Source organism: uncultured Bradyrhizobium sp., from assembly GCF_936943645.1.
In the GTDB taxonomy this organism is placed as follows: domain Bacteria; phylum Pseudomonadota; class Alphaproteobacteria; order Rhizobiales; family Xanthobacteraceae; genus Bradyrhizobium.
This window is the reverse complement of record NZ_CAKZJO010000015.1, coordinates 1-52,741: the sequence shown is the minus strand read 5'-3', so window position 1 is coordinate 52,741 and position 52,741 is coordinate 1. Positions and strand designations below refer to the sequence as shown.

The following is a 52,741-nucleotide window of genomic DNA, read 5'->3' as shown; positions in this document are numbered from 1 at the left end:
AGCCCGGCCACGACGGAAATTGGCCAATGACTCCCCGTACCGCCACACTGATCGGTTTGACTGCGATCCTGATGTGGTCGCTGCTCTCGGTGATGACGGTTGCGACCGGAAAGATCCCCGCGTTCCAGCTCGCTGCGATGACGTTTGCGATCGGCGGCCTCGTCGGCCTGCTGACCTGGATCGGCCGCGGCGATGCGGCGAAGAGCCTGCGCCAGCCGCTCGTCGTCTGGGTCGTCGGCGTCGGCGGCCTGTTCGGCTATCACGCACTGTATTTTCTGGCGCTGCGCTTTGCGCCGCCGGCCGAAGCCGGCCTTCTGAACTACATGTGGCCGCTTCTGATCGTGCTGTTCTCGTCGTTCCTGCCGGGCGAACGACTCGCGCCGCATCACATCATCGGCGCGGTGCTCGGGCTCGTCGGCACCGTGTTGCTGTTCGCCGGCAACACCAGCGGCTTCGCGCCGGGGGCGGTGCCGGGACTGATTGCGGCCTTCGTTGCCGCGTTCGTCTGGGCCGCCTATTCGGTGCTGTCACGCCGCCTGAAGGCAGTGCCGACCGACGCCGTCGCCGGCTTCTGCCTCGCCACCTCGGTGCTGGCCGCGCTGATGCATGGCGTGGTGGAAACGACGGTCTGGCCGGAGACCACGCTGCAATGGCTCGCGGTGATTGCGCTCGGCATCGGCCCCGTCGGCGCCGCGTTCTACGCCTGGGACATCGGCATGAAGCGCGGTGATATCCGCGTGCTCGGCGCCGCCTCCTATGCAACGCCGCTGCTCTCGACCGGCTTCCTCATTGCCGCCGGTTTTGCCACGGCCAGCGCCAACATCGCGATCGCCGCGATCCTCATCGCCGGCGGCGGCCTGATCGCGGCCAAGGACATGGTGCTGCGGAGGCGATGATCCGCTCGTTCGCCACACTGTTGATGTTGGCCGTGGTGCTCTCTGCCACAAGTGTCGTCGCGCAAGTCAGCGCTCCGTCCGAAACGTTCACAGGCATTCATCGGAACGAAGCCGTGAGCGGCCGGCCCGAGACGGTTACGATAACCGATGGGAAATCCTTCATCCAGCTGACAGAAAGAGAATATCGAGCCAGCGGTTATCGGCCGGCCTACGAAAAGCTTCCGACAAAGCTCGTTCGCCGAGTACCCGTGCGGAAGCCCTTTCCAGCCGACCAGGATTGATCTGCGACTACAGCGCCGGCTGCCAGCCCGGCGGCCGATACATCGCCTCGGGAATCTGTCCGAGCTCGGAGCGCTGCAGGCGCTGCGGCGTCAGGCCGTAGAATTCCTGGAAGCTGAGGATCAGCGGTCGCCATTTGTCGGGATCGATGCGGTTGGGCACGCTCTCCATCATGATCTCGGGGTGGGCATGCACGCGCGTGATGCGGAGCTCGATCGCAGCCAGATTGCCGCGCCAGATCGCGTCGTCCTGCGCCATCTCGTGCACATAAGCGACTTTCGCTTCCATCTGCACCGGGCACTCGGCAGCGCGCGGAGCGCTGACCGTTTCGCCCAATTGTGCCCTCAATCCACTGAGGCCGAACTTGTCCTTCTCGTGCCGGTAGCCGCGATGGCGTTTTCCGGGAGGCACGGGATCCGAGCCTGTGGTGCGGGCGAGGCGGTCAACCGCAGCGACGAGATCGGCCGACGGCAGGTTGAGCGCGCATTCGCCGGTGCGAATCATGTTCTCGGTGGTCTTGGAATTGCGGGCGAGCCCGAGCATGCAGCGCCATCCGACCCACCAGGCCGAGGACATCGGCGCGAGATTGTACGAGCCATCCTCATTGGTCGTCCCGATCAGGACGACGGGTGTTCCGAAATACAAAATCGCGGGGTCGATCTGGACGGCCGAAGGACCGAGTGTTCCGTGCATCATGCGCTCCTCTTGACTGGAAGCGCCGTCCTAGAGCCGGAAGCGGATTGAACCCACCCGATTCCGGATCACGACCTACGGCTCCCAGCCTTTTGGTGCGAGCTCGAAGCCTGCGAACTCGAACGCAGGTGCCACGGTGCAGCCGACCAGCGTCCACTCGCCGGTGGTCGCCGCCATCTGCCAGGCCTGTGCCGGCACGATCGCCTGCGGCCGTTCGCCATTGGCGAGGTCGGTGCCCAGCCGCACCTCGTGCTGCGAGCAGCCGTCATGGGCGATGCGGAGCATCAAGGAGCTGCCGGCGTAATAGTGCCACGTCTCGACGGCATCGACGCGATGCCAGTGCGAACGCTCGCCGCGCGCGAGCAGGAAGTAGATCAGCGTCGAGCGCGAACGTCCGTTGGCGTCCGTGGCCTGATCGCGGAACGTCTCGCGGTAGTGACCGCCCTCGGGATGGGGCCGCAATTCGAGGCGTGCGATGATCTCGGCTGCAGTCGGCATTGATCCGGTCGAGACTTTGTTTTCAGGATTTATTCTTGCGTTCGCGCAGCTCGCCGAACACCGCGGCGGCGTCCGCGCCCTTCATGTGCAGCTTGGCTGCGACTTGCGGCTCGTCGGCACGCAGGAACACGTTGGCCCGCTTCTCCTCGCCGAGCAGCGTGGGAATGGTCGGCTTGTTCTCGGCCCGCAGCTTCGCCACCTCGGCTGCGCGCGCCTGGAGCGCCGCATTGTCGGGCTCGACGGTGAGGGCGAACTTGACGTTGGACGCCGTGTATTCGTGGCCGCAATAGAGCTTGAAGTCGTCGGGCAGGGCACGCAGCTTCAGCAGCGAATCCCACATCATCGGGTAGGTGCCCTCGAACACCCGTCCGCAGCCGATCGAGAACAGCGTGTCGGCGGCGAACACCGTCTTCTCGTTGTCGAACACGTAGGAGACGTGGTCGAGCGTGTGGCCGGGCGTCTCCAGCACGCGCGCCAGCAGATTGCCGATCTTGACCACGTCGGCATTGGCGACGCGCAGATCTACGTCCGCGATCTTCGCCGCCTTGTCGTGCGGCGCGACGACGCGGCAATTGTATTTTTGCTTGAGCTCGGCGACCCCGCCGACATGATCGCCGTGATGATGGGTGATCAGGATGTCGGTGAGCTGCCAGCCCTCGCGGTCGAGCGCCTTCAGGATCGGGCCGGCCTCCGGCGCGTCGATCGACGCTGTCGCCCCGGTTTCCGGATCGTGGATCAGATAACCGAAATTGTCGTTTAAACAGCTGAAAGTACGAATTTCGGCGGCCATGTCATCTCCATCGCGCTCAGCCCCGCCAGACAAATATGGCGTTAACGTTGCGCAGGCAATGCAATATTCCGCGCGCAGGCGGAGCCCGGCGCATGTTACATTGCGGTCATGACAATCGACGTCGTCGACCTCCGCGAGTTCTATTCCCGCCGCCTCGGGATCGTGGCACGGCAAATGATCAACCGCGGCATCAGGCAGCGCTGGCCGGGCGCGCAAGGCCAGCGCGTGCTCGGCATCGGCTATCCCACGCCCTATCTGGGGTTGTTTCGGGAGGATGCCGAGCGCTGCATCGCCTTCATGCCGGCGGCCCAGGGCGTCCTGAAATGGCCGACGGGACGTCCGGCGCTGGCCTCGCTGGTCGACGAATTCTCGCTGCCGCTTCCCGACGCCGCGGTCGACCGCATCCTTTTGATCCACGCGCTGGAGATGTCGGACGATCCGGCCGCGCTGCTGCGCGAGGTGTGGCGGGTGCTGTCGCCCTCGGGCCGCGTGATCGCGGTGATCCCGAATCGGCGCGGGGTGTGGACCCGCACCGACAGCACGCCGTTCGGTCACGGCCGGCCCTATTCACGCTCGCAGATCACCGACCTCTTGCGCCAGACCTGGTTCACGCCGACCGCATGGGGCGAAGCGCTGTTCATGCCGCCCTATGCCGGTGGCTGGGTGCTGAAATCGGCGCAGATGTGGGAGCGTGCCGGCGCGGCGCTGTCGCTGCCCTTTGCCGGCGTGCACATCGTCGAGGCCACCAAGCAGGTCTATCGCGCAATCCCGGCCAAGCGCGAACGGGCGCGGCTGATTCCCTCGCTGGCCAAGCCGGTGCTGGTGCCGTCCTCGACCACGGTGACACGCAGCTGAAAACAAAACGTCCCGGCGCGAGGCCGGGACGTTTGCAGTTCAAATCATCAGACCAAGCTCACTCGCCGGGTGCGAGATCGTCGCTCGAGGCCGCCGGAGCTGCCTCGCGCTCGGGGCGCGGGCCATGCGGCCGGCGCCGCCGTCGCGGATAGCGTTCGCCACCGCCGCCGCCACCCTCGAATCCGGGCTGATTGCCATTGGCGCCGTTATTCGCCTGCGGCTGCGCGCCGGTGATGAAGGAGGGCAGGCGATCGACGCTGCCGGCGTCGCCGATGACGGGCTGCGGCTGGTTGGCAGGCTGCGGCTGATATTGCGGTTGGGGCTGGTATTGCGGCTGCGGGCGATGGTCGCGTTCGCGATGCTCGCGCGGCTGCTGGTTGTCGCGCTGCTGATGGTCGCGCTGATGATGCTCGCGCTGGCCGTCGCGCTCGCGCATGAAGGGCTGTTGCTGCTGCGGCTGCGGGACGAAGCCCGGCTCCTGGCCGAAATTCGAGAAATTCTCGCCGTCATCTTCGCCGTCGTCGCTATGGCTGCTGACGGGCTCGTCGCCGCGCGGCTGCTGGTTCTGGCGGAACTGCTCCTGGGCGGCCGCGATCAGGCGGAAATAATGCTCGGCATGCTGGTAGTAGTTCTCGGCCGCAACAGGGTCGCCGGAGGAACGCGCGTCGCGCGCGAGCTGCAGATATTTTTCGGCGATGTGCGAGGCGGTGCCGCGGATCTTGATGTCGGGTCCGTTGGATTCGTAGACCCGGGTCATCGGGTTCTGGCTGCGCCGGTTGTTGTTATTGTTGTTGTTGCGGTTGCGCATCCGCTGCTTGTTCTGACCGTTTCTCATGTCCTGCCTTTAATTCCAGCCCTAAAGGTTGCACGCATTACTGATAGCTCGGAGTGACCTGGTGACAGCGGATCACATCGCCCGCGCGCGACCAGCGCACCAGAGCGGATTGATCCCTGCCGATGTTCGTCGACCGTCGCGCTCAACAAAGACGCGTTCCCCACCCGCCAGCACTGATCGCCAGCGAACCCATTCATTTTGCCTGCCGAAACAAGCCCAGCTTTGTTGCGTAAGTCTTCAAGCGCAATATCAGGCTTTCGTTCACTTTGCGGTCGGAGAGCAGCGCAGCTCCAATGGCCATCGCGCTCAACAGGACCTGCGGCTTGGAACCTTTAATCAGTAAAGCTCTCGCCCGAGAGCCCGGCTTTCGCCCGTAGGTCTACGGGGCCGGCACCGATGTGTTGACCGGAACGTAGTCGTTCCCAAGGGATATTCCAAGAGCTTTTTGCAAGCCAATCCGGCTTTTATGGGGGCATTTTTCGGGCCGAAACGGCCCGCGGAATGCCCGCCAGGTCGGCCTTGGGCGGCCTGTCCGGCGTTAACCCGGCGCCGACCATCAGGGTTTCGATATTTCTGGCCTGGCCTTGGCCGGCCTCGACGATCAGTGCGCCGCCGCTGGCGAGACGCTCGCTCGCCTGCGGGATCAGGGCGCGGTAGGCGTCATATCCGTCATTGCCGCCGTCGAGCGCCAGATGCGGATCGTGCTCGCGCACCTCGAGGCTCAATGTCGGGATTTCGGCCGAGGGGATATAGGGCGGGTTCGACACGATGAGGTCGAACGGGCCGCGCAGCGCCGACGCATAGGAGCAGGCGACGAAAGCGGCGCGGCCGGCAAGGCCGAGCGCGGCGGCATTGCCTCGCGCGGTGCCGAGGGCGGTGAGGCTGAGATCGGTGCCGACGCCGAAGGCATCGGGAATTTCGTGCAACAGCGCGAGCAGGATTGCGCCGGAGCCGGTGCCGATGTCGGCGATTCGCGGCGACCGTCCCGATATCGCGAGCCCGCGAAAAATATCGAGCGCCAGCTCGACAACGGTCTCGGTGTCCGGCCGTGGCACCAGGGTCGCCTCGGACAACCGGAACGGCAATCCCCAGAACTCCCGCGCGCCGAGGATGCGCGCGACCGGTTCACGGGCGAGCCGGCGCTGCGCATATTGTTCGAGACGCGCGGCCTCCTCAGGCGTGAGGTGTCGCGTGGCCTGCGTCACCATGCCGGTCAGATCAAGCTGCAGAGCTGCGCCGACGAGCAGACGCGCATCGAGGGCAGGCTCCTCGATGCCGGCCGATCGCAGCCGCGCGGTGAGGGCGCGCCGCGCACTCTCTATGCTGTGTCCGGGATCGAAGCCTGTCGTCAATGGAACCATCCTGCCGGCATCGTGGATAGATCGGCGGGCTTGCTTGCGTCAACGGAAACGAGCGCGTTTGATCGTGCCTCGCGAGCGTGGAGCGGATTCATGACGGCCTATGACGATCAGAACGTTTTCGCAAAGATCCTGCGCGGCGAGATTCCCTGCTTCGAGGTTTTCGGGGACGAGCGCAGCTTTGCCTTCCTCGACATCATGCCGCGCTCACCGGGGCACACGCTGGTCATTCCCCGAGCGCCGGCACGCGGCATCCTCGACATCGCCGAGGATGATCTCGCCGCGGTCGCCAGAACGGCCAGGCGCGTCGCGATTGCGGCGATGAGGGCGTTCGACGCCGAGGGCATCATCCTGCAGCAATTCAGCGAGCCGGCCAGCGGGCAGGTGGTCTTTCACCTGCACATGCACGTCATGCCGGTCAGGTCCGGTATCGAGCTCTTGCCGGCGCAGACGCGCAAGGAAGACATGGCCGTGCTGGCCGATCACGCCAGGCGGATGATCGCAGCGCTCGCCGGCTGATCAAACGCCGAGATAGCGCTGCAGCAGTTCCGGCTGGGCTTTCAGCTCCTGCGCCGGCCCCTCATGCACGATGTGGCCGTTGTTGATGATGTAGATCCGGCTCGCCAGCGCCAGCGTTGCCGCGAGATTTTGCTCGACCAGCACGATGGTCTGGCCGGCGGCCGCCAGCTCGCGGCAGGCCTTGACGAGATCGTGGACGATCACGGGCGCAAGGCCCTCGAACGGCTCGTCCAGCAGCACGATCTTGGGATCGCGCACCAGCGCCCGCGCGATCGCGAGCATCTGCTGCTCGCCGCCGGAAAGCTCGGTGCCGCGGTTGGTGCGCCGCTCCTTCAGCCGGGGAAACATCTCGTAGATGCGGCCGAGCGGCCAGCGTTTCGGCGCGGTGATGCCGGCAAGGGTGATGTTTTCCTCCACCGACAGGCTGCCGAAGATCCGGCGCTCCTCGTGCACGAGCTGCATGCCCGCCTGCGCGATCTTGTGGCTCCTGCGTCCAGCGACATTGACGCCGTCGAACTTCACGCTGCCGCTGCGGGGCGTCACGACGCCCATCAGGCTCTTCAGCGTGGTGCTCTTTCCGGCGCCATTGCGGCCGAGCAGGGCCACCACCTCGTGGCGTTCGACATGCATCGAGACGTCGAACAGGATGTGCGAATCGCCGTAATAGCTGTTCAGGCCGTTGACCTCGATCAGGCTCATGCGGCGATCTCTCCGTGGACGCCGCCGAGATAGGCTTCCTGCACCGCGGTGTTGGTCTTGATTTCTTCGGGCGTGCCGGAGACCAGCACGCGGCCTTCCTGGAGCACGGTGACGCGCTCGACCAGCTCGAACAGCGAATCCATGTCGTGATCGATGATGATCATGGTGCGGCCGCGCGCGATCGACTTGAGCAGCTTGACGGTCTCGACCCGCTCGCGCGGGCTCATGCCGGCAAGCGGCTCGTCGAGCAGCAGCAGGCGCGGCGAGGTCGCGAGCGCAAGTCCGATCTCCAGCCTGCGTTTCTCGCCATAGGCGAGCTCGGACACGGGCGTGTCGGCGCGGCGGGCCAGATTGACCAGTGCCAGCGTGTGCTCGACCTGCTCGGTCAGGCCCTTGACGCTGGAGAGCTTGCGGAACAGGTCGAGCCGGAATTTTCCGCGCAGCTCGGCGAGCGCGGCGATCGTCAGGTTCTGGCGAACCGTGAGGCCGGTGAAGAGCTGGTTGACCTGGTAGCTCTTGGTGAGGCCGAGCTGGCAAACCTCGGTGACCTTCAACCCCGTGATGTCGCGGCCTTCGAACACGATCTGGCCCGACGTCGGCGCGATCTCGCAGGTCAACATCTTGAAGAAGGTCGACTTGCCGGCGCCGTTGGGGCCGATGATGCCGCGAAGCTCGCCCTGGTTGACGCTGAAATCGATGTCGCTGTTGGCGACGAGGCCACCATAGCGCTTGGTGAGACCCGTGGCCTTCAGGATCGGCCCGGAATAGGCGGGATGCTCGACCTCCTTGGCCTGCATCGGCGCCGGCGCCGGTTGTTGTGTCGCTCCGGCGTCCTCAGCTTCGGTCTCTGCTTCCGTCCGCCTGCGCTTGCCGGAGGCGAGACGATAGAGGTCCGCAATCCCTCCGATGATGCCGCCGCGCAGGAAGCAGACCAGCAGCACGAATACGACACCGAGCACCAGTTTCCAGGCGGCGCCGAGGCCCAGCGCGGACTGGAGGAAATCCTGCAGGAACAGCCAGACGGTCGCACCGACCAGCGGTCCGAACAACGTGCCGCGGCCGCCGATGGCGGTCTGCATCACCAGCTGGCCGGAGGTGTCGAAGGTGAAGGCATCGGGCGGCATGAAGGCCTGGAGCACGCCGAGCAGGCCGCCGGCAAACCCGGCATAGGCGGCTGCGATCACGAAGGCCGTCAGCTTGTAGCCGTGGATGTTGTGGCCGACCGCCGTGGCACGCAGCGGATTGTCGCGGATCGCGCTCAGAATCGCTCCCACCGGCGAGCGCACGATCCTGAGCGCGATGATGACGCCGATGAAGTAGCACAGCGCGATGAATTGATAGAGCGACCAGCCGTTGGTGAAGTGGATGCTGGTGAAGCCGAGATCGAAGCTCGGTGTCGGCACGCCCGGCAGGCCGTTCTCGCCGCCGGTGAAATCCGAGAGCGGATTGAACTCGACGAAGAAGAACACCTCCGCGATCGCCACTGTGATCATGGCGAAATAGATGCCGGTACGACGCAGCGCGATCAGTCCGATCAGATAGCCGGTCGCGGCGGCCGCGATCATGCCGATGATCAGTGCGCCCAGCACGTTGCCGAAGCCCGCCCGGGTCAGGAGGTAGGCGGCGACGAAGCCGCCGGTGCCGTAGAAAGCGGACTGGCCGAACGACAACAAGCCGGTGAAGCCAAACAGGATGTCGAAGCCGAGACCGAACAGGCCCCAGACCAGGATCCGGTTCACGGTATTGGGCGCGAAGCCGAGATGAGGCAGCACGAAGGGCGCTGCGATCAGTCCGATGGCGGTCAGCGTCTCGATCAGGAACGGGCGTTGCTTGAGCATCAGGAAATCGCTTATTCGCGGCCCTGGACGCCGAGCAGGCCATGCGGTCGCACCACGAGCACGAGCGTCATCGCCGCAAACAGCATCACATAGGCGTAGCCGGGGTTGAACATGGAGGTGACGCTGATGATCTCGCCGGCGATCAGGCCGCCCAGGATCGCGCCGGGGAAGGAGCCGACGCCGCCGATCACCACCACCACGAAGGTCTGGACCAGGATGTCGTCGCCGATGCCCGGCGTCAGCGACACCACCGGCGCGTTGACGATGCCGGCAAAGCCCGCCGCCATCGCGCCGATGCCGAACACGATCATGAAGACGCGGTAAACGTTGATGCCGAGCGAATCCACCATCACGGAGTCCTCGATGCCGGCGCGTACGATCATGCCGAGCCGGGTCCGGTACAGCACGAGGAACAACGCGCCGAGCGCGACCGCAACGATGCCGACCACCGCGAGGCGATAGGTCGGGTAGAACATGAAGCCGAGATTGGTGATGCCCTGGAACAGCGCCGGCGGCGGCACCAGCTGTGATTGGCTCGAGAAGATCAGGCGCACCAGCTCGACGAAGCAGATGCCGAGCCCGAAGGTCACGAGCAGCTGATCCTCGTGCGGGCGATGATAGAAATGCCGGATGATGAGGCGCTCCATCGCAACACCAAGCAGCATCACGAACAGCGAGCCGGCGATCACGGCGATGATGAACGATTCCGTGTACTGGTAGGCGACGAAGCCGGCATAGCCCCCGATCATGAACATCGCGCCATGCGCGAGATTGAGCACGCCGAGCGTGCCGTAGATGATGGTCAGGCCGGAGCTGATCAGCGCGAGCAACGCGCCGAGCGCCAGCCCGTTGAAAAGCTGCGAAACGAGATTGGGCCAACTGATCATGAAATGGTCACTGTTGTGACGCGCGGCAGAGCGCGTCAAAAAAGGTGACGCCGCGGGAGCATAGGCAGCCCACGGCGTCACTGGGGTTGGCGCGGGCTCAGCTGTAGTCGCCGGGATGGCAGCCGAAGGCGTCTGGCTTCTGCATCAGGCTTTCGCCCGGGACGATGTCGACCACGTCGTACCAGTCTTCCTTGCCCTTCATATCCTTCTGCTGCTTGCCCTTGACGATGATCACCGGGCGGACGCACTGATGGTCTTCGGGACGGTAATGCACGTCGCCGACGAGCGAGGGGATCGTCTCGCCCTTCTCATAGGCCTTGATGACGTCGGGTGGGTTGAAGCTGCCGGCCTGCTCGCACATGCGGGCCCAGTGCGCGAAGCTGACATAGGCGTTCTCCGCACCCCATTCCGGCTTGTAGCCGTACTTCTTCTCGAAGGCCTCGTTGAACATCTTGGCGAGCGGGAATTTGTCCTCGAGCGTCCACCAATAGTCGGTGGCGGCATAGACGCCCTGCATCAAGCCGCCGGTCTCGCGCGCGATGAACGGCACTTGATAAGGAACCACAAGCTTCATCTTGTCGAGCACGCCGAACTGCTTGGCCTGCTGGGTCGACAGCACCGCGTCGTGACCCCAGTTGACGTTGATCAGCACGTCGGCGCCGGAATTCGCGACGTTCAGCAGATACGAGGAATAGTCGGGCGCGCCGAGCGGCGCGACCTGGTTGGTCACGGTGGTCCAGCCGGCGGTCGCAAGGAAGTCCTGCATCGACTTGGTGACGGTGTGACCGTAGGTGTAGTCGGGCGTGAGATACGCAGCCTTCTTGCCCTTGCCGAACTCCTTGACCATGACGGGCCCGATCGCCGCCGCGGCGGTCTGGCCGAAGAAATTCTGGCGGAAGCCGTAGCGGACGCAGTCCTTGCCGGTGGTGTCGTTCGAGCCGGAGATACCGCACACGAAGATCACCTTCTCGCGCTGGGCGAGCTTGTTGAGCGCGACCGCGACGGCGCTCGAGGTGCCGCCGGTGATCATGATCGCCTTGTTCTCGCTGATGAAGCGCTGCTGCGCCTGCACGGCCTCGTTCGGTTTGGCCGCGGAATCCGCGACGCCGAACTTGAGCTCCTTGCCGAGCACGCCCTTGCTGGTCTTCGGCGAGATCTTCTTGATCAGGTCGTGACCGCTGTTGATGTGCTCGATCGCGAGTTGATAGCCCTTGAGCTCGTCTTCGCCCTGCACGGCATAGGTGCCGGTGCGCGGCACCGAGATTCCGATGAAGGCGGTGGAACCCGAGACGCCCGCGGGATAAGTGCCGATCGGCTTGTCCTCGGCAAAAGCCGGCATCGCCGGCAGCACCGAGCCGCCGATGAGGCCTGCGGTGGTCTGGAGCAGGCCACGGCGTGAGAGACCGCGGCGAATGGGATCGTCAGTCATTATGGTTCCTCCGATATCGTTCTTGTTTGTAGGCAAAGCACGACCCGGCCGACGGAAGCTGGCCTCGAAAGCCTGCCCGCGCCGAGCACGTCACGTCCGCGTGTAGCTCTTGTGCGTAAACAGGGCTTGTAGAGACGTTCTGTCAATTTCGCCTTTGGTCGAACGATCGAGATTATCGCGTGAAAACATATCGGAGAGCGATATATGTTAGTCTTTGTGAGTACGAGGCTGGCGGGTTCGGCGGAGGAAAATGAGGCGGCAATCACCAGTGGCGGGTTCCCGGAAGCAACAAGCACGGCCGCAAGCGGCGGGGCGGCAGGCAACGGAGGAAAACAATCATCACGGGGAGGCGCAACTTGGCGATGCCTCCCGCAGTGCCGGGTCTCGCAACCGCCTCACTGGCCGGCACGAGCTCGGCGTTGGCACCGTTCGTTCGAAGCGCGAGCCTTGCCCGATGCAGAAGCTCAGCGTTCGGGCCCAGAACGTGCTGAAGGAACTCGCGGTCGAACTCACCGGCGAACAGCCGCCGAAGGGAGCTTGGTCGCCCTCGCGCAAATTGCTGCGCGCTCTGACGGCCGAGCGCCTCGCGACCGCACGTAATTGCGGTCCTCATACCATGCGGGAGATCGTCGACTGGGCGCAGGGGTGTGGGGTGACGATCAGCCCGGTCATCCCGGCCGGCGGCTCGCTGGCGCAGATGTGGGGCGAGCTGATCGCCAATGCGTCGGCCGGTAGCCTGACCGGCGCAGAGGTTGCCGGCGCATTGCAGCGCTCAATCCGGAGGAAGAGCGTGCGCATCCCGATCGCATTCCAGGTCATCCTGGTGAAGATGCTGCTGTCCAGCTTCGAATAGCCATTCGGATAGCTGTGCATCCGTGATCCCGGCCAGTTGGTTCCGGTATGGCCGTTTGCTACTTTAGACTATGTCCTCCGCGCTGCCGGGCGGCATGGTCGAGGTTACGATGGTCCAGGCGAAGAAGGTGCAGCGGTCCAAAGCGGTGACGTCGGACGGGCGCAAGCCGAGCGCCATGCGTGATTCCGATTACGCGGCGCTCGCGCAGTTTCGCTACCAGATTCGGAGTTTTCTGGCGTTCAGCGAGATGGCGGCCGCGGAACAGGGACTTACCCCGACGCAGCACCAAGCGCTGCTCGGGATCAAGGGCTTCGTCCGTCCCGGCCCCGCGAGCGTCGGTGATGTGGCGCGGTTCCTGCTGATACGGCATCATTCCGCGGTCGAGCTGATCGATCGATTGGCCAAGCTTGGGCTGGTCAGCCGCGTAGCCGATCCAGAAGACGCCAGGCGCGTACATCTCAAGCTGACGAAGAAGGGCGAGCAGAAGCTTCAGGCGCTCTCGCGGAAGAACCTCGAGGAGCTCCGGCGCGCCGCGAGCCCGGCGCTGAGCCGTCTGTTGAAATCGTTCGGAGAGGCCAGCGGGGACTGAGCGTCGCGCCGCAGGTCAAGCCGCTGCGCCCTGTGCGGCGAGCTGCGCGGCCTGATGCTCGGTGGTCAGCGCGTCGGTCAGCTCGCCGAGCGCTTCGCCGGCGATCACCTGCGGCAGCTTGTAGAGCGTCAGGTTGATGCGGTGATCGGTGACGCGCCCTTGCGGGAAATTGTAGGTGCGGATGCGCTCGGAGCGGTCGCCGGAGCCGACCTTCTCCTTGCGCTCGGCCGAGCGCGCGGCGTCGACGCGCTGGCGCTCGGCGTCGTAGATGCGCGAGCGCAGGATGTTCATCGCCGAGGCGCGGTTCTTGTGCTGCGAGCGGCTGTCCTGCATCATCACCACGATGCCGGTCGGAATGTGGGTGATGCGGATCGCCGATTCGGTCTTGTTGACGTGCTGGCCGCCGGCGCCCTGCGCGCGCATGGTCTCGATGCGCAGGTCGTCGTTCTTGATCTCGACGTCGACGTCCTCGACCTCCGGCAGCACGGCGACCGTCGCGGCCGAGGTGTGGATGCGGCCTTGCGTCTCGGTGTCGGGCACGCGCTGGACGCGGTGCACGCCGGATTCGAATTTCAGCTTGGAGAACGCGCCGCGGCCCTGCACCTCCGCGATGATTTCCTTGTAGCCGCCGACGGTGCCTTCGCTGGCCGAGATCACCTCGACCTTCCAGCCCTGCAGGGCAGCGAAGCGCTCGTACATCCGGAACAGATCGCCGGCGAACAGCGAGGCCTCGTCGCCGCCGGTGCCGGCGCGGATTTCCAGCACCACGTTGCGATCGTCCATGGCGTCCTTGGGCAGCAGCGCGACGCGGATCTTCTGGACCAGCTCCTCGATCTTCGGCGTCAGCTCGTCGCGTTCGGCTTCCGCCATGCCGCGCATCTCTGCATCGGTTGCGGGATCGGCGATCAGCGCCTCGGTGTCGGCGAGCTCCTTGACGGCGGAACGGTAGGTCTTCACCGCTTCGATCAGCGGCGTGAGCTCGGCGAGCTCGCGCGTGATCTGGACATAGCGTTCGGAGGCGAGCTGCCCCAGCGATTCGGCCTCGAGCGAGGCGTGATGGGCGAGCAGGACGTCCAGTTTGGCTTCGGGGAGTGACGACATTGGTACGGTCTCGAATGCGGAAAAGGGGCGGGGCGGCAGGGAGGGGGCGACAGGCCCGCTACAATGCCAAGCCTTCGGCCTCGGCAAATTCCGTCAGCTTCTGCCGGATCGAGACGCTGCCCGCCGGCGCGTCCAGCAGCGGGCCGAGCATGGCTTCGGCCTTCCTGGCATCGAGATCGATGACCATGGCCTTGACCGGGCCGAGCGCGGTCGCCGAAAGCGACAGCGAGCGGTAGCCCAGCGCGATCAGCGCCAGCGCGCCGATCGGCTTCGACGCCATCTCGCCGCAGAGCGAGAGCGACTTCTTCGCCGCCTGGCACTTGCGCGAGATCTCGCGCAGCGCGCGCAAGATCGGCGCCGACATGGTGTCGAAGCGCTCGGAGACCTTGGCATTGCCGCGGTCGACCGCGAACAGGAACTGGAACAGATCGTTGGAGCCGACCGAGATGAAGTCAACCTTCCGCAAGAGCTCGTCGAGCTGATAGAGCAGCGCGGGAACCTCGACCATGGTGCCGATGTCGATACGCTCAGGCAGCGTGTGGCCGTGCTGGCGCAGATAAGTCAGCTCGCGCTCCACCAGTGCCTTGGCTGAATCGAACTCGGCGACCTCCGAGATCATCGGGAACATGATGCGCAGCGCGCGGCCGCCGCCGGCGCGCAGTAGCGCGCGGATCTGGCCGCGCAACAGGCCGGGACGGTCCAGCCCGAGCCGGATCGCGCGCCAGCCGAGCGCGGGATTTTCCTCGATCACCGCTTCCATATAGGGCAGCGCCTTGTCGCCGCCGATGTCGAGGGTGCGGAAGGTGACGGGCTTGGTGCCGGCGGCATCGAGCACGGTGCGATAGAGCGCCAGCTGGTCGCTGGTGCGCGGCAGGCTCTGGCCCACCATGAATTGCAGCTCGGTGCGGAACAGGCCGATGCCGGCGCTGCCGGTGTCCTCGATATGCGGCAGGTCGATCGCGAGCCCTGCGTTGATCATCAGCTCGACCTTCTGGCCGTCCCTGGTGACGCAGGGCCGGTCGCGCAGCGCGAGGTACTGCGCCTGGCGGCGGGCGCGGAAGCGCACGCGCTCGGCGAAAGCCGCTTCGACCTCCTGCGAGGGGCGCACATAGATCGAGCCCGAGGTGCCGTCGACGATGATGGCATCGCCGGGATCGGCAATGCCGGGCGCGTTCGGGACTTCGCCGACCGCGGGGATGCCGAGTGCGCGCGCCACGATCGAGACGTGGGAATTGGCGGTGCCCTCTTCCAGCACGATGCCGCGCAGGCGCTTGCGGTCGTAGTCGAGCAGCGCCGCCGGGCCCATCGCGCGCGCGATGACGATGGCGTTGTCGGGCAGTTGTTCGCGTGACGGCGCGTGGTCCTGGCCGACCAGCTGCCGCATCAGGCGGTAGCCGAGATCCTCCAGATCGTGCAGCCGGTCGCGCAAATAGGGATCGGTCGAGCGCAGCATGCGCGCGCGCGTGTCTGACTGCACGCGCTCGACCGCGGCTTCCGCGGTGAGGCCCGTGGCGACCGCCTCATGCAGCTTGTGCGACCAGCCCTGGTCGTTGGCGAACATTCGGTAGGCTTCCAGCACCTCGCGATGCTCGCCGCCCTCGGCGACGTCGCCGCGCTCCAGCATGCGGTCGAGATCGGCGCGCAGCTTGGCGAGCGCGGTGTCGAGCCGCTTGATTTCCTTCGGCAGGTCCTCGGCGATGTAGTCCTTGATGACGACGCGTGGCTCGTGCAGCACGACATGGCCGAGCGCGATGCCTTCCGAGAGGATGGCGCCGACCTTCTGCGCGGAATGGCGCGCGGCCGGCTCCTGGCCCGGCTGGGCCAGCGCGGAGAGCTCGCCGGAGGCGATCAGCTCGGCCAGCACCATCGCGGTGGTCTGCAGCGCCTCGAGCTCCTCCTCGACATAATTGCGCTTGGCGCGGTTCTGCACCACCAGCACGCCGAGCGTGTTGCCGGCCCGCAGGATCGGCACGCCGAGGAAGGAGTGGTAGATTTCTTCGCCGGTCTCGGGGCGGAACGAGAAGGCCGGATGGCTCTGCGCATCGCTCAGGTTGAGCGGCGTCGCCTCGCTGGCGACGAGGCCGACCAGGCCCTCATGGGCGCTCAGCACGGTGTGGTGCACCGCCTCGCGGTTGAGACCTTCGGTGGCGTAGAGCTCGAGCGTGTTGTCGATGCGCAGCACATAGACCGAGCACACCTCGGCCACCATGTTGGCGGCGATCAGCACCACGATCTTGTCCAGCCGCTCCTGGGCCGAGACCTGCTCCGCCATGGTCTCGCGGAGCCGTCTCAACAAGACGCGGGGACCTCCCGACGTGCTCCGCATGAACCGTCAATCTCCTCCGTCTGCCGGGCCCGGCGGTATCGGCCGGCGGCTGGCCCAAAATTCCAGAAAAACAATCAAATTGTTCGTCCGGCGCAGGCGCAAACCCAATCTTCTTTAGTGCTTGCACCGAATCAGCGGCCTGAACTGGGACACAGTCTGCGGCAGCCCACCCTGTTCGCCGTATAGCGAATTGGGGCTTGTTTTGCCAAGCAAAACGCCTGCCAAACGCGAATGTGTGGAGACCTCAGCGTTTGCTGCGACCGCTAAGAGAAAATCCGTCTAGGCTTGGTCGAGGCCGTAGAGCGTGTGCAGCGTGCGCACCGCAAGCTCGGTATAGGCTGTGTCGATCAAAACCGAGAATTTGATCTCGGAGGTTGTAATGGCCCGGATGTTGATATTCCGCCCTGCGAGGGCCGAGAACGCCTGGGCGGCGACGCCGGCATGGCTGCGCATGCCGCTGCCGATCACCGAGATCTTTGCGACGTCGGTGGCGGTATCCAGCCGTGCATAACCGATCTTGCCCTTGGCGGCGGTAATCGTGTCCTTGGCGCGGGTATAGTCGGCGGCCGGCACCGTGAAGGTCAGGTCGGTGGTCTTGCCGTCTTCAGAGACGTTCTGAACGATCATGTCGACGTTGATGTTGGCATCGGCCAGGGGGCCGAAGATCGAGGCGGCCACGCCCGGCTTGTCCTCGATCTGGCGCACCGAGATCTGGGCCTCGTCCTTGGAGAAGGCGATACCGGTGACGACGTGGTTTTCCATGATCTCCTCCTCGCCGCAGATCAGCGTGCCGGGCGGCTGGTTGGCATGCGGGTCGATATCCTCGGGCTTGTCGAAGCTCGAGCGGACGAAGATCGGCATGTTGTGGACCATGCCGAGTTCCACCGAGCGGACCTGGAGCACCTTGGCGCCCTGGGAAGCCAGTTCCAGCATGTCTTCGAACGCGATCTTGTCGAGCCTCTTGGCCTTCGGCACGATTCGCGGGTCGGTGGTGTAGACGCCATCGACGTCGGTATAGATGTCGCAGCGGTCGGCCTTGACGGCTGCGGCGACCGCCACGGCCGAGGTATCGGAGCCGCCGCGGCCGAGCGTGGTGATGCGGTTGGTCCTGGGATCGATGCCCTGGAAGCCGGCGATGACCGCGACCTCCTTGCGCTCCTTGAAACGCTTGATGATCTCGCTGCCGTCGATGTCCTCGATGCGGGCCGAGGCATGGGCGTCGCTGGTCTTGATCGGGATCTGCCAGCCCTGCCAGGAGCGGGCCTGGATCCCCATGCCCTGCAGCACGATGGCCAGCAGGCCCGAGGTCACCTGCTCGCCGGAGGCGACGACGGCGTCGTATTCGCGCGCATCGTGCATCGGCGAGGCCTCGGTGCACCAGGCCACCAGCTCGTTGGTCTTCCCGGACATCGCCGAGACGACCACGGCCACTTCATGGCCGGCGTCGACCTCACGCTTCACATGGCGTGCGACGTTGCGGATACGTTCGATGTTGGCGACGGATGTGCCGCCGAATTTCATCACGAGGCGGCTCATGACGACGCGTGCATTCCTTCAAAGGGATCAGTATGGTGACCCGCGCAAGGCGATGCTGCGGGCACCCGACCGCGCGTATACAGAGGGGCGGGGCCGGGGGCAAGCGGGTTCCTGCTCCGGCCAATCCGGGCAATGGGTTATCAGAGGTTATGGCGCGCTATATTGACGAAATCCTGCAGCCGGGCGAGCGGGTGCTGTATTCGACCAATGCGCACTGGATCTTCTATTTTCCGGCGATCCTGGCCTGGATCGTGGCCCTGGGCCTGCTGGTCTTGTCGGGACAATTCGTCGGAGGGCTTGCGCTGGTTTGCCTCATTGGCGCCGGCCTGGTGGCTCTTGCCGCCCTGTACTGGACCGTGAAGGGCTGGTTCCATCGCCTCACCACCGAGACCGACGTCACCAATCTCAGGGTTGTGCACAAGATCGGCTTCATCAAGCGCCGCACCTTTGAAATGGCGCTGGACAAGGTCGAGAGTGTCGACGTCAACCAGTCGATCCTTGGACGTATTCTCAACTACGGCGACGTGACCATCAACGGCGTCGGCGAAGGTCGCGAAACCATCCGGACGATCGCCTCGCCGCTCGCCTTCCGTAGTTCGATCACCACGCGGTAGGACCGCGCGTAACCATGAGCATGCAGCAAAATACTTCCGAAACCACCGGCCCGCAGCAGGGATCGACCGTCGACGCTGCCGAGATCGCGAAATTCTCAAGACTCTCGGCCGAGTGGTGGGACCCCAACGGCAAGATGGCGCCGCTGCATCGGATCAACCCGCTGCGGCTCGGCTATATCCGCGATGCCGCCTGCCGCAAGTTCGAGCGCAACGTACGCAGCCTCAACTGCCTCGGCGGTTTGCGCGTGCTCGACATCGGCTGCGGCGCCGGCCTGTTGTGCGAACCGCTCTCGCGCCTCGGCGCGCAGGTCATCGGCGTCGATCCGTCGGTGAGCAACATCGCCGCCGCGAAGCTGCATGCCGACAAGGGCCATCTTGCGATCGACTACCGCTGCACCACGGTGGAGGAGATCGACCCGCGTGAGCGCTTCGACATCGTGCTGGCGATGGAAGTGGTCGAGCACGTCGTCGACGTCGGCGTCTTCCTCAAGCGCTGCGCCGCGATGCTGAAGCCGAACGGCCTCATGGTGGTTTCGACGCTGAACCGCAACTGGAAGAGCTTTGCGCTCGCCATCGTCGGCGCCGAATACGTCCTGCGCTGGCTGCCGCGCGGCACCCACGAATGGAACAAGTTCGTCACGCCCGACGAGCTGACGAAATACCTGCTCGACAACCGCCTCGTCATCACCGAGCAGACCGGCGTGGTCTACTCCCCCTTCGCCGACAAATGGTCGCTCTCGTCCGACATGGATGTGAACTACATGGTGGTGGCGGAAGCGATGGTGTGAAGCGTGTAAGTGATATGCCAGCTCGAGCCTCTAGGATGCTGTCGTCCCTGCGCACGCAGGGACCCATACCGCGTGATCTCTCGGTGGGGCGCGGTGTTGGATACGCGGATTGGCAGCCGTCGCAAAACTACTCCCTGGGGTAATGGGTCCCTGCGTTCGCAGGGACGACATCGAATTCGTCGCGTGAGCATCGCTCCCATGACATCGCTGCGGTTGACCGCATGGGCTGCAGCTTGCAGGTTGGTCTCATCCTTCCCATCCCACCTCTCAACCCCACCCCATGCTCACCGTCGCCAGCCTCTGGATTCCCTTCACCATCGTCGCTGCGCTCGGCCAGGTCGCGCGCAATGCGATGCAGCGGTCGCTGACGAAGCCGCTGGGGACCTGGGGGGCGACCAATATCCGCTTCCTGTTCGGCTTTCCGTTCTCGCTGCTGTTCCTGGGCGGGGTGATGGTCGCGACCGGCGATCACATTGGCATGCCGCCGACCGTGTTCTGGCCGTGGCTGCTGCTGGGTGCGCTCAGCCAGATCGTCGCGACCGGGCTGATGCTGCTCGCGATGAACGATCGTTCCTTCGTGGTGACGACGGCTTACCTGAAGACCGAGGCGATCCAGACTGCGATCTTCGGCTTCATCTTCCTCGGCGATCACCTCAACTGGCTGAAGGTGCTGGCGATCGTGATCGCGACCATCGGCGTCGTCATCACCGCGCTGCGGCCGGGCGGCGAGAAGAGTTTTGCCGAGCTGAAGCCGACCATCACCGGCCTCGTCGCGGCCGCGGCCTTCGCGCTGTCGGCGGTCGGCTTTCGCGGGGCGATCATCAACGTATCAGGCGTCTCCTTCGTGACCGCGGCCTCGTTCACGCTGGTGCTCGGCCTGTTCGTGCAGACGCTGATCCTGACGGTCTACCTGCTCTGGCGCGCGCCGGACGTGCTCCGGGGAATTCTCGGCCTGTGGCGGCCGTCGATGCTGGCGGGCTTCACCGGCGCCTTCGCCTCGCAGTTCTGGTTCCTGGCGTTCGCGCTGACCGCCGCCGCCAATGTCCGCACGCTCGCGCTGATCGAGGTGCTGTTCGCGCAAGCCGTGGCGTACTACTCGTTCAAGCAGCCGATCGCGCCGCGCGAAATTCTTGGCATTGCGCTGATCGTGGTCGGCGTGGCGGTGCTGGTGGGGGCTTAGTTCCGGTCTTCCGGCAGCGTCGGCAGGGGCGAGACTTCGATGCCCTCGTCGATCAGCGACTTCGCCTCTTCCGGGGAGGCCTCGCCGTAGATCGGGCGGTGCTCCTTGTCGCCGTAATGCATCGCGCGGGCTTCGTTGGCGAAGCGCTCGCCGACATTGTCGGCGTTCTTGACGATGTGGTCGCGCAATTCCTTCAGCTTGGTGCGCAGCTCTTTCTCCTGCGCCATCAGCAGCGAGGTCGGGCCTGACGGCGCAGGCTCGGGTGCGGCGGTGGTCGTGGTCGTCTCCGGTGGCGGCGCCGCGCGCCCGCGACCCTTCTTGCCGACGATGCGCGGGGCCATGATCGCCTTGTCGACCTTGGCGGAGCCGCAGATCGGGCACGTCACGAGCTTGCGCTTGACCTGCGAATCATAGGCCGACGAGTTCTGGAACCAGCTTTCGAAATCGTGGTCCCGGTCGCAGCGGAGCGCGTAGCGGATCATGCCGATCCCCGCACGAGATGCAGATGATCCGGCCCCGCCTTGGGATCGGACACGCCGAAGCGGCGGCCGTGCTGCAGCGAGGGGATGGCGCCGCGCGCGGTCTCGACCTTGGCCGGATCAATCCTGGCCATGATGATGCCGGGCTCGACGTCGCCCTCGGCGAGAATCTCGCCCCAGGGATCGATGATCAGCGAATGACCATAGGTCTCGCGCTTGTTCTCGTGGGTGCCGGCCTGCGCCGCCGCGAACACGAAGCAGCCGGTCTCGATCGCGCGTGCGCGCAGCAGCACATGCCAATGCGCTTCGCCGGTCTTGCGCGTGAAGGCCGAGGGCACGGTGATGAAGTAGGCGCCGCTCTCGGCAAGGGCACGGTACAGCGCCGGGAAGCGCACGTCGTAGCAGATCGTCAGGCCCACCCGGCCCCAGGGCAGGTCGGAGATCACGGCGGTCTCGCCCGGCTGGTAATTGGCGGATTCGCGATAGCTCTCGCCGTCCGGCAGTTCGATGTCGAACATGTGGATCTTGTCGTAGCTCGCGAGCACATTGCCCTCGGGCCCGATCAGGAAGGAGCGGTTGACCGCCTTCTCGGCTGAGAAGCGCAGCGCCAGCGAGCCGACATGAAGGTGGATCTTCAGCTCCGCCGCGAGCGCGCGATAGGCCTTCAGCGAGCTGTCGTCCTCTTCGCTCTGCAGATGCTCGAACAATGCCTTGCGGTTCAGCTGCATCATGTTGCTGACCTCGGGCGTCTGCACGTAGTCGGCGCCGTTGGCTGCCGCCTGACGGATCAGCTTCGTGGCCTGCGCGAGGCTCGGCCCCGGCATCAAGCCGGTGCGCATCTGCACCATGGCGGCGGTGAACGTGCGGTCTCGAGTTTGATCTTGGCTCATGACACTGCCTTCACGCTTTCGAGCATGCCGTCGAGCTTGCCCTCGCGGTCGAGCGCATAGAGGTCGTCGCAGCCGCCGACATGGGTGCCGCCGATCCAGATCTGCGGGAAGGTCGAGCCCTCGCCGGCACGATCATACATCTCGGCCCGCCATGACGGGTTCTTGGCGACGTCGAATTCCGTGAAGGCCGCCTTCTTGCGGGTCAGCAGCGACTTGGCGGCGGAGCAATAGCCGCAGCCTGGCCTGGTGTAGATCTCGACAGCAGCGGTCATCTCGTCTGGCGCTTTCGTGTCATGAATTCATTGAATTATATGGGACTTTACCTGATCTCGACAACCCGGGCGAAGACCAGCACGTCGACCTGGGCGGCCTTGGCGCGTAACAGCGCCCGCGCACAGGCATCCAGCGTCGCGCCCGAGGTCAGGACATCGTCGATCAGGACAATCCGGCGGCCCTGAACCTCGGCCTGACGGTCGGGGGATACCTGGAATGCGCCCTGCACATTGGTAGCACGCTGGGCCCGCGACAGGCCGATCTGCTGCTCGGTGGCGCGGACCCGGCGCAGCACCTCGGGCCGCGCCCGGACGCCGCTCTGCCGCTCGATCACGCGCGCCAGCGCCCCGGACTGGTTGTAACGGCGCCGCCAGGCCCGCCGCCAATGCAAGGGAACAGGCACCAGCATATCGGCCCCGGCCAGCAGCTCGCCGCCCGCCCGCGCCATCCAGCGGCCCATGGCGGGCGCCAGATCGGTGCGGTCCTGATATTTCAGCGCGTGCACCAGCGTCCGGGCGATGTCGTCGTACCGTACCGCGGCGCGGGCGCGCATGTAAGCCGGCGGGCTCGCGATCGCCTCCATCGACAGCATGTCGGGGCCGGGGTCATAGACGAAGGGAATGCCGAGCCGCGGGCAATAAGGCCGCTCGATGAACGACAGCCGCGCCCAGCACGAGGCGCAAACACCCTCACCATCGACCGGCTCGCGGCAGGACACGCACAGCGTCGGCAGCGCGATGTCGAGCGCGAGCCGTGCGGCCCGCGACAGCACGTGGCGGCCAGCCGTCCACGCGGCACGTAGCGGTGCGGCGATGGAGCGGGTGGAGGCAGTGTCGGCTTCCATGAGGGGGAGGCTAGCGGTCCGAGCTTCCGGGCTCAAGCGACTCTCTCGTGCCCCGGACGCAGCGCAGCGCCCCCGGCGATGCGAAGCATCGTCCGGCGCGGTGCGCTGCAGAGCCGGGGCCCATCTCTCGGCATCGTGCGGTGTTGCTTTCTGGGTCCCGGCTCTGCGCAGCAGCGTTGCACGCTGCAGCTCGTCCGGGACACGAGAGAGGAGATTGCAATGACCCGCATGATCGGCGTAACCAGCGGCATGGCTCAGCCCTCGCAAACCCCGCCCGCTTTGTTCGATCGCGCCTTGCTGCATGCGCGGCAGCGGCGCGCGGGGACGCAGGGCGGGGTGACGTTCCTGCTCGACCGTGTCGCCGAGGACATGACCGACCGGCTGGCGGCGGTGATGCGGGAGTTTCATGCGCCGGTTGATCTCTGGACGCCCGGTGAGGGGCTCGCCGGCTTGCGCGCGCGGCTCCCCTCCATCGAACGGATCTCGCTCGACGCGGCCGGCGCAGAAAAGCTGTCCTTCGCACCCGAAAGTCTCGACCTCGTCGTCTCTGCGCTGGCGCTGCAATTCGTCAACGACTTGCCGGGCGTGCTCGCGCAAATCCGCCGTGCGCTGAAGCCGGACGGATTGTTGCTCGCCGCGATGATCGGCGGCGACAGCCTGACCGAGCTGCGGCAGGCCTTCGCGGCGGCGGAAGCCGAATGCGAGGGCGGCGTGTCGCCGCGCGTCGCGCCGTTCGCCGATTTGCGCGACATTGGCGCGCTGTTGCAGCGGGCCGGTTTCGCGCTGCCGGTGACCGACGTCGACCGCGTCGTGGTGCGCTATGGCAACGCGTTCGCCCTGATGCAGGATCTCCGCCGCATGGGCGCCGCCAATGTGCTGATCGAACGCCGCCGCACGCCGAGCCGGCGCGCGACGCTGCTGCGCATGGCCGAAATCTATGCCGAGCGCTTTGCCGATGCCGACGGCCGCATCCGCGCGACGTTCGACATCATCTGGCTCTCCGGCTGGGCCCCGCATGCGAGCCAGCAGCAGCCGCTGAAGCCGGGATCGGCGAAGGCGAGTCTCGCGGAGGCGGTGAAGAGGGCGGGGAAGGAGTGAGGCGTTCTCTGGGCGATTGGCCGAGATCGTTGCGAGAGTTCAGTGTCGTCCCGGACAAGCGTAGTCCTGGCAACGCGCAGCGTTGTCCAGAGCGGAGCGCCGATCCGGGACCCATAGCCACAGGACGTCGTTTGGCGAGGACTCGGAGTTGTCATCTCGCGCTATAGCGTAATCCTGTGTTTATGGGTCCCGGATCTGCGCGCGCTTGGGGCGCGCTTGTCCGGGACGACGCTAGAGATTGAGGCGCGGTTCGCGCCAACTCACATCAGCAGATCGATCAAATGCGGGATCAGCGGAATGTCCGCGGGCGGCATCGGGTAGTCGCGCAGCTTGTTGGCGCGGACCCAGGCCAGGGTCTGGCCTTCGCGCGGCGCGACCTGCCCTTCCCAGCGCCGGCAGATGTAGAGCGGCATCAACAGATGGAAGGTCTCGTAGGCGTGGCTCGCAAAGGTCAGCGGCGCGAGACACGGCTCGGCGACGGTGATGCCGAGCTCCTCGTTGAGCTCGCGGATCAGGCTCTGCTCCGGCCGCTCGCCCGGCTCGAGTTTTCCGCCGGGAAATTCCCAGAGGCCTGCCAGCGTCTTGCCCTCGGGGCGCTGCGCGATCAGGACGCGCTTGTCGGCATCGACGAGCGCGCAGGCCACCACCAGTGTCAATTTGAGATCGGCCATAGGTCCCTGTCATCAACTCAAGATCGTTCGCAATGGTTTGTTAACCCCGTTGCGGCTCCACCGTTTTCGCGGTTTGCATAAGTCATATTTAATCAACGGTTCCTAGAGTGGAAACATATTTAAACCATTCCAGGCCAGTCCATGCGCGTCGTGCTTTGCACCACCATCCGCCGGTTCGCCCGCGACCGGCGCGGCAATATCGCGGTGATTTTCGCGCTCGCCTGCGTTCCCCTGATCACGGTGGTTGGCTGCGCCGTCGATTACTCCCGCGCGACGCAGGTTCGGGCCAAGCTTCAGGCCGCAGCCGACGCGGCCAGCGTCGGTGCGGTCGCCAAGGCCTCGCCGGGATTTGCGGCCGCGGGCACGATGACCTCGGATGGCTCGATTGCGGTCGGCGTCACCGACGCCAAGAACATCTTCAATGCCAACGTCGCCAACCTGACCGGCTACACGCTCAACAGCGTCACGCCGGCGGTGGTCAAGAGCGGCTCGACGGTCACTTCGACCGTTGCGTTCAGCGCCAGCATCAACACCATGTTCCTCGGCGTGATCGGCAAGACGGCGCTGACCATGACCGGCACGTCGACGGCGACGGCCAGCATGCCTCTCTATGTCGACTTCTATCTCCTGCTGGACAATTCGCCGTCGATGGGCGTGGCGGCGACGCCGGCCGACGTGACCAAGATGGTCAACAACACGTCGGACAAATGCGCCTTCGCATGCCACGACTACAACGACTCGAACAACTACTATAATCTCGCCAAGACGCTCGGCGTCACGACGCGAATCGACGTCTTGCGCAGTGCGACCCAGTCGCTGATGGACACCGCCGCGGCCAGCGAGACCTATTCGAACCAGTTCCGCATGGCGATCTACGATTTCGGCGCATCCTCGAAGACCATTGGCCTGCGCGCCCTGTTCTCACTGTCTGCGAGCCTGTCGAGTGCCAAGACGGCGGCGGGCGGCATCGACCTGATGGGCGTTTACGGCAACAACGATTCCTACACCGCCGACAAGGACACGCAGTTCAGCACGGTCTTTCCGGCCATCAACTCCGCAATCACCGCGCCGGGTGCCGGCACGTCGTCTGCGCCCCTGAAATATCTGTTTTTCGTCTCTGACGGCGTCGCCGACGAATACAACACCGGTTGCTCCAAGCCGCTCGTGAGCGGCGGACGCTGCCAATCGCCGATCGACGTCTCGCTCTGCACGACCATCAAGAATCGCGGCATCAAGATCGCGGTGCTCTACACCACCTATCTGCAGTTGCCGACCAACTCCTGGTACATGACCTACATCGACCCCTTCAACAAGGGCCCGTTCGGTCCGTCGCCAAACAGCGAGATCGCCGACAACATGCAGAGCTGCGCCTCGCCGGGACTGTATTTCGAGGTGAGCCCGACCCAGGGCATATCGGATGCGATGAACGCGCTGTTCCGGAAAGCGGTCGCGGACGCCCGGATTTCGGGGTGATCTTGTTCACCTCTCCCCGCAAGAACGGAGCGAGGGAGAAGACTCAAGACCTGTAGTCCCCGTTGATCGCCACATATTCCTTGGTGAGGTCGCAGGTCAGCACGCGGTCGCGGCCCTTGCCGAGGCCGAGCGAGACCAGAATCGCAATCTCCGGCGCCTTCATCGCTTCCGACACCTGCGCCTCGTCATAGGACGGATCGCGCGCGCCGCTCTTGGCGACGCGGATGCCGTTGAAGGAGATCGAGAGCTTGTCGCGATCGGCCGGCTCGCCGGCCTTGCCGACCGCCATCACCACGCGGCCCCAATTGGCGTCCTCGCCGGCGATCGCGGTCTTCACCAGCGGCGAGTTGGCGATCGACATCGCGATCTTGCGGGCGGAGGCCTTGGTCTTGGCGCCCTCGACCGTGATCTCGACCAGTTTTCGCGCGCCTTCACCGTCGCGGGCGACCTGTTCCGAAAGATTGGCGAGGATCTGGTTGAACGCCTTGACGAAGGCCTTCAGGCGCGGATCGCTGGCGCGGCTGATCTTGGGCGCGCCATGCTTGGCGGCAGCCCCGGTGGCGAAGGCCAGCAGCGTGTCGGAGGTCGAGGTGTCGCCGTCGATCGTGACCGCGTTGAACGTGTCCTCGACACCGGCCTTGAGCAGCGCCTGCAGCGCTGCGGGCGCGATCGGTGCGTCGGTGAAGATGAAGGACAGCATCGTCGCCATGTCGGGCGCGATCATGCCGGCGCCCTTGGCCATGCCATTGATGGTGACCTTGGCCTTGCCGAGCTTGACGGTCGCGGTCGCGACCTTCGGGAAGGTATCGGTGGTCATGATCGCCTTGGCCGCGGCGAGATAGTCGCCTGCTTCCGCGGTCTCGGCGAGGCGGCCCAGAACGCCGTCGAACTTGGTCGCATCCAGCGGCTCGCCGATCACGCCGGTCGAGGCCAGGAAGATCTCGCTTTCGCTGCAGCCGACTGCCTTGGCCGCGATCTTGGCGGTCAGCGCGGTCGAGGCGCGGCCGGTCTTGCCGGTGAAGGCATTGGCGTTCCCGGAATTGACGACGAGCGCGCGCGCCAATCCCTTTTTAGAAGATCCGCCGCCCTTCAGCTTGGCGCGGCACCATTCGACCGGTGCGGAGGGGCATTTGGACTTGGTGAAGACTCCGGCAACCGTCGTGCCCTTGTCCATCACCGCCAGCAGCACGTCGGTGCGGTTCTTGTAGCGGATGCCGGCCTCGGCCGTCGCAAGGCGGATGCCCGCGATTACAGGCATGTCAGGAACGTTCTTGGGGGCGAGGGGGGAGACGGAGGAGGACATCGCGGGGTGCCTTGATCAGGTCTGGATATGCAGATGGCCGGACCATCAAGTGGCCCGGCCATTGCGACGTTAGATACTATTGGCGTCCGCGAAGTGACAGCGAATTCTTACTTCTTGGCGGGCGGAGCCATCTTGCTGTCGGACGGCTTGGCCGCGTCGGCTGGCTTGGCATCCTTCGATGCGTCGGCCGCCGGCTGGTCCATCCGCTCGACCTTGGCCTCGGCACGCAGCTTGGCGACGTACTCGGCCTGGGCCTTGCGGGTGACATAGCTTTCGATCTGGGTCTTGACCTGCTCGAAATCCGGCGCCTTGCGGTTGCGCTTTTCCTCGACCTTGATGATGTGCCAGCCGAACTGCGACTTCACGGGGTCGGAGATCTTGCCCGGCTCCAGCGAGAAGGCCACCGCCGAGAATTCCGGCACCATCTGCTCCTTGGTGAAGAAGCCGAGATCGCCGCCGTCGGCCGAGCCGGGATCCTTGGACTTCTTCTTGGCGAGCTCGGCGAAATCGCCGCCCTTGTCGAGCTCGGCCTTGACCGCCTTGGCCTCGTCCTCGGTCTCGACCAGAATGTGGCGGGCGCGCACCTCCTGCTCGCCGGTGATCTGCTTGGAGGCCTCCTCATAGACCTTCTTCATGGCGTCCGGGGTGGTGGCGGCCTTGCCCTCGCCCGCGAGCAGGCTGTCCATCAGAAGCCGGTTGCGGGCGAATGCCAGGCGCTTCTTGAACTCCTCGCTGTCGGCGACCTTCTTGTCCTCGGCAGCCTTGCTGACGATCTTCATGTCGATCAGGAAGGACAGGACGTTCTCGTCCTTGGTTGCCGGGTCCATCTGGGCGAGGCTCGGTCCGAGCTCCTCCTCGGCCATGGCAACGTCGCTCTTCTTGATTTCAGCGCCATTGACCTTCGCCAGGACCGGATCGTCGGCGGCCCGGAGCGGGCCCGCAAACGCCAGGGACAGCGCCAGAGCGAGCCCGCCAGCCAGGGCGGACGCATGGCGGAAACGCTGGCCGGTGGATACCGGGAACGAGGTGGTCATGGAAAATCCTTTTGTTGAAGCAGGGGGCTGCTCGAGCGCGGCGGACACTCGCCCAATTCAGGGGGCCTTGGCAACGCGAAAAGTCTGTCAAAATGATGAATTAGCCGCAATGCGCCCGCCGTTGACAAGGCCCTGACCGGGCCATATCTCTGCCCGGTCGCGACCATGGCGATGGCGTTTATTTTGCTGCGTTTTTGGCCGTTGAACCCAGACTTGCCCAATTCCCACCCATATGGCGGACGACCCCGCGGTCCGGGCCGAAGGCGCCATCAGGCGTCACGGTGAGTTGATAGGCAGGCGGGTGACAACTTCTTGGCTGCAACGCGGTTAATTCGCGAACACAGGAACTAGGCATGATCGGCGCGCTCGCCCGCAAGTTTTTCGGCTCCGCCAACGACCGGCGGGTGAAGGGATACCAGTCCCGCGTCAACGCGATCAACGCGCTGGAGGCGGAGGTCTCGAAGCTCTCCGACGAGGCGCTCAAGGCCCGTACCGCCGAGTTCAAGAAGCAGCTTGCCGAGGGCAAGACGCTCGACGACCTGCTGGTGCCCGCCTTCGCCACCGTGCGCGAGGCCGCCAAGCGCACCCTCGGCCAGCGCCATTTCGACGTCCAGCTGATCGGCGGCATCGTGCTGCACGAGGGCGACATCGCCGAGATGAAGACCGGTGAAGGCAAGACGCTGGTCGCCACCCTCGCGGTCTATCTCAACGCGCTCGCCGGCAAGGGCGTCCACGTCGTCACCGTCAACGACTACCTCGCCCGCCGCGACTCCGGCTGGATGGGCCAGATCTACAGCTTCCTCGGCCTGACCACCGGGGTGATCGTCCACGGCCTCGACGATGCCGAGCGCAAGGCGGCCTATGCCTGCGACATCACCTACGGCACCAACAACGAATACGGCTTCGACTATCTGCGCGACAACATGAAGTACCGGCTCGAGGACATGGTCCAGCGGCCGCACTTCTACGCCATCGTCGACGAAGTCGACTCCATCCTGATCGACGAAGCGCGCACGCCGCTGATCATCTCCGGTCCGCTCGACGACCGTTCCGATTTCTACAACACCATCGATTCGTTCCTGCCCAAGCTCGATAAGACCGACTACGAGGTCGACGAGAAGCAGCGCACGGTGACGCTCACCGAAGCTGGCATGGAGAAGATCGAGGGGCTGCTGCGCGATGCCGGCCAGCTCAAGGGCGAGTCGCTCTACGACGTCGAGAACGTCTCCGTCGTGCACCACATCAATCAGGCCTTGCGCGCCCACACGCTGTTCACCCGCGACAAGGATTACATCGTCCGTGACGACGAGGTCGTCATCATCGACGAGTTCACCGGCCGCATGATGCAGGGCCGCCGCTATTCCGAAGGCCTGCACCAGGCGCTGGAGGCGAAGGAGCACGTTACGGTCCAGCCCGAGAACCAGACGCTGGCCTCGATCACCTTCCAGAACTACTTCCGCATGTACGAGAAGCTGGCCGGCATGACCGGCACGGCGCTGACGGAAGCCGACGAGCTGTTCGACATCTACAAGCTCGAGGTCGTGGAGATCCCGACCAATCTGTCGATCGCGCGCCTCGACGAGGACGACGAGGTCTACCGCACCCAGAACGAGAAATACGCCGCGATCCTCGCCGAGATCGAGCGTGCCAATGCGCGGTTGCAGCCGGTCCTGGTCGGCACCGCCTCGATCGAGAAGTCGGAAGTGATCGCCGAATACCTCAAGAAGCACGGCTATCGGCAGATCGATTTCGGCAACGAGAATTCGATGCAGAAGCTGTACGCGGCCGCCCGCGCCGGCAAGCCGGCGAAACTGTTCGCGGTGCTGAACGCACGCTTCCACGAGCAGGAAGCCTATATCGTCGCGGAGGCCGGCGTTCCCGGCGCGATCACGATCGCCACCAACATGGCCGGCCGCGGCACCGACATCAAGCTCGGCGGCTCGCTCGAGATGCGCATCCAGCAGGAGGCCGCAGGGATCGAGGACGAGGCCGAGAAGGCGAAGAAGATCGAGCAGATCAAGGCCGACATCGAGCACTTCCGCGACATCGTGCTGAAGGCCGAGGAAGAGGTCGAGATCGAGCCGGCGAAGGGCAGCAAGCCCGCCAAGACCGTGAAGAAGCCCGGCGGCCTCTACATCATGGGCTCCGAGCGCCACGAATCGCGCCGCATCGACAACCAGCTGCGCGGCCGCTCCGGCCGTCAGGGTGACCCCGGCCGCTCCAAGTTCTTCCTGTCGCTGGAAGACGACCTGATGCGCATCTTCGGATCGGACCGTCTCGACAGCATGCTGCAGCGTCTCGGCCTGCAGGAGGGCGAGGCCATCATCCATCCCTGGATCAACAAGGCGCTCGAGAAGGCGCAGCAGAAGGTCGAGGCGCGCAACTTCGACATCCGCAAGAACCTGCTCAAATTCGACAACGTCCAGAACGACCAGCGCAAGGTGATCTTCGACCAGCGCGTCGACCTGATGAAGGACGAGAGCGTCGCCGAGACCGTCGCCGACATGCGTCACGCCTTCATCGACGACCTCGTCGCCAAGCACGTGCCCGAGCATGCCTATGCCGAGCAGTGGGACGTCGCGGGCCTGAAGGAAGAGCTCAAGCGCGTGCTCGATCTCGACCTTCCGGTCGAGGACTGGGCCAAGGAAGAGGGCATCGCCGACGAGGAGCTGCTCACCCGCATCGAGACCAAGGCCGACGAGCACATGGCGGCCAAGGTCGCGCAATGGGGTCCCGACGTGATGCGTTACGTCGAGAAGACCATCCTCTTGCAGACGCTCGACCATCTCTGGCGCGAGCATCTGATCATGCTCGACCATCTGCGCCAGGTCATCGGCCTGCGCGGCTATGGCCAGCGCGATCCCTTGCAGGAGTACAAGACCGAGGCCTTCAATCTCTTCCAGGAGATGAGCGCGCATCTGCGCGAGGCCGTCACCGCGCAGCTGATGCGCGTCGAGATCGTGCCGCCGGAGCAGGAAGCTCCCGTGCTGCCGCAAATGGAAGCGCACAAGTTCGATCCGAACACCGGCGAGGACGAAATGGCCGTTGCCAACGTCTCGCTCGGTGCGCAGGCCTCCGACGCGGCGCTGCGCGATCCGAAGAATCCGGCGAGCTGGGGTAAGGTCGGCCGCAACGAGGACTGCCCCTGCGGCTCGGGCAAGAAGTACAAGCACTGCCACGGGCGGTATGCGTAAGGGCTGAATGCGTTTGTGAGGCGCGACCTGAGCGCCTCACATTCCGCCGTCGTCGCCGGGCCAGTGCGTAAATTGCGCACTAGGCGGGGGCTGACACTGAGTGTGTGGCGCGCAGCAATTTCCACACCGTCGTCCCTGCGAACGCAGGGACCCATACCGCGGAATCCATCAATAGCGCGCGATCGTCGTACCGCGCGAAACATCGCAACTATTGATCTTTGAAAGAACCACAGCCTGTGGTTATGGGTCCCGGCGTTCGCCGGGACGACACTTTTTGCTGGGTTGGCAACGTCGCAACTCTCGGGACGCACGCCCGTTCAATTCGAGCTGTCGATGAGGCTCTCCAGCAGCCGCTTCAATTCGCTGGTCGGCTTGTCGCCGTAGCTCTCCAGGATGTGCTCCTCCTGGTCGACCGCGAGCGAGTTGAGCTTCTTGCACAGCACCTTGCCGCGGTCGGAGATGAACATCAGCACCTTGCGGCGGTCGTTCGGGTCCTGCACGCGATAGACCAGCGTGTCCGAGACCATGCGATCGATCATCTTGGTCAGCGTCGGATGGTTGAGCAGCACGGCCTCCGCGAGCTCGCCCATCGAATGGCCGTTGCCATCCGACAGCACCTTCAGGATGCGCCATTGTTCCACCGGCACACCTTCCTTGCTCAACCGCAGTTCGAGCTGCCGGTTGATCTCCCGGTTGGCTTGCGCGAGCAGATAGGCGAGGTGTTCGGTGATCGGGGTGTTTGTTTTGGTCGGTTTTGCCACGGCTAAGACTTCGTCTTGACCCAAATGAGTGAATGTCTTGCAATCAATGCTGCATCTATATGCACTTCAATTGTTGAATATTCAATATTTTCAAAATAGGATCATTGCCCAACAAAAGGGCGGATGCCGCGGCCGCCCGCAGAATGTGCTTTCAGGTCTGCTGCCAGACAGGAGTTGGCGTGCGCGCGACGGTAAACTTCCCGGCTCACGGCGGTCCGGCGTTGCCGCCGTCCATGCTGCTCAGGAATCTGTCGTCATCGGCGGCTGACGGTGCGTTGTCGCCGAGCGACCACGCTCTCCTCAGGCGGCGCGGCAGCAACAGGCTCCGCATCGGCGGCTTCATCTGCTGCTCCGGCTCGCCCGGCGTCTGGGGGCCCTGCGCCACCAACAGCGCGCAGCTCGCCGTCGCCGAGATCAACAGGCGCGGCGGCATCCTCGGCCGCGAGATCGAGCTGTCCATCTATGATGCCGGCGGGCCGCTGGATGAGGTCCTGGACCGTGCCGAACAGGCGATCGCGTTCGACGAGGTCGACCTCATCGTCGGCTTGCACACCAGCGCGGTGCGCGTGGCCTTGCGCGACGTCACCACGCGCCATCGCATCCCCTACATCTACACACCGGTCTACGAAGGTGGCGAACGCACGCCCGGCGTGATGGCGATCGGCGAGACCCCGCGCTGGCAGAGCCGCCCCGCCATCCACTGGCTCGCCGACGTCAGGAAGGCGCAGCGTTGGTACCTGATCGGCAGTGACTACGTCTGGCCCTGGCAATCGCACCGCGCGGTGAAGAACTACATCCGGGAAACCGGCGGCCACGTCGTCGGCGAAGAGTTCGTTCCTCTCGGCGAGGACAATCACGAGCCGCATCTGGCGCGCATCCGCGCCGCGAAGCCCGACGTGGTGCTGATTTCGCTGATCGGTACCGACAGCGTCACCTTCAACCGCGCCTTCGGCGAATGCGGGCTCGGCGCCACGACGCTGCGGCTCGCGGGCGCGATGGACGAGACCGTGCTGCTCGGCATCGGCGCCGACAACAGCGAGAACATGTTCTGTGCCTCCGGTTATTTCACCGGCACGGGTGCCCGCGCCAACGACGAATTCCAGAGCCGCTATCACGCGATGTTCGGACCGAACGCGCCGCCGATCGGCTCGGTCGGGCAGTCCAGTTACGAAGGCCTGCGTTTTCTCGAAGCCGTCGCGAACAAGGCCGGTTCCTTGTCGATGGGCCCGATGCTCGCCGCCGGCCGCAACATCGTCTATAGCGGCGCCCGCGGCCCGGTCACCGTCCGCGATGGGCGCGCGCGGATGCCGATGCATCTCGCCGAAGCCGACGGTCTCGATTTCAAGCTGATCAAGCCGATCTGACCTTGCCGCGGCAATCGCCGCAGGCCGGCTCGCAAAATAATACTTGAAAAGGAAAATATTTCCGTTTTGAATGTTTCCGCCGGGCCGGTGCGCTCGTCGCGCCAAACGCGACCGCACGCCCAAGGACTGATCCAGAAAACTTCAGGAGAGCGCCGTGACAGTTGTCCTTCCCACGCCAGCCCAGCTTCGCAGTGTCGCCGAGCAATGCGGCCTTTCGCTCACCGACGAGGACGTCACCTCCTTCCGCGGCCTGATGCAGGGCTCGATCGAGGCCTACAATCTCGTTGCCGCGATGCCGGACGAGCTGCCCGAGGTGAAATATCCGCGCACGCCCGGCTACCGGCCCTCGGCGGAAGAGAACCCGCGCAACGCCTGGTATCGCAAGTCGGTCGTGAAGGGCGCCGCCGGCGGCAAGCTCAAGGGCAAGACCATCGCGCTGAAGGACAACATCATGTTGGCCGGCGTTCCCATGACCAATGGATCGTCGACGCTGGAAGGCTTCGTGCCCGACTTCGACGCCACCATCGTCACGCGCATGCTGGATGCCGGCGCCGAGATCAAGGGCAAGGTGCATTGCGAGCATTTCTGCCTGTCCGGCGGCAGCCACACCGGCTCTTACGGGCCGGTGCACAATCCGCACAAGATGGGATACTCGGCTGGCGGCTCGTCGTCGGGCTCGGGCGTCGTGGTCGCGCTCGGCGAGGTCGACATGGCGATCGGCGGCGACCAGGGCGGCTCGATCCGCATGCCGTCCTCGTTCTGCGGCACCTACGGCATGAAGCCGACCTGGGGCCTCGTGCCCTATACCGGCATCATGCCGATCGAGATCTATGTCGACCACACCGGTCCGATGACCGCGACGGTTGCCGACAACGCGCTGCTGCTTGAAGTGCTCGCCGGCGACGACGGCTACGATCCCCGCATCAAGGCGCCGAAGGTCGAGGAATACACCAAGGCGCTCGGCCAGGGCGTCAAGGGCATGAAGATCGGCATCGTCAAGGAAGGTTTCGAGCAGCCGGTCGCCGAGGCCGCCGTGAATGAAAGCGTGCGCGAGGCGGCGAAGCGCTTCAAGGATCTCGGCGCCACCGTCGAGACCGTGTCGATCCCGATGCATCTGCTGGGCGGCGCGATCTGGACCCCGATCGGCACCGAAGGCCTGACCCAGACCATGATGTTCGGCGACGGCTACGGCCTGTCCCGCGGCGATCTCTATTCGACCTCGCTGATGGATTTCCATCGCGGTTGGCGCCGACAGGCCGATTCGCTGTCCGAGACTACGAAGCTGTTCATGATGCTCGGCACTTACATCAACAACAATTTCGGTCCGCGCTTCTACGGCAAGGCGCTCAACATCTCGCGCCGCCTGACCGCCGCCTACGACAAGGCGTTTGGGGATTACGATCTGCTGCTGATGCCGACCACGCCGATGAAGGCGACCAAGCTGCCGGAGCCGAACGCCAGCCGCGAGGAATACGTTGCCCGCGCGCTGGAGATGATCTCCAACACCGCGCCGTTCGACATCACCCACCATCCCGCGATGTCGCTGCCCTGCGGCATGGTCGACGGCCTGCCCGTCGGCCTGATGCTGGTCGGACGCATGTTCGAGGAATCCACCATCTACCGCGCCGCCCACGCCTTCGAGCAGATCGGCGACTGGAAGAAGATGTGAGCGCGGCACGGATGCAGACGGACGAAATCTATGGCTAACGCGTTCGTCGCAGCGTTCGAGATCCTGAGCTTCGGCGCGATCATCGTCCTGATCGTGCTGGGGCTCGGGATCATCGCCAGCATGATGGGCATCTTCAACTTCGCGCAGGGCGAGTTCGTCCTGCTCGGGGCCTACATCACCTATCTCGCCTATGCCAAGGGCCTGCCGATCTGGGCCGGAATGGTTGCCGCGCCCTTCGTGGTCGGCGGGCTCGGCTTCGTGCTGGAGGCGCTGATCATCCGCCGCTTCTACGCCGCGCCGATCGTGGCCATGCTCGGCACCTATGCGCTCGGCCTCATCATCCGCGAATCCGTGCGCGGCCTGATCGGCGGTTTCTATCTCACCGTGCCCGAGCCGATCGGCGGCTCGATCGACATCGGGGCCATGCACATCTCGGCCTGGCGCTTCACCATCATCGTCATCACGCTGCTGGTGATGGGCTTCTGCTATCTCCTGCTCTCGCGCACCAGCTTCGGTCTGCGCATGCGCGCCACGCTGGAGAACCCGTCGCTGGCCCGCGCCTCCGGCATTTCCACGCCCCTGATGTACGGCGCCACCTTCGCGTTCGGCTCCGCGCTCGCCGGTCTCGCCGGTGCCCTGATCGTGCCGGTGTTCAGCCTCTACGCCGATTTGGGCCTGCGCTTCCTGATCCAGGGTTTTGTCGCGGTGATGGTCGGCGGGGTCGGCTCTTTCATCGGGCCGGTCGCGGGCGCCGGTGTCATCGGAACGCTCAGCGCGGCGCTGCCATGGATCATGGCGCCCGTCGTCGCCGACGTCCTCGTCTTCGTGCTCGCCATTGCCTTCATCAAATTCCGCCCACAGGGCCTCATCGCTGGAAAAGGGGTTTAGCCATGTTCGATCGCACGCAGCTCTCACGCCGCCGCTTCCTCTCCAATTTCGCCTTTGCTTCCGGCGCGGTCGCGACCGGTGTCGGCAGCTGGGTGATTCCGGCGCCCTGGGCCAATGCGGCCGAAGCGCCGATCAAGGTCGGCATTGCCACCGATCTCACCGGCCCGATCGCCTATGCCGGCAATGCCGACGCCAACGTCGCGAAAATGGTGATCAAGGAGATCAACGCCGCCGGCGGCCTGCTCGGCCGTCCGCTCGAGCTCTACATCGAGGACACCGCATCGAACGAATCCGTCGCGGTCGGCAACGTGCGCAAACTCATTCAGCGCGACAAGGTCGACATGGTGCTCGGCGGCATCACCTCGTCGATGCGCAATGCGATCAAGGACCCGATCGTGGCGCGCGGCAAGACGCTCTACATCTATCCGCAGCTCTACGAGGGCAAGGAGTGCACGCCCTATCTGTTCTGCACCGGCCCGACCCCGGCGCAGCAATGCGACGAGTTCATTCCCTGGCTGATCAAGAACGGCGGCAAGAAGTTCGCGCTGCCGAGCGCCAATTACGTCTGGCCGCACACGCTCAACGTCTACGCCCGCAAGGTGATCGAGGCGAACGGCGGCGAGGTCGTGTTCGAGGAATACTACCCGCTCGACCAGGTCGACTTCTCCGCGACCGTCAACCGCATCGTCTCCAACAAGGTCGACGTGGTCTTCAACACCGTCATCCCGCCGGGCGTCGGTCCGTTCTTCAAGCAGCTCTATGAAGCCGGCTTCCTCAAGAACGGCGGCCGGCTCGCCTGCGTCTACTATGACGAGAACACGCTCAACATCAATCAGGCCGCCGAGATCGAGGGGCTCGCCAGCTGCCTCGACTATTTCAAGGTCCTGACCAAGGAGAACCCGTTCGACGCCAAGATCCAGGCGGCGTACGAGAAGGACTTCCCCGGCAACTTCCTGTTCGCGGCCGGCAGTGCCGCCACCGGCACCTATCGCGGCCTCAAACTGTGGGAAGCCGCGGTCAAGGAAGCCGGCAAGATCGACCGCGAGTCCGTTGCCGCCGCGCTCGACCACGCCAAGATTGCCGAAGGTCCGGGCGGTCCCGCCGAGATGGTCCCCGGCAAGCGGCATTGCAAGATGAAGATGTACACCGCCGTCGCCAAGGGTGGGAACTACGAGATCGTCGGACGCAGCAACGGCCTCGTCGATCCCAAGGAATGCTGAGCGCGAATGCCGAAAGTGATGGGCGCAGTGAAGCAGGCGATCCCTGCCGAGATCGGCGGGGAGGCGGTTGCCGTCGTGGGTAGCAGTGGAGCGCCGGCGAAAGCCGCCGCGGGACGAAAGATCCTGCCGATCGTCGAAGGCGTCGTGCTCGTCGCGGCGCTGCTCGCGCCGCTGGTGCTGCAGGACTATCTCACGGTGTTCGCGACGCGCGTGATCATCCTCGCGCTGTTCGCGCTGTCGTTCGACCTGGTCTGGGGCTATGCCGGCATCATGAGCTTCGGCCAGGCCCTCTTTTTCGGCTCGGCCGGCTATGGCGTGGCGCTGCTCGCGCGCGACCTCGACATCACCAACATCTTCCTGGTGCTGCCCGCGGGCACGCTGATCGGCCTTACCTTCGCACTGCTGCTCGGCGGCTTCCTGCTGCTGGGCCGGCATCCCTCGAGCGTCATCTTCGTCTCGCTCGGCACGCTCACCGGCTCCTACGCGGCCGATCGGCTCGCACGCGGCTGGTATTACCTCGGCGGCCAGAACGGCATCCCCTCGATCGCGCCGATGTCGCTCGGGTCTTACGAGTTCACGGAAGGCCCGGCCTTCTATTACCTCGTGCTCGGCATTCTCGTCGTCGTCTACCTGTTCTGCCGCTTCCTGGTGCGCTCGCAATTCGGCCTTGCGCTCGCGGGCCTGCGCGAGAACGAGCAGCGCATCGCCTTCTTCGGCTACAAGGCGCAGCATCTGAAGGCGATCATCTTCACCGTCGGCGGCGCCATCGCAGGGCTCGCCGGCAGCCTCTATGCCTTCCACGAAGGGTTCGTCTGGCCCAACATGGTCGGCGTGGTCGTTTCGACGCAAGTGGTGCTCTACGTGCTGTTCGGCGGCTCCGGGACGCTGATCGGCGCCGTCATCGGCGCGGTCATCGTCGAAGGCGTCAGCTTCTGGCTCTCGGACAATTACCGTGACGTCTGGCCGATCATTTTGGGCTTGCTGCTGCTGCTCGTGATCCTGTTCCGGCCGCTGGGGCTCATCAGCTTCGTGCTCGGCGAACGCGAGCGCGTCGGCAGCTTCGGCGCCAGACCCAAGGAGAAGCGCAATGCTCCTTGAAGCCGCCGGCATCAGGAAGGTTTTCGGCAAGCTTACCGCGCTCGATGGCGCCGCGCTCAGCGTCGGCGAGAACGAGTTCCACGGCCTGATCGGCCCGAACGGCTCCGGCAAGAGCACGTTGATGAAGTGCATCGCCGGCGCCGAGGTGCCGACCACCGGCAAGGTGTCGTTCGTCAACACCGACATCACCGCTTTCACGCCGACCGAGCGCGCGCGGGCTGGGATGAGTCTGAAGTTCCAGATCACGTCCGTGCTGCCGTCGCTGACGCTCTACGACAACATCCTGCTCGCGTTGCAGGCCCAGTCATCGCTGGTCGATCTCGTATTCTCGCGCACGCGGGCCGCGCTGCACGACCAGGTCATGACCATGCTGACCCAGTTTCGCCTTGCGAACCGCGCCTTCGAGGCCGCGGCGGCGCTGTCGCACGGCCAGCAGCAATGGCTGGAGATCGCGATGGCGCTTGCGGGCAGGCCGAAACTGCTGCTGCTCGACGAGCCGACCGGCGGCATGAGCCTCGAGGAGCGCCGCGTCACCGGCGAATTGCTGCAGCCGATCAAGCAGCATTGCTCGCTCGTCATCGTCGAGCACGACCTCGATTTCATCCGCGACATCTGCGACCGCCTCACCGTGCTCGACCAGGGCAAGGTGCTCGCGTCAGGCACGGTATCGGAGATCCAGGCCAACACATCCGTCCAGGAGATCTATCTGCGCCGTGCCTGAATTTTTGGACATCAAGCATCTCGACGCCGGCTATGGCCGCAGCCAGGTCCTGTTCGACGTCAACCTCGGCATTCCCTGGCGCGGCGGCGTTGCAGTGCTCGGACGCAACGGCGCCGGCAAGACCACGCTGATGAAGACCATCGTCGGCGAGCTGCCGGCCTGGAAAGGCGAGGTCGCCTTCGACGGCCGCGACATCAGCCGCCGCGCCACCCAGGAGCGCGTGCGCGCCGGCATCGGCTACGTGCCGCAGGAGCATTCGGTGTTCGCGCGCCTGTCGGTACGCGACAATCTCGCGGTCGGCTCGCTCACGAACAAGAAGGCCGATGCCGTCGACCAGGTGCTGACGATCTTCCCAAAACTCGGCCAGCGGCTCGACCAGCCCGCCGGCACGCTGTCCGGCGGCGAGCGCAAGATGCTCGCGATCGGCCGCGCCATGCTGGGCGATCCAAAACTGTTGCTGCTGGACGAGCCGACCGAAGGCGTCTGGATCGGCGTGATCGAGGAGATCACCGAGCGCCTGATCGAGCTCGCCAAGAGCATCGCCGTCATCATCGTCGAGCAGCACCTCGATCTCGCGCTGCGTGTCGCCGACTATGCCTATGTGCTCGACCGCGGCCGCGTCGCCCTGCAGGGAGAGGCGGCGGAGGTGAAGGGCAATCCGGAGCTGATGCGCTATCTGGCGCCGTAGCTCCGGCTGCTCGCGCTTGAGCGAGGCGTGGCGTACCTCCAATCCCGACTGATACGCCGCGCGCGTCGCCGGGACGGCACGCCGCCGTTGAGACGAATGCTCCGCCGTACGCTTCCCTACCGAATGACGCAACGTGTCGACGTGTGGTTGATGGTTACTCTTTCTCGCGAGCGCTTGTAGACGATCGTTGACAGGTCCCGGAAAGTGCATTCGTCCCGAGAAATCCGTTTCAATTCCATCTTGCTGACGTCTTGAACCGTATATTTTTCATGCGTCTCCAAGACCAGCACGAGAGCTCCGTCCGGATAGCTGAGCTCTGCCGTGATGGTTGCATCGCCCGACGGTAGCGTGTGGTTGCTCCTCCCGATGACGATCGGCTGATCATCGCCGACCAGCGAACCGTGAGACGGGATGATTGATCCATCTTTTGCGATGGTGAGGTTGAGCGGAGGGGGGACTATGGTTTTCGTCACGACCCCATCTTTTGATTCGTTTCTGTAGTCGGCCTTGCGCTCTATCGTGATTGACTTTCCAGCCCATCCATTGGGCGTGGCGCCCTCGTCTTCATTGCGCCGGCTTTCTGGTGCTCGGCTGGCGCCGCTGCTGGAGCCGCTGACACCGGAGTCGCGCCATTTCTTTTCCTGCATGCGCTTCAGAGTCAGGGTCTCTCGTTCTTTGACGAGATCATCGATCTGTTGCTGTATTTCTCGTTCTCTTGCAATATCTGACGGAGCGTCCTCGTACCTGTTGCCTTTTAGCGATCCCTTGGGCACGCACTCTCCCTCCGTTGGCGAAAGCTGATTGAAGTGTTCCGGAGGAGTGCGCTTCTCGCACCGACGACAGCTTTCATAGAGATCGTTCAGTTCAGCCGAAATCATCTTGCATGACCAGGTCGGGCCGAACTTCAGGTTCAGATTCTCGGCACGTGTCGGGCCTGAGTCAAACACGCCTGCGCCCAAAACGCCGACGAAAGTCACTGCAATCAACGTCCGCATCGGTCGACTGTCCTCGTTCAGATTTGTTGGTGCAGAATCCGCATGCTAGCCGCCGCACTTCTCGATGGCGGCCCGCCAGCCGGCCGCATCGATCCTGGGAAGCTGGTAACTTGCCGTCCCGCTCGAGATGGTCAGCGGCGATGCCCGCTCCATCAGGTCCAGCAGGCGCGCTTCGGCCCGCGCCCAGCGCTTGCCGAACAGGTCCGGGTCCTGCCGTGAATAGCCGAGGTCCCATTGGACGAAATTGGTCGCGTCGTCGTCTGCCGAAATCTCCTCGAATTCGCCGACGAGCTTCATCGACTTGCGGCCGTTCCCGATCGTGATCGTCGCCTTTCCGGCGTGGCCGGCCTCGCCGGGATATCTTGCATGCAGGCCCAGGGCGCGTCCGCAGCCCAGCATGAAGGTGACCTTGCCCTGATCCCTGTAGCTCAGCGAGGGAAGATCGCGATTGTCGAATTCGAGCTTCCAGCTTCCGGCGCTCGCGAGCGAAGGAGCAGTGAGGAGAGCCAGAGCAAGGGCGGCGGCCTTCATGGTCACGTCCTCCGCGGGTTCGGAATGATCTTGATGTGCCGCGCGATGGCGTTGATCCGTTCCTGGTCTTCGGCCGTGGGCGGTGGTGGCGGCGGCGGCGGCTTGTCCTCGAGCGCCTGGCTGATCGTATATCGTGCGTCGTCCCTGACCGCGATCTTGTCGCGATGAAAGGCAACGATCTCGGCAAAGGGATATCCCAGCTCTTCGGCCGTCAATTCGACAGCCAGCGCCTCGGCGGCCTCCCAGCTGGACGCCCGCCGCAGAACGTCGAGGAGGAGCAAGCGGGTATCGATCGAGGTAATCCGGGGTCCCTCGAGATGACGCGCGGCCCGGAGGCGAAGGGAGGCCGCCTCAGTCGGCTGGTTGGCGTCGTCGGCGACCCAGGCCGCCGACAACGTGCTCAAGAACGCCAATCTCCGCTCGCCCTGATAAGCGCGCTGCGCAGCACGCACCAGGAAGCGGCGCGTGACCGGATCGGGCGAAGGGTCGAGCGAGGCGACGCGGAATTCGTCGCTCTCGAAAAATTTCCGCGCCTTCGCATCGCCCTTGTCGATGCTAGGGGCGACGTAGCCGCAATAGGGACACTCCTGCAGCCAGCTTCCGATTGTCCAGCGGTACATCTTCGGCGGCCTCTGGTCGAGGTCGGGTGAGCCGCGCGAGTTCGAGCTCATGAGCACGGAGTGCTCGGAGGCCTTGCCGCAGCAATAGCATTGCAGCTTCTGGGTGCTGTAATCCGTCATCCGAGGTCCGACCTACGCTCCCCATCGCTTTCGCAAATTGCCGCGCAGCGTCTCCGACGCCTGGACCAGCGTTTCGAGCACGCCTTTCTGACGACCGCCGTAGAGCACGTTCCGGTTGCCGGCCATGTTCACGATGCTGCGGTGGAAGATCGGCTTGCCGACATCGAGGAAGGTCCGCAACACCGCGAAGCCCCGTTCCAGGACCGGCTCGGCCTCGTCGACCCGTTCGCACGCATAGCCCGCGGCGAGCTCCGCAAGGATCCAGAGCAGGGCCGCAGCGTCGTCTCCATAAGTGCGCTCGCAGATCTCGAGCAGCCGCTTCAGCAAGGGCTCGGCGCTCCAGAACTCTCCACAGTCGAGATAGGCCAAGATCATGGCTTCGAGGGCCTTCTGTACCTCGAGGCTGTCGGGGCCAAATCGTTCCTCGATGATGTCGAGGCCGGACGCGAAGGCGGTCTCGGCCTTGCGCAGACGCTCGAACCTGGCCCCATGCCGCTTCAACTTGCTGGAATTGGCGTGGACGATGGCAGAGGTGAGCAGCGTCCGGCCCGCTTGCTCGCTTCTCTTCCCGAAGATCGTCTCTTTCAGATGCAGGCTGCGCTGCAGACTGGCTTCGGCCTCCGCCCATTTCGTCAGGCGTGCGCCGATCTCGGCGAGCGCGTCGACGGAGGTTGCGACTTCGATGCTGGCCGCGCCATGGAGCTTCTCGAGGATCGAGATGTTGCGCTCCAGAAAAGCCCTGGCGCGGGAATAGTCCCCGTGGGAGGCCCATCGGCGGGCGATGGCTTCGCATTCCCCGGCAGCTTCCGGGCTGTTTTCGCCGAAGAGCTTCGACTTGATGGCCAGCCGCCGCAGCTGAAACGGCTCGACCAGCTTGAAGTCGACATGACCTGCCCGACCGATCCAGTCATCGAGGTCGCCCATGATGGATTGCGGCCCATGCAGGCTCTCCTGGATCGAGATGCAGCGGTCGAGAAAGGGGATGGCTTCGGCGGGATTTTCACTGCGCAGGATCAACTTGATCAGCGTGCGCAGGGCCGTGACGACCTCGTCGCTGATCGGGCCGTGGCGCCGTTCCAGCCCGGCGATGTGAGGAAGGTGGCTCGCTGCGTACAAGGATGCCATGGATCGCCCCGTTCAACCCAAGCCGCTCAAAGCCGCATCCTGGCCAGTTTTTCGCTGCGAGTCCGGCTCGGTCGCGAGCCGAAGGCTTTCCGGCACAGCGGCCCGAAGGCTTCGATGGATGCGAGGGCGCCGGCCCCGACATCCGCAGGGCGCGCTTCGAAGGTCTTGACCCGCCCGTTCTGCCCGACGATGGCGGTCACATCGCAGAAGAAATCCTCGCGCCGCTCGCCCTGGTCGGCTCCCTCGAAGGAGGCCGTCGTCTTCATTCGCCAGTGATAGGCGCGGTCCTGGTCCTTGCGGCCGAAAGGCACGATCTGATCGGGGTGACCGTATTTCTGCATCAGCGCGACGATGCTCATGCCCTTGAAATCGTCGCGCGATCCCGCCAGCGCATGCTGGCTCGGAATTGCGACCACCGACAGAAAAATCACCGTGCGAAGGAAAGTGCGTTGCAGCATGCCTTTGGCTCTATGGGAGGCAGCGGAAAGACATCTGGTTACGTCCTCGCGGTGCGGTTTGCACGCGCAACTTTCGGCGGAGCATGCAGGGACGGTCAAGCCTGAACGGCAACGGACGAGGCACGCAAGAAAGCTCCCGCCGCGACCAAGCGCCCGGGTCTTGCTTTGCCTCTGGCGCCCTTCGGAATCGGAAGGGCGCAGGGAAGGCCGGGTACCGGCTGGCACCCGAGAGCCCCTGTGCAATGATGCGTCAGTCAACGCTCACAGGGGAAACACAGGTGCAGCCCGATAACCGGCCTTCCCTGCGCAGTGGCTTTACGGCTTATGTCGTGCTCTCCCCGGGGAGCGATGCACTCTTGCCCCCGTCGTCTCGCGAGATCGCTGATGTGCAGAGCCCGGTCGGGCACGCACACCACCGCGGAGACTTGACGCCAGCCTGCGGGCGCCAGGACCACACGATTTTGCCGTACGCAAGCCGCGCTGTCGTACACGCGCCCGCTGATCGCTCACGGGGGGCACCCCGCCCTGCGACCGCACCTGGCGCCAACACCGCCCGCGTCCACCGCAACTCACCCCACGAACCGTGACGATCGCGACCCGCCCCTTCCGGCGGGATGAGATGGCATGGGAGTATAGGGTGTGTCGCGATTCGGGTAAAGAGAAATTTTATTTATCCGAAGTGACGATCGCGTGGGTCCTCGTTCGGGCTACGCACCCTGCCGGCGCCGTCATCCTGAGGTGCGAGCAGCGCGGGTGCACCAGCACCGCGTATCGAGCCTCGAAGGATGTACGGCCGAACTACCAGCCGGGCCGTCGCCCTTCGAGGGCCGCTGAAGAAGCGGCCACCTCAGCGTGACGGAGAGACATGGTCGATCGTGAAAACAGCTGCGCGGTGTGCCCGCCTACTTCATCGCCCCAAAGCGGCTGTCGAACGAGTTCGACGAGATCACCGGCGCGGCGCCCATGATTTGCGTTGCTTCACCGGCACCATCGCTCACCGACGGCTTCAGCGCGGGCCGCGTCTGGGCGAGGCGGGTGTCGGGCTTCGCAGGCTCGGCGGGCTTGGAAGCCGCAACAGCCGGCTTCGACGCTTCCTTCGCGGCATCCTTGGACTTGTCATGCCCCGGCACGAACCGGGTCACGGCAGCCTTCAGCCGCGACGCTGCTGTCGGCGGCGTCACGGGCGTCGCGGCCGGGGCGACGGAAGCGGTGGCTTGCGGCGGTGGCGTGGTCGCAGTCGTCTCGGATGAGCCCATGCCCATCTTGCGGCCGAGGTTGGAGAAGAAGCCGCCAGACTTCTCGGTGGGCTGAGCGGTGGCGACGCGGGTGCTTGCCGCGGGCGCGCTGACGGCGACGACGGGCTCTTCCTGCGGCGCCGGTGCGGACGCGACGGAATCGAGATTGGGCTTGGGCGGATTGACGTGGCCGGGGATCGTGCCCGGCGCCTTCGCCATCGCGAGCATCTGCAGCGTGGTGCCTTCGGCGCCCTCGGACAGGCCGGTCGAGCCTTCCGGAATCTTGGCGGCGAACACCTTGTTCATGCCGCCGTCGATGCCGGTGTTCATGCGCGCCACCGGCGTGCCCTTGGCGACCAGCCTCGCGTACTCCGCCTCGTCCTTGGCTTGCTTGCCCCGCACGGCGGCGACGACGTCTTCGGGAATCACATAGGCCGGGCACTTTGCCGAGGCGTCGAACACCGGATCGCGCTTCGCATCGGGCGCGCGCGTCGCGTCGAAAACGTACTTCTTCTCGCAGAAATCGACCTTCGGCTCCTGCCGCGTCACCTCGAAATGATCATAGCCTTCCTTGATCATCTTCCAGAACGGCATGTTCGGATTGTTCCGGTGCTTGGCCATGTTCACCGGCGTCATCTTGAACGGATAGGCCTGCAGCTGGAACGCCTTCTGGCCGCCGAAGAAGGATTCGCGGCCGAGCGAGTAGATCTCGGCGATCTGCTCGTCGGTCATCGCGTAGCAGCCGCGCGAGGAGCAATCGCCGTGCACCATCAGCTGCGAGCCGGTGCGGCCCAGCGCCTTGTCGAACGCGTTCGGATAACCCGTGTTGAAGGACAGGTAGTACGCCGATTGCGGATTCATCTGGCTCGGATTGATCGAGTAGAATCCCTCCGGCGCCTGGCGGTCGCCTTCGCGCACCTTGGGGCCGAGGTCGCCCGACCAGCGGCAGATCGGATAGGTCTTGAGCAGCGCGAACTGGCCGGAGCGGGTCTGCTTCCAGACTTCGAGCTCGGCCTCCTGCTTGAACAGGCGCACCAGGATCGGCGATTGCAGATCCATGTCCTTCTCGGCCATCGCGGCGAGCAGCTTTGGCGGCACCGGCTGGTTGGCCTTGGCGTTGGTCGCGAGCGAGACCTGGTCGGTGTCGCAGCCGGACAGCACAACGCCGGCCGTCATCAGCGCAACCGAAGCCAAGAGCGCGCGAGCAAGCGAACGAGAAATCAAGATGGACCCCACACCGTGCCGGGCAGAAAGCGCGAACCCCAAATCGTTTGGCGCATGATCCGACCGGAGAACCGGGCCCGTCACGACGGGCTTTTTCAGCTCACGCCCCAGCGCTTATGCCCTGAAGCCATTGATTAAAATTCTAACCTCTGGGTCATGTGGTCGCAACCCGAGCGGGGATCACGAGCCCGTTGCCCCATTGGCATGGTCAACGAAGACTGAATGGACGCGACTTTGGGCCTGACTTGGGACGGAACTTGGGCTTTTCGGCCCTGACAAGACTCAGATCGCTGATTTGGGCAAAAAAAGGGTTAATGCGGGGTTACCGGGGCTGCGCGGGAGGTCTTGTAGGGTGGGCAAAGGCGCATCGCGCCGTGCCCACGACCTGTTGGTGACTGGGGAGAATTCGTGGGCACGTCGCGCAAGAGCGCGCCTTTGCCCACCCTACAGCACCGGAATCGCAGCGAATCAGCCCAGTTTCCGGCCGATATCGAGAAATTTCTGCCGCCGCTGCTTGCGGATGGCGTCGCCGTCGAGGCCGCGCAGCTCGTCGAAGGCCTTGGCGATGGCGTCGCCAGTGGTGGCAATCATGGCGGCGGGGTCGCGGTGGGCGCCGCCGACCGGCTCCTTGAGGATGGCGTCAATCACCCCGAAGCGGAGCATGTCCTGGGCGGTGATCTTCATGTTGTTGGCGGCTTCCTGGGCCTTGGTGCCGTCGCGCCAGAGGATCGAGGACGCCGCTTCCGGCGAGATCACGCTGTAGATCGCGTGCTCCAGCATCAGGACCTTGTTGGCGGTGGTGATGGCGATGGCGCCGCCCGACATGCCCTCGCCGGTGACGATGGCGACGTTCGGCACGGTCAGCGCCATGCAGGCATCGGTCGAGCGCGCGATCGCCTCGGCTTGTCCCCGCTCCTCGGCGCCGATGCCGGGATAGGCGCCAGCGGAATCGGCCAGCGACAGCACGGGGAGGCCGAACCGCTCGGCCATCTCCATCAGCCGCACGCATTTGCGGTAACCTTCCGGCCTCGCCATGCCAAAGTTATGCTTGATGCGGCTCTCGGTGGAATCGCCTTTTTCCTGGCCCATCACGCAGATCGCCTCGCCGCGGAAGCGGCCGAAGCCGGCGACCAGCGCCTCGTCCTCGCCGAACTTGCGGTCGCCGGCGAGCGGGGTGAATTCGGTGATCAGGCCCTTGATGAAGTCGTTGAAATGCGGCCGCTGCGGATGCCGCGCGACCAGCGTCTTCTGCCAGGGCGTCAGGTTTTGATAGAGATCCGCCAGCGCCTGCGCCGCCTTGTCCTCGATCTTGCCGATCTCCTCGGAGATGTCGGTGCCGGAGGCGGCAAGCGCGCGCAATTCGTCGACCTTGGAGTCGAGCTCGGCGACGGGCTTTTCGAAGTCGAGATAGCTGCGCATCTGGTCTTGCATCAACTCAATATAGGGGGACGGGGCGAGAGAGCGAAGCGGGGTTGGCTTCAGGATAAGAAGTGTAGCTTCTTCAAGGGCTTGACCTGTGCGCTCCCAGGAGCGCGCCAAATCACGAATGAGGCCCCGGCTCTTTCTGCGGAGATGTGGCCGAAGTCAAGGCGGTTTCGGTTACCTGGCCCGGCTCTCGTGTCCCGGACGCGCTGCAGCGCCTCTTAGCGCTGCTGCGCAGAGCCGGGACCCAGCCAGTTGCGTGGGCCCCGGCTCAGCAGCGCATCACTTACGTGCTGCGCTGCGTCCGGGGCACGAGACCTCTCACTTATCCCTACTTCTCCGCCAGCGGATGCAGGTCGCGCACCAGGCTCTTCAGCCGCTCCTCGACCACATGGGTGTAGATCTGGGTCGTGGAGATGTCGGTATGGCCGAGCAGGGTCTGCACGATGCGCAAGTCGGCACCATTGTGCAGGAGGTGGCTGGCAAAGGCGTGGCGCAGCACGTGCGGGGAGACCAGCCGGGCCTGCAGGCCCGAGGCAACCGCGAGCTCCTTCAAGTCGCGGGCAAAATGCTGCCGCGTCAGATGTCCGCTCTCGCCGAAGGAGGGAAACAACCACTTCGACGCGCCGAGGCTGTCCTTCTTCTCCGTCTTCGCGGCTTCCGTCGCCGCGAGGTAATCCGCCATCGCCTGCCGCGAGGCATCGTTGAGCGGCACCAGGCGTTCCTTGTTGCCCTTGCCGCGCACCACGATCATGCGCGCATCGCGCTTGGCCGCCGTGCGCGGCAGCGCCACCAGCTCGGAGACGCGCAGGCCGGTGGCGTAGAGCACCTCGAGCAGGCAATAGAGCCTCAAAGACCGCAGCCGCTTCGCCGGCGAGGCATCCTCCGCCTCGCTCAATTCCTTGGCGCGGCGGAGCATGCGGTCGACATCTGATATCGACAGCACTTTCGGCAGGCCGCGGCCGCGCTTGGGGCCGGACAGGATCGCGGCGGGATCCTCGGCCCGGATGCGCTCGTTCAGCAGGAAGCGATAGAGATGCCGCATCGCCGACAGCCGCCGCGCCACGCTGGTGGATTTGAAGCCGCGGGCGTCGAGATCGGCGAGATAGTCGCGCAGCGTTTGCGTCTCGGCGTCCGCAAAGCTGCGGCCGACGCGGCCGAGAAATTCCGAGAAATCATTGAGGTCGCGGCGATAGGCGTCGAGCGTGTTGGGGCCGGCCCCCTGTTCCGCGGCGAGCATGTCGAGGAACAGGCCGGTGAGCTTGGCATCTGAGGGCGGGTTGCGCATGCCCTTCAGGCTAGCTCCTATTTCTTGAGAAACTTATCCGGCGGAATCGTCACCGTCATTTCCCGCGACTTGGGACTGACGAAATTGGCCAGTGCGAAGACCACGCCATAGACGATGCCGGCGATCACGGCGACGACCGTCAGGAAGCGGAACAGGCTGGGCATCGGCAGGATCTCGGGAGCAGGTCCAGGTCAGGGTCGAGGCGGGCAAATTAACCAATGAAATCATCCAACATGTTCGCCGTTTCGTGGCAAGAGTCCTCTGGCGAGGGCCCCCTCGGGGTCGTATAGGTGGCCAAAGCTGCCGCCTTTGGCGGCAGATCGAGCGAGATCCAGCCGAGCGAGACATGTCCGACGCCGCGTTGCCGATACCAGCTTCGCCAGAGGCCGACATCCTGTCGGCGCTCGGGACGCGCTCGATCGTGCTCGTCGGTATGATGGGGGTGGGCAAGTCCACCATCGGCCGCCGCATGGCTCTCCGGCTCAAGCTGCCCTTCGTCGATGCCGACACCGAGATCGAGACGTCGGCGCAGATGAGCATCCCGGAGATCTTCGAGCGCCATGGCGAAGCGTATTTCCGTGACGGCGAGGCGCGGGTGATCGCGCGGCTGCTCGACGGCGGGCCGGTGGTGCTGGCGACCGGCGGCGGGGCCTTCATGCGCGAGGAGACGCGCGCGCGCATCGCGGCCAAGGCGATCTCGATCTGGCTGCGGGCGGACCATGACGTCATCATGCGCCGCGTGCGCCGCCGCGCCGACCGTCCGCTGCTCCAGACCGCCGATCCCGAAGGAACCGTGACGCGCCTGCTCACCGAGCGCGAGCCGGTCTACGGCAAGGCCGATCTCACCATCGCATCGCGCGACGTGCCGCACGACAGAATCGTCGAGGAGTGCATCGCGGCGCTGCACGCCCATCTTAGCGGCGAGCATGCCGCCCAGCCCCCTGCCGACGTTGCGAGTGCGTTGAGATGACTGCCCCGTTGAAGCATTCCGATCCCGTCACGGTCGACGTCGCGCTCGGCGATCGCGCCTATGACATCGTCATCGGCCGCGGCGTGCTGGCCTCGATCGGCGAACGGATCGCGGCCTTGCGCCCCGGCGTGCGCACCGCGATCGTGACCGATCGGACCGTGGCCAAGCACTGGCTCGAGCCGACCGAAGCCTCGCTCGCAGCTGCCGGCATCCCGACCTCGCGCATCGTGGTCGAGGAAGGCGAGATCTCCAAGACCTATGCGGGCCTGGAAAAGGTCAGCGAAGCCCTGATCGCCGCTCGAATCGAACGCAACGATCTCGTCATCGCGCTCGGCGGCGGCGTGGTCGGCGATCTCGCCGGCTTTGCCGCGGCGATCCTGCGTCGCGGCGTCGACTTCGTGCAGGTGCCGACCTCGCTGCTGGCGCAGGTCGATTCCTCCGTCGGCGGCAAGACCGGCATCAACTCGCCGCAGGGCAAGAACCTGCTCGGGGCGTTCCACCAGCCGGTGCTGGTCATTGCCGACACCGCCGTGCTCGACACGCTGTCGCCGCGCCAGTTCCGCGCCGGCTATGCCGAGGTCGCCAAATACGGCGTGCTCGGGGATGAAGCCTTCTTCTCCTGGCTGGAGAAGAACCATTCCGACATCGTCACGGGCGGCTCGGCGCGCGAGCATGCGATCGCGACCTCCTGCCGGGCCAAGGCGGGCGTCGTCTCGCGTGACGAGCGCGAGACCGGCGAGCGCGCATTGCTCAATCTCGGCCACACCTTCGGTCACGCGCTGGAAGCCGCGACCGGCTTCTCCGACCGCCTGTTCCACGGCGAAGGCGTTGCCATCGGCATGACGCTGGCGGCGCAATTTTCGGCGAAGCTCGGCATGATCGGCGAGCAGGATGCCGCGCGCGTCGAACGGCACCTGATCGAGGCGGGGCTCCCGACACGGCTGCAGGATATCGCCGGCTTCGCGCAGGAGGGGCTTGCGGATGCGGACGCGCTGATGGCGCTGATGGCGCAGGACAAGAAGGTCCAGCGCGGCAAGCTCACCTTCATCCTGCTGGAAGCCGTCGGGCGCGCCGTGATCGCAAAGAACGTCGAGCCTGCGCCGGTGCGCGATTTCCTGAAAGAGAAGCTCGCGCAAAAGGCTTGATGCGCGATTGAACTTCTGTTGAGTGGTTCATGGACTGGCTCGGATTCACCATCGTCATTCTCTGCCTGCTCGTCTCGGGCTTCTTCGCCGCGAGCGAGACTGCGCTGACCGGCGCCTCGCGCGCCAGCATGCTGCGCCTCTCCAAGCAGGGCAATCGCGACGCCGACGTCGTCTCGGATCTGCTCGACATGCGCGAGCGCCTGATCGGGGCGCTGCTGCTCGGCAACAACATCGCCAATATCGGCTCCTCGGCGATTGCGACCGCCATCTTCACGGCCTGGTTCGGCGATGTCGGCGTGCTCTACGCCACCGGCGTGATGACCGCGCTGGTCGTGATCTTCGCGGAGGTGTTGCCCAAGACCATCGCGATCAATGCGCCCGACCGTATCGCGCTCGCGGTGGCGCGCCCGATGCGGCTCACCATGTACGTGCTGGGGCCGCTGCTGCGCATCGTCGAAGTCATCGTGCGCCTGTTGATGCGGCTGTTCGGTCTCGCCGGCGAGCACCAGGCGATCCTGTCGCCGACCGAGCGCCTGCGCGGCGCGGTCGACCTTTTGCATCACGAGGGCAAGTTCGAGAAGCAGGATCGCGACATGCTCGGCGGCCTCTTGGACCTGCGCGAGCTCCAGGTCTCCGACGTCATGATCCACCGCACCGAGATGATGATGATCAACGCCGATCTGCCGCCGGAAGAGCTGGTGCGCGAGGTGCTGGCGACCGAATACACCCGCATCCCGCTCTGGCGCGAGAAGCCGGAGAACATCATCGGCGTGCTCCACGCCAAGGATCTCCTGCGCGCGATCCGCGCCTCCGACGGCGACACCTCGCGCATCGACGTCTCCACCATCGCGCTGCCGCCCTGGTTCGTGCCGGAGATGCGGCCCGTCTCCGAGCAGCTCAAGGCCTTCCGCCGGCGAAAAACCCATTTCGCGCTTGTCGTCGACGAGTACGGCGAAGTCGAAGGTCTCGTGACGCTGGAAGACATTCTGGAGGAGATCGTCGGCGACATCTCCGACGAGCACGACGTCGTGGTCGCCGGCGTGCGCGCGCAGCCGGACGGCTCGGTCGTGGTCGACGGCTCGGTGCCGATCCGCGATCTCAACCGCGCCATGGACTGGCATCTGCCCGATGAAGAGGCAACGACAGTCGCCGGCCTCGTCATCCACGAGGCGCGCTCGATCCCCGACCGCGGCCAGAGTTTTACGTTCCACGGCTTCCGCTTCCGCGTCCTCCGCCGCGAACGCAACCGCATCACCGCGCTCCGTATTTCACCGGTGCCGCGCGAGGCGGAGCTGGAAGAGGCCAAGCCGAGACGGGCCGGAACGTCGTTTTAGTTTCTTACCCTCCCCTGGAGGGGGAGGGTCGATCGCGCGTAGC

The 52,741-nt window shown here is 65.0% G+C and carries 50 protein-coding genes; 21 read left to right on the top strand and 29 right to left on the bottom strand.

Going from position 1 to position 52,741, the window contains the following annotated elements; genetic code table 11:
- Nucleotides 1-26: 26 nt before the first annotated feature.
- Complete coding sequence (locus tag Q0743_RS02025) at nucleotides 27-896, top strand: EamA family transporter (protein ID WP_298239924.1); 870 nt, start codon at nucleotides 27-29, stop codon at nucleotides 894-896.
- 288 nt (nucleotides 897-1,184) lie between these two features.
- Here the strand turns inward: Q0743_RS02025 and Q0743_RS02020 are convergent, their stop codons facing one another.
- The 3 genes from Q0743_RS02020 to gloB form a co-directional block, all read right to left on the bottom strand.
- The gene (locus Q0743_RS02020; protein WP_298239926.1) at nucleotides 1,185-1,868 is read right to left on the bottom strand and encodes a flavin reductase family protein; all 684 of its coding nucleotides are present in this window, start codon (nucleotides 1,866-1,868) and stop codon (nucleotides 1,185-1,187) included.
- 75 nt (nucleotides 1,869-1,943) lie between these two features.
- A complete protein-coding gene (locus Q0743_RS02015; RefSeq protein ID WP_298239923.1) occupies nucleotides 1,944-2,366 on the bottom strand; it encodes a cupin domain-containing protein in 423 nt (140 codons plus the stop codon).
- A gap of 22 nt (nucleotides 2,367-2,388) precedes the next feature.
- Nucleotides 2,389-3,156 (bottom strand): hydroxyacylglutathione hydrolase, encoded by a 768-nt coding sequence (gene gloB / locus Q0743_RS02010; RefSeq protein WP_298239922.1) that lies wholly within the window; start codon nucleotides 3,154-3,156, stop codon nucleotides 2,389-2,391.
- A 108-nt stretch (nucleotides 3,157-3,264) separates the two neighbouring features.
- Here gloB and Q0743_RS02005 point away from each other — a divergent pair, with 108 nt between their 5' ends.
- Nucleotides 3,265-4,011, top strand: a complete 747-nt coding sequence (locus Q0743_RS02005; protein WP_298239921.1) for a methyltransferase domain-containing protein — start codon at nucleotides 3,265-3,267, stop codon at nucleotides 4,009-4,011.
- A 58-nt stretch (nucleotides 4,012-4,069) separates the two neighbouring features.
- Here Q0743_RS02005 and Q0743_RS02000 read toward each other — a convergent pair whose 3' ends face one another.
- On the bottom strand, nucleotides 4,070-4,846 hold the full coding sequence (locus Q0743_RS02000; RefSeq protein ID WP_298239920.1) for a DUF4167 domain-containing protein: 777 nt from the start codon (nucleotides 4,844-4,846) through the stop codon (nucleotides 4,070-4,072).
- Between the two features lie 464 nt (nucleotides 4,847-5,310).
- Nucleotides 5,311-6,207 (bottom strand): peptide chain release factor N(5)-glutamine methyltransferase, encoded by an 897-nt coding sequence (gene prmC / locus Q0743_RS01995; RefSeq protein WP_298239919.1) that lies wholly within the window; start codon nucleotides 6,205-6,207, stop codon nucleotides 5,311-5,313.
- A gap of 90 nt (nucleotides 6,208-6,297) precedes the next feature.
- Here prmC and Q0743_RS01990 point away from each other — a divergent pair, with 90 nt between their 5' ends.
- The gene (locus tag Q0743_RS01990; RefSeq protein ID WP_298239918.1) at nucleotides 6,298-6,723 is read left to right on the top strand and encodes an HIT domain-containing protein; all 426 of its coding nucleotides are present in this window, start codon (nucleotides 6,298-6,300) and stop codon (nucleotides 6,721-6,723) included.
- Here the strand turns inward: Q0743_RS01990 and Q0743_RS01985 are convergent, their stop codons facing one another.
- The 4 genes from Q0743_RS01985 to Q0743_RS01970 form a co-directional block, all read right to left on the bottom strand.
- Nucleotides 6,724-7,422: an ABC transporter ATP-binding protein gene (locus Q0743_RS01985; RefSeq protein WP_298239917.1), complete on the bottom strand. Its 699-nt coding sequence runs from the start codon at nucleotides 7,420-7,422 to the stop codon at nucleotides 6,724-6,726. It abuts the gene before it with no gap.
- A complete protein-coding gene (locus tag Q0743_RS01980) occupies nucleotides 7,419-9,260 on the bottom strand; it encodes a branched-chain amino acid ABC transporter ATP-binding protein/permease (protein ID WP_298239916.1) in 1,842 nt (613 codons plus the stop codon). Before Q0743_RS01980 ends, Q0743_RS01985 begins: the two co-directional genes overlap by 4 nt.
- A gap of 11 nt (nucleotides 9,261-9,271) precedes the next feature.
- Nucleotides 9,272-10,147 carry a branched-chain amino acid ABC transporter permease gene (locus tag Q0743_RS01975; RefSeq protein ID WP_298239915.1) on the bottom strand — a complete coding sequence of 292 codons (876 nt, stop codon included), beginning with the start codon at nucleotides 10,145-10,147 and terminating at the stop codon, nucleotides 9,272-9,274.
- Between the two features lie 97 nt (nucleotides 10,148-10,244).
- A complete protein-coding gene (locus Q0743_RS01970) occupies nucleotides 10,245-11,576 on the bottom strand; it encodes a substrate-binding protein (RefSeq protein WP_298239914.1) in 1,332 nt (443 codons plus the stop codon).
- 454 nt (nucleotides 11,577-12,030) lie between these two features.
- Here Q0743_RS01970 and Q0743_RS01965 point away from each other — a divergent pair, with 454 nt between their 5' ends.
- Entirely contained in the window at nucleotides 12,031-12,429 is a 399-nt protein-coding gene (locus Q0743_RS01965) for a hypothetical protein (RefSeq protein WP_298239913.1), read from the top strand.
- 109 nt (nucleotides 12,430-12,538) lie between these two features.
- On the top strand, nucleotides 12,539-13,018 hold the full coding sequence (locus Q0743_RS01960; protein ID WP_298239912.1) for a MarR family transcriptional regulator: 480 nt from the start codon (nucleotides 12,539-12,541) through the stop codon (nucleotides 13,016-13,018).
- A gap of 15 nt (nucleotides 13,019-13,033) precedes the next feature.
- Here the strand turns inward: Q0743_RS01960 and prfA are convergent, their stop codons facing one another.
- The 3 genes from prfA to Q0743_RS01945 form a co-directional block, all read right to left on the bottom strand.
- Nucleotides 13,034-14,119 (bottom strand): peptide chain release factor 1, encoded by a 1,086-nt coding sequence (gene prfA, locus Q0743_RS01955; protein WP_298239911.1) that lies wholly within the window; start codon nucleotides 14,117-14,119, stop codon nucleotides 13,034-13,036.
- A gap of 58 nt (nucleotides 14,120-14,177) precedes the next feature.
- Nucleotides 14,178-16,445 (bottom strand): phosphoenolpyruvate--protein phosphotransferase, encoded by a 2,268-nt coding sequence (gene ptsP, locus Q0743_RS01950; RefSeq protein ID WP_298239910.1) that lies wholly within the window; start codon nucleotides 16,443-16,445, stop codon nucleotides 14,178-14,180.
- 279 nt (nucleotides 16,446-16,724) lie between these two features.
- Nucleotides 16,725-17,981: an aspartate kinase gene (locus Q0743_RS01945; RefSeq protein WP_298239909.1), complete on the bottom strand. Its 1,257-nt coding sequence runs from the start codon at nucleotides 17,979-17,981 to the stop codon at nucleotides 16,725-16,727.
- 149 nt (nucleotides 17,982-18,130) lie between these two features.
- Here Q0743_RS01945 and Q0743_RS01940 point away from each other — a divergent pair, with 149 nt between their 5' ends.
- The 3 genes from Q0743_RS01940 (at nucleotide 18,131) to Q0743_RS01930 (ending at nucleotide 20,563) form a co-directional block, all read left to right on the top strand.
- Entirely contained in the window at nucleotides 18,131-18,595 is a 465-nt protein-coding gene (locus tag Q0743_RS01940) for a PH domain-containing protein (RefSeq protein WP_298239908.1), read from the top strand.
- A 14-nt stretch (nucleotides 18,596-18,609) separates the two neighbouring features.
- Nucleotides 18,610-19,383 carry a bifunctional 2-polyprenyl-6-hydroxyphenol methylase/3-demethylubiquinol 3-O-methyltransferase UbiG gene (ubiG, locus tag Q0743_RS01935; RefSeq protein WP_298239907.1) on the top strand — a complete coding sequence of 258 codons (774 nt, stop codon included), beginning with the start codon at nucleotides 18,610-18,612 and terminating at the stop codon, nucleotides 19,381-19,383.
- 280 nt (nucleotides 19,384-19,663) lie between these two features.
- Nucleotides 19,664-20,563 carry an EamA family transporter gene (locus tag Q0743_RS01930; protein WP_298239906.1) on the top strand — a complete coding sequence of 300 codons (900 nt, stop codon included), beginning with the start codon at nucleotides 19,664-19,666 and terminating at the stop codon, nucleotides 20,561-20,563.
- Here the strand turns inward: Q0743_RS01930 and Q0743_RS01925 are convergent.
- From Q0743_RS01925 to Q0743_RS01910, 4 genes are read right to left on the bottom strand one after another with little or no spacing between them, the layout of a single operon-like run.
- Nucleotides 20,560-21,045 (bottom strand): DUF1178 family protein, encoded by a 486-nt coding sequence (locus Q0743_RS01925; protein ID WP_298239905.1) that lies wholly within the window; start codon nucleotides 21,043-21,045, stop codon nucleotides 20,560-20,562. The two genes, Q0743_RS01930 and Q0743_RS01925, sit on opposite strands and share 4 nt — an antisense overlap.
- On the bottom strand, nucleotides 21,042-21,932 hold the full coding sequence (locus tag Q0743_RS01920) for a carbon-nitrogen hydrolase family protein (protein WP_298239904.1): 891 nt from the start codon (nucleotides 21,930-21,932) through the stop codon (nucleotides 21,042-21,044). Before Q0743_RS01920 ends, Q0743_RS01925 begins: the two co-directional genes overlap by 4 nt.
- Nucleotides 21,929-22,204, bottom strand: coding sequence for a glutaredoxin 3 (gene grxC / locus Q0743_RS01915; RefSeq protein WP_247529113.1), 276 nt, complete (start codon nucleotides 22,202-22,204; stop codon nucleotides 21,929-21,931). Before grxC ends, Q0743_RS01920 begins: the two co-directional genes overlap by 4 nt.
- Nucleotides 22,205-22,251: 47 nt before the next feature.
- Entirely contained in the window at nucleotides 22,252-23,049 is a 798-nt protein-coding gene (locus Q0743_RS01910) for a ComF family protein (RefSeq protein WP_298239903.1), read from the bottom strand.
- A 228-nt stretch (nucleotides 23,050-23,277) separates the two neighbouring features.
- On the opposite strand from Q0743_RS01910, the gene Q0743_RS01905 reads away from it, so the two are divergent.
- Nucleotides 23,278-24,147, top strand: coding sequence for a methyltransferase domain-containing protein (locus Q0743_RS01905; RefSeq protein ID WP_298239925.1), 870 nt, complete (start codon nucleotides 23,278-23,280; stop codon nucleotides 24,145-24,147).
- Nucleotides 24,148-24,407: 260 nt separating this feature from the next.
- Here the strand turns inward: Q0743_RS01905 and mutT are convergent, their stop codons facing one another.
- Nucleotides 24,408-24,818, bottom strand: a complete 411-nt coding sequence (gene mutT, locus Q0743_RS01900; RefSeq protein WP_298239902.1) for an 8-oxo-dGTP diphosphatase MutT — start codon at nucleotides 24,816-24,818, stop codon at nucleotides 24,408-24,410.
- A gap of 141 nt (nucleotides 24,819-24,959) precedes the next feature.
- Between mutT and Q0743_RS01895 the strand changes: the two genes are divergently transcribed.
- Nucleotides 24,960-26,291, top strand: a complete 1,332-nt coding sequence (locus Q0743_RS01895) for a TadE/TadG family type IV pilus assembly protein (RefSeq protein ID WP_298239901.1) — start codon at nucleotides 24,960-24,962, stop codon at nucleotides 26,289-26,291.
- Nucleotides 26,292-26,334: 43 nt separating this feature from the next.
- Here the strand turns inward: Q0743_RS01895 and argJ are convergent, their stop codons facing one another.
- Nucleotides 26,335-27,594, bottom strand: a complete 1,260-nt coding sequence (gene argJ / locus Q0743_RS01890) for a bifunctional glutamate N-acetyltransferase/amino-acid acetyltransferase ArgJ (protein ID WP_298239900.1) — start codon at nucleotides 27,592-27,594, stop codon at nucleotides 26,335-26,337.
- Between the two features lie 107 nt (nucleotides 27,595-27,701).
- Complete coding sequence (locus Q0743_RS01885) at nucleotides 27,702-28,628, bottom strand: peptidylprolyl isomerase (protein ID WP_298239899.1); 927 nt, start codon at nucleotides 28,626-28,628, stop codon at nucleotides 27,702-27,704.
- A gap of 353 nt (nucleotides 28,629-28,981) precedes the next feature.
- Here Q0743_RS01885 and secA point away from each other — a divergent pair, with 353 nt between their 5' ends.
- Complete coding sequence (gene secA / locus Q0743_RS01880; protein ID WP_298239898.1) at nucleotides 28,982-31,822, top strand: preprotein translocase subunit SecA; 2,841 nt, start codon at nucleotides 28,982-28,984, stop codon at nucleotides 31,820-31,822.
- 317 nt (nucleotides 31,823-32,139) lie between these two features.
- Here secA and Q0743_RS01875 read toward each other — a convergent pair whose 3' ends face one another.
- Entirely contained in the window at nucleotides 32,140-32,583 is a 444-nt protein-coding gene (locus Q0743_RS01875) for a MarR family transcriptional regulator (protein WP_097666343.1), read from the bottom strand.
- A 179-nt stretch (nucleotides 32,584-32,762) separates the two neighbouring features.
- Between Q0743_RS01875 and Q0743_RS01870 the strand changes: the two genes are divergently transcribed.
- The 7 genes from Q0743_RS01870 to Q0743_RS01840 all read left to right on the top strand — a co-directional run bounded on the left by Q0743_RS01870 (nucleotide 32,763) and on the right by Q0743_RS01840 (nucleotide 40,231).
- Nucleotides 32,763-33,947 (top strand): substrate-binding domain-containing protein, encoded by a 1,185-nt coding sequence (locus Q0743_RS01870; RefSeq protein WP_298239897.1) that lies wholly within the window; start codon nucleotides 32,763-32,765, stop codon nucleotides 33,945-33,947.
- A gap of 154 nt (nucleotides 33,948-34,101) precedes the next feature.
- Nucleotides 34,102-35,616, top strand: a complete 1,515-nt coding sequence (locus Q0743_RS01865; RefSeq protein ID WP_298239896.1) for an amidase — start codon at nucleotides 34,102-34,104, stop codon at nucleotides 35,614-35,616.
- A gap of 30 nt (nucleotides 35,617-35,646) precedes the next feature.
- Nucleotides 35,647-36,504, top strand: coding sequence for a branched-chain amino acid ABC transporter permease (locus Q0743_RS01860; protein WP_298239895.1), 858 nt, complete (start codon nucleotides 35,647-35,649; stop codon nucleotides 36,502-36,504).
- A 2-nt stretch (nucleotides 36,505-36,506) separates the two neighbouring features.
- Nucleotides 36,507-37,724, top strand: coding sequence for a substrate-binding protein (locus Q0743_RS01855; RefSeq protein WP_298239894.1), 1,218 nt, complete (start codon nucleotides 36,507-36,509; stop codon nucleotides 37,722-37,724).
- A gap of 6 nt (nucleotides 37,725-37,730) precedes the next feature.
- Entirely contained in the window at nucleotides 37,731-38,822 is a 1,092-nt protein-coding gene (locus tag Q0743_RS01850; protein ID WP_298239893.1) for a branched-chain amino acid ABC transporter permease, read from the top strand.
- Complete coding sequence (locus Q0743_RS01845) at nucleotides 38,812-39,543, top strand: ABC transporter ATP-binding protein (protein ID WP_298239892.1); 732 nt, start codon at nucleotides 38,812-38,814, stop codon at nucleotides 39,541-39,543. The genes Q0743_RS01850 and Q0743_RS01845 overlap by 11 nt, the downstream gene beginning before the upstream one ends.
- Nucleotides 39,536-40,231, top strand: a complete 696-nt coding sequence (locus tag Q0743_RS01840) for an ABC transporter ATP-binding protein (RefSeq protein WP_298239891.1) — start codon at nucleotides 39,536-39,538, stop codon at nucleotides 40,229-40,231. Before Q0743_RS01845 ends, Q0743_RS01840 begins: the two co-directional genes overlap by 8 nt.
- A 116-nt stretch (nucleotides 40,232-40,347) precedes the next feature.
- On the opposite strand, the gene Q0743_RS01835 is transcribed toward Q0743_RS01840, so the two are convergent.
- The 9 genes from Q0743_RS01835 to Q0743_RS01795 form a co-directional block, all read right to left on the bottom strand.
- Nucleotides 40,348-41,226 carry a hypothetical protein gene (locus Q0743_RS01835; protein ID WP_298239890.1) on the bottom strand — a complete coding sequence of 293 codons (879 nt, stop codon included), beginning with the start codon at nucleotides 41,224-41,226 and terminating at the stop codon, nucleotides 40,348-40,350.
- 45 nt (nucleotides 41,227-41,271) lie between these two features.
- Entirely contained in the window at nucleotides 41,272-41,757 is a 486-nt protein-coding gene (locus tag Q0743_RS01830) for a hypothetical protein (RefSeq protein WP_298239889.1), read from the bottom strand.
- A 2-nt stretch (nucleotides 41,758-41,759) separates the two neighbouring features.
- A complete protein-coding gene (locus Q0743_RS01825) occupies nucleotides 41,760-42,497 on the bottom strand; it encodes a hypothetical protein (RefSeq protein WP_298239888.1) in 738 nt (245 codons plus the stop codon).
- Nucleotides 42,498-42,509: 12 nt separating this feature from the next.
- Nucleotides 42,510-43,622: a tetratricopeptide repeat protein gene (locus tag Q0743_RS01820; protein ID WP_298239887.1), complete on the bottom strand. Its 1,113-nt coding sequence runs from the start codon at nucleotides 43,620-43,622 to the stop codon at nucleotides 42,510-42,512.
- A gap of 26 nt (nucleotides 43,623-43,648) precedes the next feature.
- Complete coding sequence (locus tag Q0743_RS01815) at nucleotides 43,649-44,080, bottom strand: hypothetical protein (RefSeq protein WP_298239886.1); 432 nt, start codon at nucleotides 44,078-44,080, stop codon at nucleotides 43,649-43,651.
- 902 nt (nucleotides 44,081-44,982) lie between these two features.
- The gene (locus tag Q0743_RS01810; protein WP_298239885.1) at nucleotides 44,983-46,491 is read right to left on the bottom strand and encodes a L,D-transpeptidase family protein; all 1,509 of its coding nucleotides are present in this window, start codon (nucleotides 46,489-46,491) and stop codon (nucleotides 44,983-44,985) included.
- 516 nt (nucleotides 46,492-47,007) lie between these two features.
- A complete protein-coding gene (locus Q0743_RS01805) occupies nucleotides 47,008-47,970 on the bottom strand; it encodes an acetyl-CoA carboxylase carboxyltransferase subunit alpha (protein ID WP_298239884.1) in 963 nt (320 codons plus the stop codon).
- A gap of 322 nt (nucleotides 47,971-48,292) precedes the next feature.
- Entirely contained in the window at nucleotides 48,293-49,249 is a 957-nt protein-coding gene (xerD, locus tag Q0743_RS01800; RefSeq protein WP_298239883.1) for a site-specific tyrosine recombinase XerD, read from the bottom strand.
- A gap of 17 nt (nucleotides 49,250-49,266) precedes the next feature.
- Nucleotides 49,267-49,413 carry a hypothetical protein gene (locus Q0743_RS01795; RefSeq protein WP_014439243.1) on the bottom strand — a complete coding sequence of 49 codons (147 nt, stop codon included), beginning with the start codon at nucleotides 49,411-49,413 and terminating at the stop codon, nucleotides 49,267-49,269.
- Nucleotides 49,414-49,595: 182 nt separating this feature from the next.
- Between Q0743_RS01795 and Q0743_RS01790 the strand changes: the two genes are divergently transcribed.
- From Q0743_RS01790 to Q0743_RS01780, 3 genes are read left to right on the top strand one after another with little or no spacing between them, the layout of a single operon-like run.
- Nucleotides 49,596-50,219, top strand: coding sequence for a shikimate kinase (locus Q0743_RS01790; RefSeq protein ID WP_298239882.1), 624 nt, complete (start codon nucleotides 49,596-49,598; stop codon nucleotides 50,217-50,219).
- Nucleotides 50,216-51,364, top strand: coding sequence for a 3-dehydroquinate synthase (aroB, locus tag Q0743_RS01785; protein ID WP_298239881.1), 1,149 nt, complete (start codon nucleotides 50,216-50,218; stop codon nucleotides 51,362-51,364). Before Q0743_RS01790 ends, aroB begins: the two co-directional genes overlap by 4 nt.
- Nucleotides 51,365-51,393: 29 nt before the next feature.
- A complete protein-coding gene (locus Q0743_RS01780) occupies nucleotides 51,394-52,698 on the top strand; it encodes an HlyC/CorC family transporter (protein WP_298239880.1) in 1,305 nt (434 codons plus the stop codon).
- The last annotated feature ends 43 nt before the right edge of the window (nucleotides 52,699-52,741 follow it).

Coding starts and splice junctions, on each gene's coding strand:
- Q0743_RS02025 (WP_298239924.1), top strand. CDS start 27: ATGACTCCCCGTACCGCCACACTGATCGGTTTGACTGCGATCCTGATG.
- Q0743_RS02020 (WP_298239926.1), bottom strand. CDS start 1,868: ATGCACGGAACACTCGGTCCTTCGGCCGTCCAGATCGACCCCGCGATT.
- Q0743_RS02015 (WP_298239923.1), bottom strand. CDS start 2,366: ATGCCGACTGCAGCCGAGATCATCGCACGCCTCGAATTGCGGCCCCAT.
- gloB (WP_298239922.1), bottom strand. CDS start 3,156: ATGGCCGCCGAAATTCGTACTTTCAGCTGTTTAAACGACAATTTCGGT.
- Q0743_RS02005 (WP_298239921.1), top strand. CDS start 3,265: ATGACAATCGACGTCGTCGACCTCCGCGAGTTCTATTCCCGCCGCCTC.
- Q0743_RS02000 (WP_298239920.1), bottom strand. CDS start 4,846: ATGAGAAACGGTCAGAACAAGCAGCGGATGCGCAACCGCAACAACAAC.
- prmC (WP_298239919.1), bottom strand. CDS start 6,207: ATGGTTCCATTGACGACAGGCTTCGATCCCGGACACAGCATAGAGAGT.
- Q0743_RS01990 (WP_298239918.1), top strand. CDS start 6,298: ATGACGGCCTATGACGATCAGAACGTTTTCGCAAAGATCCTGCGCGGC.
- Q0743_RS01985 (WP_298239917.1), bottom strand. CDS start 7,422: ATGAGCCTGATCGAGGTCAACGGCCTGAACAGCTATTACGGCGATTCG.
- Q0743_RS01980 (WP_298239916.1), bottom strand. CDS start 9,260: ATGCTCAAGCAACGCCCGTTCCTGATCGAGACGCTGACCGCCATCGGA.
- Q0743_RS01975 (WP_298239915.1), bottom strand. CDS start 10,147: ATGATCAGTTGGCCCAATCTCGTTTCGCAGCTTTTCAACGGGCTGGCG.
- Q0743_RS01970 (WP_298239914.1), bottom strand. CDS start 11,576: ATGACTGACGATCCCATTCGCCGCGGTCTCTCACGCCGTGGCCTGCTC.
- Q0743_RS01965 (WP_298239913.1), top strand. CDS start 12,031: ATGCAGAAGCTCAGCGTTCGGGCCCAGAACGTGCTGAAGGAACTCGCG.
- Q0743_RS01960 (WP_298239912.1), top strand. CDS start 12,539: ATGGTCCAGGCGAAGAAGGTGCAGCGGTCCAAAGCGGTGACGTCGGAC.
- prfA (WP_298239911.1), bottom strand. CDS start 14,119: ATGTCGTCACTCCCCGAAGCCAAACTGGACGTCCTGCTCGCCCATCAC.
- ptsP (WP_298239910.1), bottom strand. CDS start 16,445: ATGCGGAGCACGTCGGGAGGTCCCCGCGTCTTGTTGAGACGGCTCCGC.
- Q0743_RS01945 (WP_298239909.1), bottom strand. CDS start 17,981: ATGAGCCGCCTCGTGATGAAATTCGGCGGCACATCCGTCGCCAACATC.
- Q0743_RS01940 (WP_298239908.1), top strand. CDS start 18,131: ATGGCGCGCTATATTGACGAAATCCTGCAGCCGGGCGAGCGGGTGCTG.
- ubiG (WP_298239907.1), top strand. CDS start 18,610: ATGAGCATGCAGCAAAATACTTCCGAAACCACCGGCCCGCAGCAGGGA.
- Q0743_RS01930 (WP_298239906.1), top strand. CDS start 19,664: ATGCTCACCGTCGCCAGCCTCTGGATTCCCTTCACCATCGTCGCTGCG.
- Q0743_RS01925 (WP_298239905.1), bottom strand. CDS start 21,045: ATGATCCGCTACGCGCTCCGCTGCGACCGGGACCACGATTTCGAAAGC.
- Q0743_RS01920 (WP_298239904.1), bottom strand. CDS start 21,932: ATGAGCCAAGATCAAACTCGAGACCGCACGTTCACCGCCGCCATGGTG.
- grxC (WP_247529113.1), bottom strand. CDS start 22,204: ATGACCGCTGCTGTCGAGATCTACACCAGGCCAGGCTGCGGCTATTGC.
- Q0743_RS01910 (WP_298239903.1), bottom strand. CDS start 23,049: ATGGAAGCCGACACTGCCTCCACCCGCTCCATCGCCGCACCGCTACGT.
- Q0743_RS01905 (WP_298239925.1), top strand. CDS start 23,278: ATGATCGGCGTAACCAGCGGCATGGCTCAGCCCTCGCAAACCCCGCCC.
- mutT (WP_298239902.1), bottom strand. CDS start 24,818: ATGGCCGATCTCAAATTGACACTGGTGGTGGCCTGCGCGCTCGTCGAT.
- Q0743_RS01895 (WP_298239901.1), top strand. CDS start 24,960: ATGCGCGTCGTGCTTTGCACCACCATCCGCCGGTTCGCCCGCGACCGG.
- argJ (WP_298239900.1), bottom strand. CDS start 27,594: ATGTCCTCCTCCGTCTCCCCCCTCGCCCCCAAGAACGTTCCTGACATG.
- Q0743_RS01885 (WP_298239899.1), bottom strand. CDS start 28,628: ATGACCACCTCGTTCCCGGTATCCACCGGCCAGCGTTTCCGCCATGCG.
- secA (WP_298239898.1), top strand. CDS start 28,982: ATGATCGGCGCGCTCGCCCGCAAGTTTTTCGGCTCCGCCAACGACCGG.
- Q0743_RS01860 (WP_298239895.1), top strand. CDS start 35,647: ATGGCTAACGCGTTCGTCGCAGCGTTCGAGATCCTGAGCTTCGGCGCG.
- Q0743_RS01855 (WP_298239894.1), top strand. CDS start 36,507: ATGTTCGATCGCACGCAGCTCTCACGCCGCCGCTTCCTCTCCAATTTC.
- Q0743_RS01850 (WP_298239893.1), top strand. CDS start 37,731: ATGCCGAAAGTGATGGGCGCAGTGAAGCAGGCGATCCCTGCCGAGATC.
- Q0743_RS01845 (WP_298239892.1), top strand. CDS start 38,812: ATGCTCCTTGAAGCCGCCGGCATCAGGAAGGTTTTCGGCAAGCTTACC.
- Q0743_RS01835 (WP_298239890.1), bottom strand. CDS start 41,226: ATGCGGACGTTGATTGCAGTGACTTTCGTCGGCGTTTTGGGCGCAGGC.
- Q0743_RS01830 (WP_298239889.1), bottom strand. CDS start 41,757: ATGAAGGCCGCCGCCCTTGCTCTGGCTCTCCTCACTGCTCCTTCGCTC.
- Q0743_RS01825 (WP_298239888.1), bottom strand. CDS start 42,497: ATGACGGATTACAGCACCCAGAAGCTGCAATGCTATTGCTGCGGCAAG.
- Q0743_RS01820 (WP_298239887.1), bottom strand. CDS start 43,622: ATGGCATCCTTGTACGCAGCGAGCCACCTTCCTCACATCGCCGGGCTG.
- Q0743_RS01815 (WP_298239886.1), bottom strand. CDS start 44,080: ATGCTGCAACGCACTTTCCTTCGCACGGTGATTTTTCTGTCGGTGGTC.
- Q0743_RS01810 (WP_298239885.1), bottom strand. CDS start 46,491: ATGACGGCCGGCGTTGTGCTGTCCGGCTGCGACACCGACCAGGTCTCG.
- Q0743_RS01805 (WP_298239884.1), bottom strand. CDS start 47,970: ATGCAAGACCAGATGCGCAGCTATCTCGACTTCGAAAAGCCCGTCGCC.
- xerD (WP_298239883.1), bottom strand. CDS start 49,249: ATGCGCAACCCGCCCTCAGATGCCAAGCTCACCGGCCTGTTCCTCGAC.
- Q0743_RS01795 (WP_014439243.1), bottom strand. CDS start 49,413: ATGCCCAGCCTGTTCCGCTTCCTGACGGTCGTCGCCGTGATCGCCGGC.
- Q0743_RS01790 (WP_298239882.1), top strand. CDS start 49,596: ATGTCCGACGCCGCGTTGCCGATACCAGCTTCGCCAGAGGCCGACATC.
- aroB (WP_298239881.1), top strand. CDS start 50,216: ATGACTGCCCCGTTGAAGCATTCCGATCCCGTCACGGTCGACGTCGCG.
- Q0743_RS01780 (WP_298239880.1), top strand. CDS start 51,394: ATGGACTGGCTCGGATTCACCATCGTCATTCTCTGCCTGCTCGTCTCG.